Genomic DNA, 40,518 nt, shown 5'->3' with positions numbered 1-40,518 from the left:
TAAATAATAAATAGACGCTTCCCATGACTCCTTCTATACATATCAGATTACTGCTCCTGCTTATAACGTCAACCCTAACCTTCAGCACCTACGCATCGATCTCTATTACTGAGCCTCAACAGCCATCAGACTTATCATTTCAAACTGACGCTAAGAGTGAATACGATACCAAGCTAATTACACGTCTGAAAAAGTCTCAAGTTTTCGAACGCTTGCGAATATTTAGTGAACAAGACCTTATTTTAAAACAAAGCATCATTTATCACTTTCACCAAGCTGACCAGGCTACAACGAGCCAACCTTTAGCACTTGACACTGCAAGCTCGAACAACAAACAAACCAGCCAGGTTGATATAAAGATCGACATCCCCTTCTCCTTTCTATACCAACTAGATCAAGGCCTAATTGCCAAATACCCTCAACAAGAGGGTATACAAGAAGCGATATACAGCGCAGCCGTTGAAAAATATTTGTGGTTTGAACTAGGCAGAGCCTTGGTTAGTCAGTTTGATTTAGGCGTATCCGGGCAAGAAGTATTTGCACTGGATAACTTCTCGACCCTTATGCTTATCAACCTGAACCACCATGACAGCGACTTTATTCTGGAAGCAACGGAAGCATTTCTACTAATCAGGCAATCTATTCCTTATGGCGGCGAAGAAGACTACGAAGCTGAGGTTTCACTCGATGAGCAGCGCTACCGCAAAGCCGTTTGCTTAATACTCGGCAAAGACTATCTGGCTCGCGTGAACAGAACAGAGCAAGCCTATCATGAGCTATTAGAAGAGCTGGCATGGGATCAGAAAAAAATTGAACAGTGCCAAAAACTGTATCTGGAGAAGTTACAGACCTGGCTTGATGCCTTACAACCGCACCTCAGACAAGAGAATAGGCTCACCAGCTGGCTTGCTGCACACTAGTCTTAAAGGAAACAATTACAGTACTTTGAGCAGCGCCTCGCATTGCTGCTTTAAGGTTTGTAACTGCTCAGGAGGTAGGTCAAGCTTGCAAAGCATTTGCTCAGGTACCGCTTGCGCCTCAGCTTTTAGAGAGCGACCACTTTCAGTCAAAGTAAGAATTTTTACTCGCTCATCACGAAGACCAGGACTTCGACTCAATAAGCCTTTCGCTTCAAGACGCTTTAATAAAGGTGTTAAGGTTCCTGAGTCCAGATGAACCCGCTCCCCTAAATCACTGACGTTGATTTCGTCTTTTTCCCACAATACCATCATGACAATGTACTGAAGGTAGGTCAGGTCCAGTAATTTAAGGAATGGCCGATAGGCTCGAACCATCGCATTGGAAGCACTATATAAAGAAAAACAAACCTGTTTATCCAGGCGAAGAAGGTCTTCCGACATAAATAAAGCTTAGTACCAAACGATAAAGGTAGCCGCGGCACTTACACCACAGGTTTCAACGAATTCACTATGACGACAAACATGTTTACCAATCGCATAGCTCAAGCCAGCACCAACAATATACAGTTCCAAGTCCCTATCTTTTTGAAAGCTCTGACAGCCACCCATAAGCAGCGATACGGCAATCAGGACACATGCACTCAACTTTTTCATCAAACTCTCCCAGACCTCCTTTCGGCAATTAGAGGCTATCCTACAAATGACGCAAGTATAGAGCAAGCTTTCATCCCATGATACGTGAAGCAGTCAGCATCAAGCCCTAGATAATCATCGCTTTAGAGCGCAAACAAGCTGTATTAACTTAGAACTGACGCTGCATATTCCAGGTTCTCCGTTTCCGAAAAGTGGATGTTTGCTCACGATCTTTTTGTAAAATAATCACTTCCCCCCCCTCTCCCAGAATCGTTACAGGGGCATCATCACCCTCTATATGGTAAGCATTACCTTCAGTATCGCTATCACTAAGCACTCCATTTATTTCCAAGGAAGGGTCTTCATCATCTTTATCTTTTAAATACTTCGTGCCTGCTTTTTCTCCACCAGCTGCTTGCTCTAGTTGTTCAAGCGCATTTTTTCCCACGCCATCCTGTTGATCTTCTTTAGCCGAAGCCGCTGCACTATCTTTCATAGGAGAGTATGTATTCTTCGAAGCCTTATCGCTACTCTTCTCCAACTCATCCCTTGAGCGCATACTTGAAGGCTCAGTTGAATACTCTTGCTCCAAAGCTTCCACCGACTTCTGCGAAGTTTGCCTCTCTTTTTGCTTAGCCTGTGTTTTATCGGAAGGCTGCCCGAGCTTTTTTTGGGATGCCTTTTCAGCTTGTTTTTGCAAAGGTGATTCTGGCTCTATCTGCTTAGTAGCGGCCTGACTTTCTTTTTTGGCTTTCTTTTCCGCTGTCTCATTCTCTTTGCTCTGCTTCTCTTCAGGACTAAGCTTCTCAAGCTTTGACACATCTTCTTCAAGAGGAGATACTTCCGCCAATTGCCGGGTAGTACAGGCACTAGTAAGAAGCAGAAAAAGCAAACTAGCGAGAACAATACTATTTTTCATACCTGAGTCACTGATTTAGATAGCGAATTAACTCACTATTAGAAGATAGTGTGAACGAAGTAGCTTAAGCGTAAAACTTCGATAACATACACAAACAATCGAAAAAATAACAATAACGGAAACCCAAAGGCATGACAAACGGCCAAGCTCAAACCGTTACCAGTTCAATTGAGCCGGTTCAAGCACCCTCTTTAACGATAAACCCGGAACGCGAGAGCATTGGCAAAAAGCTAATATTCTTTGCCTGGGCGGTTGAGATATGCGCCGTGATTATCGGCTTTGCCATCTCCATTATGCAAGGCATCAGTTCGTTCACCGAGATAGAAAATAATCGCCCTCAGGGTTTGGGCTTTGGCGATTACACCAATGTGTTTATCGCCATGATGCCTTTTTTGATGGTCGCGATTGTCGAAATCACCAAAATTCCTTTTGTTGCGGCGACCTATAAAACCAGCAATACAAAGTGGAAGTTTATCTTCGGTACCTCCCTAATTTTTCTAGCCTTTATCACTTTTGAATCAGCCCTCAATGGTTTCGAAAGAAACTTTCATGCCCTGATTTTCTCAATCGATAAACATAAGAAAGAACTAGTGGCCGTCGAAGAGGAAATTGAACCACTCGAAATACGGCGCACTCGTCTGGCAAGCTTAAGCTCTTCGCAAATTGAAGCCGAATACAGCCAGCGTCATGCCATCATATCAGAAGAGCGTTCTCGCCAAGCAGAAGTAATTCAGGACCGCATTCAGGGCTTACGCGCTGCAACTCAAAATGAATATATCAAAGGCCTATCTGCGCAAATTGAAGATAGACGCGAGCAGCTCAAAGCTTTACGCGCTGACCGTCAGAAGGAACTGGATGCACTGATTGAGGCTTCACGACAAATGACGCTCAATGCCAGCAGTGAGCTAGACACTCAACGCCGAAGCCTTCAACAACAGCTTGCCAATGAACAAGCCTATCTAAAAGAGCTTCGAGTGAAGCGAGAGAAGAAAATCGCTGATGCAGGCTTCTTCTCTGAAAACTCAGTTAAGAAAGAACAGAATGCTCTCGTCGAAACGCAAGAGAAGAAGGTTGAAGACCTACGCCTTGCACTGAATAAACTCAGTGACTCAGACAAACAAAAGACACTCCGAGCCACTTATAACCAGGATATCGAGGCCGTCAAAGATCGCTATCAGGCACGAGAAGATACGCTAAACCAAAAAATTCAGGCGCTATCACTGAAGCTCAGCAAGAGTCTAGGAGCCCGCGAAAAAGATATCGAATCGGTCATTCAAACTCATATGAAGGAATTGGCACGTGTCGAAAAGAAATTCCAAGAACAGCAAGGCGAGAATGAGCAAATACGAGAAAAGGAATTCAAACAGCTTTCTGAAAATGATGCCATTATTAAAGAACTCGATCAGACTATCTTTGACAAGAGCAAACAGCGCGTTGAACTGCGTAATCTGGTCAACCTGAAAGTTGGCGACAACCAAGTCTACCGCATGGCTCAATGGTGGTATAACAAAGAGTCTGCAGCTGACCTGGGCAGAAAGGATGTGATGACCATTGCAACACTATGGTTTGGTAGCCTTGCTTTGCTTATTGCCGTGACTGGCATCTTATTGGCCTTTGCATCCTACGTTATTCGAGACCCATCAATTGCAGACTATAAAGCAGATCGAGACAGCATCCCTTCAATTACCAAGAAAGCTTTCAATAGCGCCCGCCGCCTTATCATCTACTGGAGACAAGTGCAGCGCCGCCCCGTGATAAAAGAAGTCGCCACCGAAGTCATCAAAGAAGTGCCTGTCGAGAAAGTGGTTAAGGTTGAAGTTCCTGTCGAGATCATCAAAAAGGAAATCGTACACGTACCTTTGTATACGGAGGATAAGTCGCTACTCAAACTTGCCGAGAATCACAGCTTTGATGAGCAAGACCTAAAGGAAAACAATACTAAAGGCCGTGATGAAACCAAGCCTAATAACGGGCATAGTGATGGCTAAGCAAGCAAGTGAACAAACAACAGGCGATAAAGAGTCTGAGCAATACGAGTCCGTCTCGCACAACTTCGATGCGATGAATCGTGCTATAGATACCCAAGTGGATAAACAACTGGAGCTCTCCTCTCTTTATCAGTTCCAGCAGAGCTCTCGTCGCACACTGATGGCCATGCACATCACCGTCAGCCTCTGCGTGCTTGCCCTAACAGCTGCGGCTATCTGGTGGTTGCTCTCAAGCTCAGGCAGCTTTTTCAGCAGCGATATCACCTATACCGAATCGATACTCAAGTCCGCCTCAGACCGAAAGACTAGTGATGCCCTAAAGATTATCTCTGAGGCTCAAGATTCAAATAACAATCCAGACAAAGCCTTTATTGATACCTCCTTTACCGTGTTTCACCGCACACTTATATCGACAGGTGAATATGTGGTAACAGGTAAGACTTACGAGCCAGATGACCTACAAACTCCCTCTGAACAATATTGCTACCTGGAACAGAGCCAAAGTAGCAATCAGCTGAGTGGGCAGGCACTCTCTTATATCGAAGATAAAGAACTTATACTCGAGACGGAAGATCAAGCCATGATTAGCCTGGCACACCGCTACTGCCAGTTTAGTCGCTAAGTGCTTGCTTGCGAAACAGTCTCTGTATATCGGCAATCACCAAATAATTTACCGGCACCAGCACTAGGGTAATTAAGGTAGCGAAAACAATACCAAAGCCTAAAGAGACCGCCATCGGAATCAGAAACTGAGCCTGGGTTGACTGTTCAAACAGCAATGGCATCAAACCAAAGAAGGTGGTCAAAGAGGTAAGAATAACTGGGCGGAATCGTGCAGCAGCTGCACCGCTAACTGTTAGCAATAAGTCCCTGCCTTCCTTGCGGCGCTTGTTAACAAAATCCACCAGAACCAAGCTATCGTTCACGACAATTCCCGTAAGCGCCAACATTCCCAGCAAGCTAATTAGCGTCAGGTCCATCCCCATAATCCAGTGCCCGGCAATGGCTCCGATTGCGCCAAAAGGAATCACCGCCATGACGACCACCGGCTGCAAGTAAGACTTAAATGGGATCGCCAATAAGCTATAAATTATAAACAGCACAAATAAGACGCCCCATTTCAAGCTCCCGAAAGACTGGCGCTGCTCTTTCGCTTCACCTTCCATACTGTAGCTCACACCCGGAAACTGCCCAAGCTGCCGGTCAATATAATCTCGTAGCTCCTGTTGCAACACCAACATATTGGTTGCTTGTTTGTCGACATCAGCCCGAACGCTAATAGTACGCTTCAGATTCAAACGACTAATAACAGCCGGCGTTGACTCTGCTCGTAAGCTCGCGACTTGAGAGAGCGGCACAGCACTTCCCTGGGCATTACGAATCAAGAATTCTTCCAGTGAACGAATAGACTGCCGATCACTCTTCGGATAACGCACCACAACCCTGATATCATCACGACCACGCTGAATTCTTTGCACCTCGTAGCCATAAAAGGCTTCACGCACCTGAGACATAATATCCTGACGTGTCAGGCCTAATACTGAAGCCTGAGGCAAAAGCACTATCTCAATCGCCTCTTTACCGTCTGAATAGCTATCGGAAATATCAAATACCCCCGGGTAGCTTGCCAACTTTTCTTTTATTAGCTCAGCAATACCTGAGAGAGCATTAAAGTCCTGCGCACTCAGCTTGATATCAATCGGGTCACTGACTCGACCAATTTCAGCACGATAAGTTAACTTCTCTGCGCCCGGCACATGGCCAATTAATGCACGCCACTCATTAACCAGCTCGCGACTGGTGATATCCAAAGTACGCTCTTCTGGCGGCGTAATTTCAAATATCACGCGCCCAATATGGCTCGAACCACCAGAAGAGCCAGTTGTTGCCATGATATTTCGAATCACCGCCTCGCCTTCCAGGTGATACTTATCCTGAAGCTCACGGGCAGCTCCCAGCATTGACAAGACATATCGATCAGTCACTTCGACGGGTGTTCCTATAGGCATTTCCAGGTTAGCACGTGCCAACTCACTTTGAACCTTCGGGAAGAATATGAACTTCATCCACCCAGTCGAAACCAAGGCATACAAAATAAATAAGAGACCAAAACTAAGCGCCAGACAAAGGTAGCGATACTTCAAGGCCAACTGAAGTGCTGGCTGATAGTAGTGCAAGACAACACTTTCAAAACCGTCGGCAAAGCGCTGCTGAAAACGAGATAAGCCAGCCACCAAGGCTGAGCTTTGATTTTGAGGTTGTAGCTTAATTCGCTTCAAGTGAGCTGGTAAAACAAGCTTGGACTCAATTAGAGAAAATACCAATATAGGAATCACAACAACCGGAATCGCCGCAAACAATTGCCCGCGCACGCCTTCAATAAACGCAATGGGAAGAAAAGCTGCGATCGTCGTTAAAATACCAAAGGTTACCGGAACTGCGACTTCTTTAGTGCCATTGATCGCGGCTTCCAAACCTGACTCAGAACGCCGCAGGTGAGAGTATATATTCTCGCCGGTAACAATGGCGTCATCGACGACTATCCCCAGAATAACAATAAAGCCGAAGAGGCTAATCACGTTAATGGTAATATCGAACAATGGCATCACTAACAATGCGCCCATAAAGGAAACCGGTATACCAATGCAGACCCAAAAAGCAATGGCAGGACGCAGAAACAAAGTCAGCAAGAGCAGGACTAATATACCGCCCTGTATGGCATTATCTGAAAGCGTTTTCAGACGCTTTTTAACGATTTTTGAGCGGTCATGCCAAGCATCAAGCTGAACGCTTTCGGGTAATGAAGACTCAGCTTCCTGCAAATAGGCCCTGACTTTATCCGCCACATCGATAGCACTTTGCTGACCGACACGATAAACATCGACCAAGGCCGCCGGCCGACCATTAAAGCGGGTCAGTATGGCGCTTTCCTCAAAGCCATCATTAACACTGGCCAAGTCTGCAACCGTGACGCTACTACCATCAGCTCGACTCAGCACAGGAATCTGCTCAAACTCTAGTTTGTTATAAGCCTGCCCACTAGAGCGAATCAGAATTTCACCGCCATTACTTTTTAAGCTTCCGGCAGAGATATCTCTTGAGTGTTGCTGAATCGCCAAAGCCACTTGCGACAGACTCAGTCCATACTTCTGTAATACCCGCTCGTTAACTTCAATGCTAATTTCATAATCACGCACACCGTCTAATTCAACCTGGGTAATCCCTTCAATATCAAGCAATTGATCACGTACATGCTGTGCCTGTTGGCGAATTTCCCGTTCCGATAAATCGCCAGACACCGCGACACTAATAACTTCCCGTTTCCGCTTGCTTAAACTCACCACAGGCCGCTCTGCATCCGCAGGCAAATTATTCACCGCATCAATGCGATTCTTTATTTCTGTTAGCAAAGTCTGTGGGTCGTAGTTGTCATCCAGAGTAATAATCAGAAGGGACTGCCCCTCACTGGCATTACTCACTACATCCTCTATACCCTCTAGGTCTTGCACGGCTTCTTCGAGTTTTATGCTGACACTGGTCTCGACATCTTCTGGCATCGCTCCCGGGATCGCGATGGTGACGCGCACCGAGCGCGGTTCTATACTGGGAAACACCTCCAAAGGAATTGAGAAATGCAATGAGCCTAGACCTAAAGCCAGAATGGTCAGCAACAATAAATTTGCCGCAACATCATTTCGAGCAAACCATGCAATCAAGGTGATTCTCCTTGATGCTTGTCTGCAGCGCCCTCTACTCGCTTATCGATCGCCACGCGCGTACCACTCGTCACTTGCCCCAAAGGTGTTCTAACTAGCAGGTCGCCAATATTTAAACCAGATTCAATCAGGCTAAGTTCCTCATTGCGCCAACGAACGTTTACTTCCCGCCTGGCAAGCACATCCTGTTTTTCTATTTTCTCTACAACATAGACATACGTGCCCTGATAGATCGCCGAATTCGGCACTAATATCGCCTCATCTATAGTTTTCCCTTGTATGTTTGCATGCAAATATTGTCCAACCTTTAGCGCTTGTACCGGCCTTTCCGATTTCTCAGAAGTGAGCGGCTTCACTATTTTTGCCAGCGCATAGATTTGTTGGTTTTCAGCATCAACCAGCGCCTCAGTACCGACAATCATTGCTTGCCAATATTCAGCTGGTACAACTAAGGAGTTCTCGATGCGGACATAAGCTGATGAAGAGGTATCCTGATAGCTCTCTGATGAAGGTAAGTCCAGAAATGCGAGATCCCTACTAGCTATGGGTAAGCTAAGCTCCAAAGACTCACTAGAATAAAGCTCTGCCACGGGCGTGGAAGTACTGATGACACTGCCTTTATTGACGAAGGTTTCTATCAAACGACCATCATAGGGTGCTCGAACTTTAGTTCTTTCCAAGTTTTTCTGCGCCAAGGATAGCTTGGCTTTAGCCGTCTCCAACTTAGCCTTGGCCGCTTTTAGCTGAGGATAACGCAGCGCATAATCACGCGCCGGTGTACTATTGATTTTTTCTTGGGTACGCCAATCCCGAAGTGCTTGCTCGGAACGCGCTTCCTCCTCCGCCAGAGCTAACTCCGCATTAGCCAAATCACTACGCGCAGTTTGCAAGCTCACCTCATATTCAAGCGGATCGATCACCAACAGGACTTGACCCTCTTGGACAAAAGCACCCCGCTGAAAAGCAGGGCTGACCTTTAAAACCTGTCCCGAGACCAGGGACAACAGATTCGTCCGGGTATTAGCCTTCAGAACACCATAGGACTCTACCGTGACCTGAAAGTCCCGAGGCGCTATTTTATCCACTTCGACCAATAAAGGATTTGCCTTTGAAGGACGCCCCTTGCTCGCGGGTGGTTGCGACTGACTTATCTGATAGGCCAACAAAAGGCATAGCAACAACACTACAATTGGCGCTAGTACTTTAACTAATCGCTGAGCTGACAAAACTAAGTTCTCCTAAAATAGAGGGCGTCGAATAGTAAGATCATATCTGATCCATTGCGCTTTGGCACTTATCCCTTTTACGCTACACTAAGCGCTTTCTTTCCTTAGGATACTTCACATGCGCGGTATGCGTTCAGACTTTGACCCCAATCGAGAAATTGACTGGTCAATCATCAAGCAAATCATTCCCTACCTTTTGGAATACAAGCAGCGCATCGCTCTCGCTCTGTTATGTCTGGTTGCAGCAAAAGTCGCTAGCGTTACCATGCCCTTTATTCTCAAGCACGTCGTCGATGACCTAGACCAACAACTAGCTGATAATGAACTATCCCTGCTCGTTGTACCTTTGGGCTTATTACTCGCCTACGGTCTGGTACGGCTGATGAATGTGTTACTAGGCGAAATCCGCGACACCCTATTCGGACGCGTGACCGAAAGAGCGATGCGTCGCGTAGGACTAAAAGTTTTCGAGCACCTTCATGCATTAAGTCTAAGCTTTCACTTGAACCGCCAAACGGGTGGTTTATCTCGCGACATTGAGCGCGGCACAAATGGCATTAGTTTTTTGATGCGCTTTCTGGTGTTTAATATTGCCCCCACCTTTCTCGAACTGTTTCTGGTCATGGGTATTTTATGGCAACAATATCGCTTCGAGTTTGCCTTGATCGTACTGATATCAGTCATCGCCTATGTCTGGTTCTCCAAGACCACCACTGACTGGCGCACCCAGTTTATTCGCGAAGCGAATCAGGCTGACAGCAAAAGTAACACCCGGGCAATTGATAGCCTACTCAACTATGAAACCGTTAAGTACTTTACTAACGAGCAATATGAAGCGGACCTTTACGATAAAGAACTAGAAAAGTGGGAGCAAGCAAAGCGCAAAAACCGTCTCACTTTATTTGCACTGAATGGCGGACAAGCACTGATCATTTCTTCATCGCTAACCGCCATGCTGGTACTGGCAGCTCATGAAGTCAGCACCGGACGTATGACTTTAGGTGATTTCGTATTGGTTAACGCCTTTATGATGCAAATATTCCTACCCTTAAACTTCTTGGGCTTCGTCTATCGAGAGATCAAAAGCTCGATGACCAATATAGAACGTATGTTTGGCCTGCTTAAAGAAGCACCTTTGGTTGTCGACACGCAAAACGCTCAGCCCCTGACAGTATCAAACGGGAAGATCGAGTTTAAAGATATTTCCTTTGCCTATGAGCCAAGTAGAACGATTCTGAGCAATCTCAGTTTTACCGTGCAGCCAGGAGAAAAAGTAGCGCTTGTTGGTAGCAGCGGCGCCGGAAAATCAACTATCGCGAAGCTACTATTTCGTTTTTACGACACCAGCAAAGGTGCGATTCTGATTGATGATCAGAACATTAAGCACTGCGCCCAACACAGTTTGCGCGCAGCGATTGGCGTAGTGCCTCAAGACACCGTTCTATTTAATACCAGCCTGATTGAAAACGTACGCTATGGTCGCCCTGGTGCAAGCGATGCAGAAGTAAAGCACGCAATCGAACTTGCTCATTTGAAAGACTTTGTTGAGGGCTTACCCAAGCAATATGAAACTCAAGTCGGGGAAAGAGGTCTTAAACTTTCCGGTGGCGAGAAACAACGTGTTGCCATTGCCCGAACCATCCTCAAGAACCCGGCAATACTGCTATTTGACGAGGCAACCAGCTCGCTTGATAGCGCATCTGAGTCCGCAGTGATGGAGGCAATCAGAGAAGTATCGGCAGGTAAGAGCAGTCTAGTTATCGCCCACCGCCTTTCCACCGTTGTCGATGCTGATCGTATTATTGTCATTGATAAGGGTGGCGTGGTCGAGCAAGGAAGCCACCACTCTCTTATCAAAGCGCAAGGTCTATATGCCCAATTGTGGGCTTTGCAGCAGAACGAACAAGGTATCTAATTGGTAAGTATTTATAATGTGCATTGCTTATTATACTAAGAAGATAAATATTCTTTAACAGGTTCCCATTGAATGAAGAGCATTACATCCAAAGGCATCGCGATTCGCTTCGTTTTCGCTTTATTACTTGTATTATTGAGCTACAACCCAAGCACCTTTTCTTATTACCACTGGTTGCTCTCTTCTATATCAGAACCAACACCCTGGTTAGCCTTATCAGCAGTCGCCTTAATCATTGGCTGGGTTATTTACGTTAGAGCTACGCTAAAATCTTTAGGGCCCGTCGGGCTCACCCTCGCAGCGCTGCTCGTCGCGATTATTATCTGGGCATTAATCGATATTGGCTTAATTAGCATAAGTGAACCCAGTGCTTTCGTCTGGTTATTAGAAATTTTTATATCTGCAATTCTATGTTTGGGCATGAGCTGGTCTCATATTCGGCGCAGGCTATCCGGACAAGTTGACGTAGACGAAGTCTAAGCACCTTTTAGCACTATTTATATATACGGAAATAATGGAGCAAACTCATGTTGAATAAGAAAATCGTAAGCCTTACTGTTCTAGCATCCTTAACCAGTGCTTGTATGACCTATGACCCTTATACCGGTGAAGAAGAAGTATCAAGCGCAACGACAGGCGCAGTGACCGGGGCAGTCGCGGGAGCACTGATCGGGGTTGCAACCTCGAGTAAGTCTGACCGAGGCAAAGGCGCACTTATTGGTGCCGTTGCCGGTGGCGCTATTGGTGGTGGTGCGGGTTATTACATGGACCAGCAAGAAGCAAAACTAAGGCACCAGCTAAAAAATAGCGGCGTAAGCGTTAAGCGTGTGGGCGACGAAATAATCTTAGTGATGCCTGGCAACATTACCTTTGAAACGGGTAAGTCGGATTTACAGGCCAGTTTTGAGAAAATCATTCATTCTGTATCACTGGTCTTAAAGGAATTTGATAAGACTGCAATTGAAATCACCGGGCATACAGACTCCACTGGCGCGCTATCGTTTAATCAGACTCTCAGCGAACAGCGTGCTAACAGCGTTAAGTATGCACTCCAGACTCGTGGCATTGCCTCTGGGCGCATTCACTCTTCGGGTAAAGGGCCACGCTTCCCAGTTGCTTCTAATGACACTGCCGAAGGCCGTCAGGCTAATCGCCGTGTAGAATTAAAGCTACTTCCTTTAGAAAGCGCAGGAAAGTAAAGCCGTCACTTATCGCAATAAAAAAGGGCGCTCATAGCACCCTTTTTTATTCGTAATTTGCGATAGAACTACAAAATTGCACCTAAGCCTTTCTGTAGTAAACCACCAATATCGATACCTGAACCTTGCTCATCAGATGACTTAGAGTCTCCAGAGAAATATTCAATGGCCATCTGTGCGAACTTCAGCACCATATCCGGGCTCAAGCCTAAGGCTTCAAACTGTTTTGTGACTTCTCCTAGCGCGCCTAGTGAACCTGATGCGCCACTTACTTTAGACAGTATGCCACCTAAGCCCGCGCCTGAGCTATCACCCAAACTCGGCGCAGCCGCCAACATACCCTCAATACCAGGAATGCCTTCACTCAAAGAACCAAACTCATCGCCTGAAAGAGTTGTCTGCGCCAACTTTAACAAAGCACCCATTCCACCTTCAGCCTGGTCACTAGAAACTCCCAACCCTTGAGTCAAAGTAGGCAATAACCCCATCGCCATATCAACCATAGAACCCGTCTCAGATGCTTCTGCTGGCACCTCTTCACTCGCAGCTTTTGCTACTTCATTTGTCATGGTAGTTTGAGCAACTGGAGCCGCCTCTTTCTTACCAAAGATCGAGTCAAAAAAGCCCGCGGATGCTGTGCTGGCAGAGCTTAGCATTACTGCAAATAAAAGTGTTTTCTTCATATCGTTCCCTATTGTTATTACTCAGTAAAAATTATGATGAGCTGATGCTATCACAATTTTTCCCTTCACCCTCCTTCAATCAGGCTACCTTGCAAATTATTAACCTGCTAAAAGTTTAGTCGGCTATAAAGTGCCAGTAAGTCTATTGCTGGCTCCGTTTTGCTTGGCTATAAACTGATTATAAGCACTCATCACTGCATTCAAAGATGCCGTAACAATATCCTCATGAATCGCCACCCCCGAGAAGCGCTGGCCATTGATGTTGACCTGAACATAGGTCACTGCTTCAGCATCGGTCCTATGATCAAGCGCATGTTCAGAATACTCCAATACCTTCATATCACACGAAAATTGCGCATTCATGGCATCAACATAAGCATCCATCAAACCATGTCCCTGACCTGATACATTCACCGAACCTTGAGCAGTAAAGATCTGGGCCTCGATACTGTCATGCGTTGAGCGCTTCATCTCAAAAGGCCCTAGATGCACTGGAGACTGCTGTTCAATATATGTTTCCCTGAAAAGCGCCCAGATTCTATCGGAATCAACTTCACCTCCGCTAAGCTCCGCTTCTTTTTGTACTGCTGAGCTAAATTCCACCTGTAACCAGCGAGGCAAATTCAAGCCATAATCACGCTCTAGGCTATATGCGATACCGCCTTTGCCCGATTGCGAGTTAACACGAATAACCTCCTGATAACTACGCCCCAAATCAGTCGGGTCTATCGGCAAATAAGCAACTTGCCATGGATCTTCTTTTTTACGCACAGACAAGCATTTTTTAATCGCATCCTGATGACTGCCAGAAAAAGCGGTAAACACCAAGTCGCCAGCGTAAGGGTGTCGAGGGTGAACATCTATTTGTGTACACGCCTTAACTGTATGGATAATTTCATCCATATCAGAGAAGTTCAATTCAGGGTCGATACCTTGGCTATACAGATTCATCGCCATGGTAATGACATCCATATTTCCCGTTCGCTCGCCATTCCCCATCAAGGTACCCTCAACTCGTTGGGCTCCGGCCATAACAGCTAGTTCTGCTGCAGCCACACCACAACCTCGATCGTTATGGGTATGCACGCTCAAGATAATAGCGTCTCGACGTTTAACGTGACTTCCAAACCACTCAATTTGGTCAGCAAAAACATTCGGCGTAGACACTTCCACCGTGGCAGGCAAATTAATGATACAGGGCTTTTCTACACTTGGTTGCCACACATCAGTTACCGCATCGACGACTTCTACCGCGAAATCGACTTCTGTCCCGGTAAAGCTCTCTGGTGAATACTGGAAAACCCATTCTGTTTCTGGCGCTTTTTCTGCTTCGCCTAGAACCTTTTGGGCACCCGCTACGGCGATATCAATAATACCTTGCTTTCCAAGCTTGAAAACCTGCTCCCGCTGTACCGTAGAAGTGGAGTTATAAACGTGAACAATCGCTCTACGCGCACCTTTCAAAGACTCAAATGTCCTCTCGATTAACTCGGGCCGTGCCTGGGTCAAAACCTGCAAAGTTACATCATCCGGGACCTGTTGCTCTTCAATCACCCAACGAACAAAGTCAAAATCAGGCTGCGATGCCGCTGGAAAGCCGACTTCAATTTCCTTAAACCCTACCTTGACCAGCAACTTGAACAAGCGTTTTTTCTGCTCAACTGACATGGGTTCTATCAAGGCTTGGTTTCCATCCCGAAGATCGACACTTGACCAAATCGGCGCACGCTCAATATGCTGATTAGGCCACTGGCGCGAGGGCAACTCTATACGAGGAAAAGCCTGATATTTACGGTGGTCAAATGACATCGCGATGCTCCTATACCTTACATTTCTAGAGAGATGAGTACTGCTCAACAATAGGGATATTATATGCGTCAATATGTAGTTATAGATTGCTTTTATTTCTTATTTGAACCAGAATTAAGCAATAAATAACCTTTTAAGCAACCTTTATTAGCATATATATCTAACCCTATGATCAAGATTGATAGAACTGACCGGCGCATACTTGACGCTCTACAGAAAGATGGAAGGATCAGCAATCTTGAATTAGCTGAAAAAGTCGGCCTATCACCCTCTCCCTGCTCACGAAGAGTCAAACAACTAGAGGAAAGCGGCCTCATATCTAAAACCGTCACTTTATTAGATAGAGAAAAGTTGGGGCTAAAGCTCACAGCTCTAGTACAAATCAGTATGGATAGACATACTAACGACCGCTTTGATACCTTTGAGGAAACATTGAGCGATTGCCCGGAGGTACTCTCATGCATGCTAATCACCGGGCAAGCTGCGGACTATATGATTGAAGTATTGGTGAGTGACATGGATGCCTATCAAGCTTTCCTCTTAGGCAAACTAACACGCATACCCGGCGTTACCGGTGTTCATTCCAGCTTTGTACTAAGAAAGATTATCGATCGAACTTCTGTTCCCTTGAACCATCTGGCCTAAGCCCGCTGTCTTTTTCCAGTTCACAGAGATAAAATGCCACACAATTCAACTGTAAGGACTATATGAGGAAGCTATGAGCGATAAAGTCGTTGTTATCTATTCCGGCGGAATGGATTCATTCACCCTGTTAAATCAAGCGATTGCTCAAGGTAAGAAAGTTTACGCCCTGTCTTTTAACTATGGTCAAAAGCATTCTAAAGAGCTTCACTACGCACAGAAGGTATGTGACGACTTAGGCCTGCCTCATAAAATTGTCGACATCACCGCAATCCATCAATTATTACTCGGCTCCTCACTCACGGATGACATTGAAATCCCTGAAGGGCATTATGAAGAAGAAAGCATGAAATCGACGGTGGTCCCCAACCGTAATATGGTAATGCTTTCTCTTGCGATCGCTTATGCAGTTTCAATAAAAGCCAGTGCCGTCTACTACGGCGCCCACGGTGGTGATCATGCTATTTATCCGGATTGTCGCCCTGAGTTTATCGAAAAGATGGATGCGGTTTCTAAAATCGCTAACTACGAAGCGGTTGATATTATTGCACCTTTTCAGGATATCAATAAGACAGAAATACTGAGCAAAGGGCTGGCAATGGGACTTAACTACGGTAAAACCTGGACATGCTATAACGGCAGAGAAAAGGCCTGTGGCAAATGCGGTGCTTGCCAAGAGCGACTCGAAGCGTTTTCAGAAAATAGCGCTGCCGATCCCCTTCCCTACGAATAATAACTAACAAGGAAAGCTTATGGCTCGTTATGCCATCGGTGACGTTCAGGGCTGCTATCAAGCACTCACCCGTCTACTCGACCAGATATCTTTTGACCAGAACCGTGACGAACTATGGTTCGCAGGAGACCTTGTAAATCGAGGCCCCGACTCGCTTGACTGTCTGCGCCTGATCAAAAGCCTGGGTAACCAAGGCGGACATCCTGCCAAGGTTATTCTTGGTAATCATGACCTTCACTTATTGGCTACCTACTATTTAAAGCGCCAGCCTAAAAGAAAAGACACCTTTGCTGAAATTTTTGCAGCAGATGACTGCCATGAATTGATGACCTGGTTACGCCATCAACCTCTAATGATATGGGATAAAGAGCAGAAGCTTGCAATGAGTCACGCCGGCATTCCTCATATATGGTCAACAGAGCAAGCCTATCGTTACAATCAAGAAGTTTCCAATGAGTTATGTCGCGGAGATTACGAAGCATTCTTTGACCTGATGTATGGCAATGAGCCCGCACTCTGGTCTGAGCACCACACGGGCATGATGCGCCTGCGTGCTATTACAAACTACTTTACCCGCATGCGCTTTGTTAAACAAAACGGTGCGCTCGACTTTGCCGTCAAAGAAACCCTCGACGATGCCCCCGATAACTATGTCCCCTGGTTCAGCCTGCCTCGGCCCGACAACACCATGCTAATATTCGGACACTGGGCGGCACTCTCGGGTAATACAGGGCTCACTGGCGCAAACAAAGACCAATTTCAAGCTATCGATACCGGCTGCGTCTGGGGTGGTTCACTTACTGCTTTAAACATCGATACTAAAGAAAGGTTCGCTTATGAAGCCTAATTCCCAGCTTATGATAGGCGCATTGCTATGCATGCTAGCAGTGATCTTGGGTGCTTTTGGCGCTCATGGCTTAAAAGCGATGATTAGCGAGCGCATGCTAGAAGTGTATCAAACGGGTGTTCATTATCAGATGTTTCACTCATGCGGGATTCTAGTGGTCGGGATATTGAGCCTGTTCAAGGAAGCTTCCCCTCTGCCACATTCGCAAAAGCTTTTAAACGCAAGTTATAGCTTCTTCCTGCTTGGCATCATAGTGTTTTGTGGTAGTCTCTATGGGCTTGCATTCAGTGAGGCATTTACTGGCGAAGCAGTCCGTCTCTTAGGGGCTATAACGCCTTTTGGAGGCCTGAGTTTTATTGCTGGTTGGCTGTGTCTTTTTCTAGCCTTTAGAAAAGCCAACTAGACCGCGTTATATAGATATACCCTGGTGGAAAACGACAATGATGATAAACCTGAATGGCGAACCCTATGAGCTAAGCACTTCACTCAAGCTGAGTGAACTGGCACAGCACCTGGATCTCGAGGGAAAACGCTACGCCATCGAAGTAAACGAAGAAATAATTTCCCGTAGTGAACACGATACCTACGAAGTAAAAGAAGGTGATAAGGTAGAAGTGGTCGTCGCAATTGGCGGTGGCTAGACATCTGAAGACCTTCTTTCAAGATTAGAAAAATCACTCAATATATTAGCACGCACTACAACCCAAGCAGCAATTAGAGTACAGCTATGACAGATACAACGAATATTAATACGCCTTTAACCGTTGCCGGTAAAACCTACCAATCTCGCTTGTTAGTTGGCACGGGAAAATACAAAGACCTGGAAGAAACACGCTTGGCCATAGAGGCTAGCGGTGCTGAAATTGTCACCGTTGCCGTTCGCCGCACCAATATCGGCCAGAACAAGGACGAGCCCAACCTACTTGATGTTATTTCACCTGATAAATACACCATCCTGCCCAATACTGCGGGCTGCTATACCGCTAAAGATGCAGTGCGAACATGTAAGCTCGCACGCGAACTATTGGGTGGACATGACTTGGTAAAGCTTGAAGTACTAGGCGATCAAAAGACTTTATTTCCTGACGTAACAGAAACATTGATCGCAGCAGAGGAACTGATAAAAGACGGCTTCAAGGTCATGGTTTATACCACTGACGATCCACTTGTTGCTAAACGCCTTGAAGAAATGGGCTGTGTTGCGGTCATGCCTTTGGGTGCTCCGATTGGCTCTGGCCTTGGCATTCGTAACCCCTACAACATCAAGCTAATTCTCGAAAATGCGAAGGTGCCAATATTAGTTGATGCTGGTGTTGGTACAGCCTCAGACGCAAGTATCGCGATGGAGCTAGGTTGTGATGGCGTACTCATGAATACAGCAATTGCTGCAGCTCAAGACCCTATCCTAATGGCCCAGGCTATGCGCCTGGCAGTAGAAAGTGGTCGAGCGGCTTATCTTGCTGGCCGTATGCCACGTAAGTTATACGCTTCAGCCTCTTCGCCAATAGAGGGCTTGATCGTCTAGTCATATTGACTCAAGATAGACCTTAATACTTATTTAGTGATTATTTATAGGAAACGCTGAGAATGCCGGACCAGCCGACAAGCAATACCCCTAATAGCAAGACAGAAAAAAGCAACAAGCCTAATCGTCGCCAGCAAATTCTGGAAGTGCTGGCTCAGATGCTTGAGAAGAATCCTGGCGAAAGGATCACAACCGCTAAACTTGCCAAGGAAGTCGGCGTCACTGAAGCAGCGCTATACCGACACTTTCCCAGCAAAGGGAAGATGTTTGAAGGCCTGTTAGAATTTATAGAAGAGTCGGTATTTACACGCATCAAATTGATTACTCAAGAAGTCCCTGGAAGCATTGAGCGACTTCAGCGGATCGTAATCTTTATATTGGCTTTTGCTGAAAAGAACCCCGGTATGTGTTCTTTATTAGTAGGCGGTGCATTGGCGGGTGAAAAGCCAAAAATTCGACAGCGTTCTGCCCAGTTCTTTGATCGTCTTGAAACTCAGTTACGCCAAATAATCCGAGAAGCTGAAATTCGCGAGCAAAAGAGACCTCGCCTAACCGGCAGCAGTGCAGCGAGTTTGCTCACTTTAAATATCGAAGGTCGTATCCACCAATATGTGCGTAGCGAATTTAAGCGTAGCCCTACGCAAGGTTGGTCAGCACATTGGCCCATGCTTGCTAGTAGTTTATTCCAGAGTGACTAAGCTATCCGCCTCAATAAGCTCTCCCTTGTAGCTTATTGAGGCTCTTCAACCCTCACAGGATTTCATTTATCTTCCAACCGAGTTCTACCACTCGTTAAAGCTACAAGGTTTAGCCAAGCTAGAATTAGTTGCCGTTAGCCAGTTGTTAATCCTAACAAGCGCCAATTATCAGCGATTTTCCCAGTACAAAGAATAAGCGAAATACATTGCCTTTCTTTACAGGTGCTATACCCTAAGTAGTACTCCGTTTTGTCATTTATCCTCGATACCTGGCTCAGCGCCACTCTGTGCTAATTATCTATAAAGATATTTAGCGCAAATACGAAGGCAGCCAAATGACAGACTTACGCTTGTGCTACCAAACCATTGAGTTTGGTAAGACCGATATTCATCTCTGTACACTCCGTGACAGACAGCAATTTCATGATCCGGAAGGCATCGCTGAGAAACTGGGCATCAGCTCTGCAGCATGGCCCATCTTCGGTGTCATCTGGCCTTCCAGTATGGTGCTCGCACACTTCATCTTTAACTACACTATTGGTGATAAAAGGGTCCTGGAAGTTGGTTGCGGCATGGCTTTATCGAGTTTATTACTAAATAAGCAGCACGCCGATATTACTGCCACTGACTACCACCCTGAAACTGAAAAATTCTTACAACGAAATACCGAACTTAATAGCGACGCCGACATCACCTTTGAACGTATAGACTGGGCTAAAGATAATGATAGCTTAGGCCTTTTCGACCTGATCATTGGTAGCGATATATTATATGAAGACGAACACATTAGCTTATTAGCTAATTTCTTTGAAAGACACTCCAAGCCAACAAGTGAGGTCATTTTGGTAGATCCTGGGCGCGGCAAAAAAAACAAACTCAGCAAACGAATGATTGACTTTGGTTTTAGCTCAAGCCACTTTAAGCCTGAGCATACCGACTATTTAGAGGGCCAGTTCAAAGGCCATATTCTAAAGTTTTCACGCTAGCCGTAGGCTGCGCTACTCAGGTCAAAGCAGAGCTAATGCCACATAATCTTCAACGCAAGGTAGGGCGCAACAAAAAACACCAAAGTCATGACTTTGTACTGGCTTAGAAAGCTAAGATAAACAGGGGCCAGTTGCTTTTCCTCAAGATCAAACATCTTGCTGTGTATCGATGTAATGGCCTCTTTGAAAAATACCACCGCGATACTAGCCAGAGACAGATAAGCAAGATTAATCAAAACCGCCCAACCTAATAGTTCAGTAAGTTGCGTAATTGTCATCCCTCAGCCCTCCTATTACTTTGTAAATACAGAGAAAGCAGAAGCTTCCTAGGCCTTAATCAGGCACCACGCAGTATTGCTCTTCGAGGTGCCTGGTAGCAAAAACGGCAAGTCTTACTTAACAATATTCATCAGGTGAACATCGAATACCAGTACCGCGTTAGGCGGTATTGCTGGCGGCGAGCCCATTTCACCATAGGCTAGCTTAGAGGGTACTACAAAGCGCCACTTTGAGCCGACAGGCATCATTGATAAACCTTCCGTCCAACCGGGGATAACCTGATCTAATGCAAACTCAGCGGGTTCATTTCGGGTAATAGAGCTGTCAAAAACCTGGCCATCAATGAATGAGCCGTGATAGTGAACGCGTACAGTCTGATCAATACTAGGCTTATCGCCCTCTGCACTTTCCAGAATTTCGTACTGTAGACCTGAGTCGGTAACTTGTACGCCTTCTCGCTTGGCATTTTCATCTAAGAAAGTTTTGCACAAATCCTGATACTTCTCGGTACGATCTTTCTCGAACTGCATGCGCTTTTCTTTAATCGTGTCATAGGCTTCGTTGAGTTCGCTTTCGGACAAAGCCGAAGGTTCACCATTAAAGCATGCTCGCAAAGCCTGAATCGTTGCTTCAATATCCATTCCCTCGAAGCGGTTCTTTTGCATCTGACGGCCAAACTGCCATCCAAATCCATAGCTCACTTTCTGCTCGAACGATTGAGGTTTATCTTCAGTCTTCTTTGTCATATCTCTATATCTACTAGTCGTTAAGTTTGTTACTTGCCAATCGAAATGGTCAGTAGGGTAATATCTTAGATGTCAGCTGCCACTTCCAATTCCTCTAATCCCTTCTGTACATAATCCAGCAAACGCTGCATAGACGGCAAGGTGCGGCGGCAAGCCGTAAAGCCGAATTCTAACTGATCTACATAACTGACCAAAGTAATATTCAAGGCAATACGATCCAGAGGTATTGAAACGGGATACATCCCCTCTAGCTGCGCACCATTCCAATACTGTGTTTTCTTTGGCCCTGGTACATTAGAAATAACAACGTTGAATGCCTGAAGTTTTTCCGACAAACCCGTTAACATATTCAAACCAGCGGGTGCCAAGGTCAAAGCGGTATAATTGATCGCTTCTTCAAGCGACATCTGTGAGTATCGCTCTTTGGAATCTTTGACCGAATTTTTTACCATTTCCAAGCGTTTAGCTGGGTCAGCAACATGGGTTCCCAGGCTAGCAAGGATCATCGCAATTTGATTTCCCGCCGCACTATCATCTCGGCGCATAGACATTGGAACCATCGCAACTAAGGGTTTAGTGGGTAAGGAATGTTGACTAATTAAATAATTACGTAAGGCACTACCGCAAACAGCCAACACAACATCATTCAGTGTGGCGTCCATTTTCTTAGCCAAGGTTTTAAAGCGTTCTATTGGATATGACTGCGCTGCAAAACGACGCGAGCCTGTTATTGGCTTATTTAGAATACTGTTCGGCGCCTGAAACACAGAGACATAATCTGGATTAGATCGTGCCTGCCCTATAGCATGACTCACTTCTTTAATAAGCGTCGGCACCGTAGAAATTTGCTTCCCGGCCTCACCGACGATATTTGCCAGACTCTGCGCAATATTGGCATTATTAATATTTTCTGGACGGATCTTCTTCACTTGAGGCAAGGCCCACAAAGGCGGTAAACCACGAGCTTCAGGGTCTTCTGATAACAGCTTAGCTGTCATCCGCATTGCCGCCACACCGTCTAACATACAGTGGTGCGCTTTAAAGTACATCGCAAAACGACGACCTCGAATACCTTCAATCAAATGGCTTTCCCACATTGGTCGCTCTCGATCCATTAGGGCGCCATGCTTAACCGAAACCAAGGCGAGTAGTTCTCGAATTCTTCCTGGCTTTGGTAAGGCGCTATGACGAAAGTGATGCTCTAGATCAAACTGAAGATCTTCTTCCCAATGGTATTGGCCGAAGCGAGATTTTAAACGCTGATTAAAAGGCGCGATGGGTTGCTGAAAGGAACGCATATACTCAGCAAGCTCTGTCACATATTTTGGGCCGGCATCTTCAGGAAAGTGATAAAGGTGCAAACCACCCACATGCATTGGCTGCTGACGTTTCTCGAGCCATAAGAAAATCTGATCTGCTAAACTCAATGATTTCATAAAGATTCCATCCAAACTGTGAGTAAAAACGCGAAAAACTGCTCAGCCATATTTAAACTGTTTCCCCTGGCCAACTACAACTGGCACTCATCCTATGGGCCCAACAAGATTAAGTTTGGCGGCATCGCTATCAATAGTTATAAGCTACACATTCACCAAAGTGTAAAGAGCGCGCAAGGATACCCGAGATCGCCTATTCGGCATAGTGCTAAGACATATTCAATCTGGCAATATCACAAAAATTTATGCTAGTTTACAATTTTAGTCGAGATCAGAGTTTCGTCGAACCAACATCTCGTTTATAGGCTGTGCGTAAGTCGGCTTATCCCAATCAGGAACATCCAGCCATGGCGCTTAGTTACTTAGTCCCTAAAGACTGCATTGAAACTACTTATGAAATAAAGAAGAGTCGTTTTATCGCCCGGCATTTTAGTGTTACAGATAGAGAGCAGGCCATGCTAGCTTTGGCACAAGCTAAACGAGATTACCCCGATGCTCGCCATCATTGCTGGGCCTACCAAATCGGTCCACCTCATAGTCCGAGTTTCGCGGCCATGTCTGACGATGGCGAACCCGGTGGCACCGCAGGCAAGCCGATACTGAATGTCATTCAACATAAAGATATTGGCGATGCCATGATCATTGTGATTCGTTATTTTGGTGGTATAAAGCTCGGCGCAGGCGGATTAGTCAGAGCATACTCCCAGGCGGCCCAGCAAGCCTATGACGAAGGTGAAACAGAGTTGAAAGTGGAACTCGACGAATTCCAAATACAATGTGATTTTTCAGACGAACAGGCTATCCGACACTGGCTTTTTCAACATCAAGGCGAAGTCATCGGCACTGAGTATCAACAAGCCGTGACGATGAAGATAGCCATTGATGATCGACATCTAAGCGACTTGAGTGCTTACCTGCATGCACTCAAAAGCGCCTCTTTGATTCAGCCTTAAGCCCTCTAAGTTTTCTTCACTTACTTAGGCAGAAAACAGGAATTTACCACCACTTGCGATAGCAATAACGATCAAGCCCAGTGTCAGGTTAATTGCGACGATTTTACGGATTAGATTTAAGTGCGTCGCGGCATCAGGCCAACGATTCTCGCTCACTGCAGCTTTCATACGCTTAAATGGAACAAAGTATAAATGCCCAAACAATAAAAACATGATATAGCCTAGACCAAGCATCATATGAACATGCTTACCTATCGAAGCAAAGCCACCATATAAGGCAATCATGCCATGACCGCTCACCAATAAAACAGCAACTGCTATCCATACCCAAAAAAAGAAACGCTTAAAGGTATCTTGCCACAAACTTAGACGTAGCGGAGGTTCCAATAAGCTTGCTGCAACAGGACGAAGACATAGATAGGCGAAAAACATTCCGCCAACCCAAATTGTTGCAGCCAATATGTGGAGCGTAAGCGCGATGGCCATTGTGAAAACTCCTTTTAAATCGTCACCAGAAATCTACATACAAAGATAAGGGGGCTATTCTGTCACTTATTCACTCACAAATCGATTAGGCCAGAACGAAATATCTTCCGTATTTACTTCGCGGTGTGCAACAAACTAAAGGCCCCACGAATCTGTCCTTCCTGATAACCTACCGCCCTATCGTGCGGGTACTGTTCCGAGAGTGCCTTTTGAATATCTGTTGTTAGACTCTCTCCATGACACGACAAGCACATACCTTGAGTTGGAATAGCCTTCATCATACGAAAGGTACTCCCTTCTTTTTTCACCGCTGCTAACTGTGTAGCAGGCTTTCCGGCTTTGAGTTGCTGTTCAAAGTCAGCAAGTACTTTCGCCTCCCAGGCATCTGGCTTGTTATCAGGGTTACGTGTTTTAAGGCTGGTGCGGGAAACTGTCCATTTTCCTTGGCTATGTTTGCTGGCGATTTTTTCTGCATCCACAGAACAAGCCTCAATACCCTTGGTAAAGCCACCTTCTTTTACCGCTGCTTGCAGGCTTGATTTCAACTCTCCTGCAAATTGTTGAATCACTTGCTTACCTTCGCTTGCTAGGTCTGAAGCGGTTTCAGCACTGCTAGCACCAGCCCAGCCTAGTACAGGCAGCAACAAAGCAACAGATAATCTTTGACAAGATACTTTCATCATACTCTTCCTCTCATTCTGGCAAAACTTAGGTAAACCATCACATAGCAGCGATTATATTAGCATTGACTAATATAATTCAAGCATCTATATTAGTAAAACCTAATATTTAGTTTAGAAGAGGTTTTAGATCATGAATATCGATAGAACTGTATTTGCCGTTGCCGGGCTGTTTATTCTTGTTAGTGTTATTCTCAGTCAGGTCCATTCGGTCTATTGGCTGGCATTTACGGCTTTTGTTGGCGTCAATATGTTTCAGGCAGCATTCACAGGATTCTGCCCAATGGCCATGCTACTAAAAGCCTTAGGAAAAGAGCCCGGTTGCGCATTTCGTTAAGCGCCAACTTTTAATGTGGGGCTCGCCTTTTTGCGTCGGGCCTTATATTTACGTTTTTTAAATTTGTTTTGCGCTTTAAGGCCAGCTAAGGCTGAAAGGTGTGTATCTTTTGCCCTACATAGTAAGTGACTGATTTGTTGTTCAAGTGGCAGCATAAAATCAGCATATGCATACTCCCCCTGACTCATTTGCTTTAGCATCAACTCCCAGTGTGCAGTCATATCGGGCAATGAAACCTCTTCTGGCAGACTCGCTATCACTTTTCTACCAGCCTCTGTCGCTTTAATGGCTTTACCTTCTCGGTAAATAAACTGCCTCTTGAATAACAGCTCAATGATCGAAGCACGTGTCGCTTCTGTTCCAAGACCATCGGTATCTTTTAGTATTTTTTTGATCTCGGGGTCACTCACAAAACGGGCTATACCGGTCATCGCCGCGAGTAAACTTGCATCGCTAAAGTGTTTAGGAGGCTGAGTAAGCTTGCTAAGCAAGTCTCCAAATAAACAAGTAAAACGCTCACCTTTCTTGAGCTGAGGTAAAGCTACGGTTTGTTTTTCATCCTTAGTGGATTTAAGTACCTGCTTCCAACCCGGCTCACTGGTTTCCCTCGACTTTGCTCGGAATAAGCCACCGGCAATTCGAAAGCTGATTTCACGGTCGGTATAAGCCCAAGCCGGAAAAAACTGAATAAGATAGTGCTTTGCTATCAATTCATATACTTGCTGCTCAGCTTTACTCAATAATCCCTTTTTTGACTTATTCGCAGTTGGAATGATCGCGTGATGAGCACCAACCTTGGCATCATTCCAAACACGTCCTTTTAAACTTGAGTCGGCACTGTTACATATATTCTGTAAGTTGGTATTGCTAGCGATTGCATCGAAAATTTGTGCAGATTGGCTTAAGTGCCCCGAGGGTAGATAACGATTGTCAGAGCGAGGATAGGTAATCAGTTTATGTCGTTCATACAGATTCTGACAAGTATCCAAGACGGTCTTAGCACTCATACCAAATGCTTTAGCAGCATCGATCTGTAACGCAGATAAATTATATGGCAAAGGCGCAACTTGCTTCTTGGACTTAGCACTTGTTGCTTCAACATTAGCTGGCTGCCCCTTAATTCGCGCCACCACATTTTCAGCCAAAGCTTTGTTTATGACTCGCCCTTCGCTGTCCTGATAGGGCTCGCAAGCTTCGCTCGGCTGCCAACGGGCAGATAAAACTTGTTGTTCAGATATTTGGATATGGGCATCGACTTCGTAATAGTCTCGCACCACAAAGGCTTCAACTTCTGCATCTCGCCGAACAATCAAGCCTAGCAAGGGTGTTTGCACCCGCCCGATTGAAACCAGGCCCTGAAAACCGACCTTTTGAGCCTGAAGCGTAAAAGCGCGAGTTAGGTTCATTCCATAAAGCCAGTCTGCACGTGAACGAGCTAAAGCTGAAACAGATAAAGGCACAAAGTCTTTATTCGACTTTAGAGAAGCCAGGGCTTGCTTAACAGCGGGTAGATTTAAATCACTAATCAGGCAGCGTTCAATACTATCTTTCACTGACGCTTTAACGCCGACATGGTGAATCAGCTCATCCACCAGTAGCTGACCTTCCCTATCAGGGTCACCACAATGAATTATGTGATCAGCCTGTTTGACTAACTTTTTTAGAATAGAGTATTGCTTGCGGGTTTGCTTTTTAGGCGCCAGCTGCCAACCTCTAGGAAAACGGTCGGGCAATATAGGCAAGGTTTCATGCGACCATTTCTTAAGTGATGCATCATAGGCATCTGGCTCGAGCTGCTCCAGAAGGTGACCGATACACCAGCTGACTACATCACAGCGGCGTTTATCGGAATGCCCGACGTAAATACAGCCATCAGCTTTATGGTGAGGTTTAGGTAGGGCTTGCGCTATAGCCTTCCCCAGACTGGGCTTTTCTGCAATATACAGTTTCATTCATACAAAATACTGTATAAACAAACAGCTATCAAGCAGTTTCACGCCGTCTTAGCCAACTTTTTGCTCAACTCTGTTTCGACCGTTAAGCTTAGCTTGGTATAGCGCCTGATCAGCCATCTCAACCAAAGCGTGAGTCGAGCTTTCCTCGTTCGGCATGCAGGCACTTACGCCAACACTCGCTGTCACTTGAATACGCTCATCACCCGTATCAATCCACAAAGCTTCAATATGCGCCCGAATTCGCTCACCTATCAAAACAGCACCTTCCAATTTGGTCTCAGGTAAGACAACAGCTAACTCCTCTCCACCATAACGGCAAACCAGATCAGGAGGGCGTTTCACCAAACGATACACTTCAGAAGCGACCGTTTTCAGACACTGGTCTCCAGCTTGATGACCATAGGTATCATTGACGGATTTGAAATTATCCAAATCAATCATAATCAAAGCTAATTCTCGCCCATTTCGCCTGCCACGACGAAACTCTCGCTCCATCATTTCATCAAAATAACGACGATTTCTAACCCCGGTGACTTGATCAAGTGTTGATAGATCTTCAAGTTCGGAGTTTAATTTATTGACCTTTTCTAAAGCCAGTCGTAAGTCTCTGGTTCGCTGCTCAACTTCTACCTCTAATGCTTCATTTTGCATCTGCTTGGTCTCGATCAGCTTTTCCTTCACTTGCAAGGTTTCTGCTTCAGCTTTAAAACGGCGCGAAGTAGCGTCATGCAAGCGTTCCGCAAGAGCAAAAGACAAGAGAATAATTTCAATAGCTGAGCCAATTTGCGCTGCAGACTCCGTTAGCCCATTTCTAGGCAGTAAGCCAAATTTGTTCATGGCCAATATAACGGTGCCAATTAGAAACATACTCCAGGCAACCGAAAAGTACGTCGCATATTTTTGTCTCGATTTGATCGTGACATAGTAACTAATAAATAAAATAGACGAACAAGTAACGATCGCCAAAGCCGCACCATAAGGAATCATGACTGCATAAGGTAAGAGCGTGCTCAAGAAAGCCAACACGATTCCAAGCCAAGCCTGCAAATAGACAATACGATTCAAGTACGGGTGATTATTCTGCAATTTAAGGAAGTTCGATACAAATACCATCCCCGATGTCACGATTAAGGGCGTTATTACCGCCATACTCTGCTCATTCCATACCGGAAAGTTTGGCCAGATAAATTGGTAAGCAAAGCCCGTCAGGGACATCTGGGCTACAGCAAAGGTAATCACGTACAAAACGTAGAACAGGTAAGCACTATCTCTAAGTCGCAAAAAAAGAAAGAAGTTATACAAAGCCATCACCAGAACGATGCCATAGTACAAACCGTGCTCGGCAAAGCGATATTGGTCAGCCTCAAAATAGCTTTTCTCTGGCCAAAGCGTAGCAGGCAACTGAATGGAACTTGAAGAGCGAACTTTCAAGTAAACATGCTGTGCTTCATCAGCGCCATCGATTGGAAATAGAAATGCTCGATGTTGAATAGGACGCTCAGAGAAAACAAAGTGATCACCTGTACGGACAAATTCAACGACTTCACCTCCTTTAACCCGATAAAACTCGATTTCATCTAGCAAAGCATAATTGATTTCCAACAACCAGGCGTGGTCATTCCCTGGCACCACAAAGCGGAACCAGTAGGTATCATGCGAAAAACCAAATGATGGCACTTCCTGCTCGTTCGAGCGCCAGTCCCAGAGGTTGTAGCCATGCACATCATCTATCGTCAAGCCATGTGTCGGATCGACAAAGAACTCAAGATGGTCTCCAGACAATGGTATGCCATTGGTGTAATGCTCCTCCGCCATAGCCGACACGGAATACAGGCAGACACACAGCGCTAGAAAGATCCAAAGTCCATTTTTTATTTGTAATTGTTTCAAGGGGTAATTGTCTTTTTCTGTGATGAGTACTTAGCTAAGTATAGACAAGGCTTAAAAACTTTCATGAAAACGTCTGGCATGTTTTCTAAGAGCTTGTTCTAATAATTAGCAAATTCAATCCAGTTTTTCAGTAAACGACGACTATGATTTTTTCCTCTAAAGGAAGCAAAACACCACTGCGCGAAAACGTTCGCCTGATAGCTAGCGCTCGCCTGGCCTTGTGGGGACTGGCTCAACTTTTTTTACTCGTTGACCATCTATATCTGAACTTAAAATTTAACTTCATCCTGGCGGAGTTTATTTTAAGCCTATTTGCTTTTTCAGCCATGTTCACCTTCGCTCAGCTTAAAAGCGCCCGTATCATTACCGAAAACTATGTCCGACTTCAATTAGTGTCAGATGTACTATTCATGAGCCTTCTGTTTCATGTAACCGGCGGCTCCGCCAACCCTTTTGTGTCACTTTTACTCTTCCCGTTAACCATTAGTGCAGCAACCTTAAATAGTAATTTCACCTGGTTTATGGCCTTACTCACCGTAAGTTGCTATGGCTCTTTATACTTAGTCGACCTTTCGGTATCAGAGACTTCTGTTGCGAATGAGCATGCCCATCATATGCACCACCAAATTGATGCAAGCCAAACTGCCTTTTCCCTTCATCTCATTGGCATGTGGTTCAATTTTGCAGTGAGCGCGGCCTTAATCTGCTTCTTCCTCATTAGAATGAGACAAGAGTTAAAGTCTCGACAACATAAGATCAACGAACAAAGAGAACAGTTACTGCGCGACGAGCAATTATTGGGTATTGCAACACAAGCCGCGTCTGCTGCTCATCATATCAGTACACCACTATCGACGATGGCCGTGCTCGTTGACGACCTTCAAGCAGATAGCCTGACCCAGGATTTCGACGAAGACCTTACACTCCTGGCGTCTCAAATAGCGATATGTAAAAACGTGTTAGATGACCTTCGGCACCAGGCTCTCCTCAGTCAGCAAGATGAATCTGTCCACTACTTTCTCACCCAGCTAGTGAATGAATTTAGACTCTTACGGCCTAGCGTCAGGCTTGAGAAAAACTGGAACAGCGCACAATTCGACGAGTCACCATCGCCAAATATTTCCTCAGATCCATCTTTAAGGATGGCCATTCTGAATATCCTGAATAATGCTGCCGATGCTTCGCCCGAAAGAGTCTGCTTCGAGGCAGATGTTGAACCGGACAAGCTCAGACTCACCATCAGTGATTATGGCAACAGTGATGAAAACAAAGTTTCCCGTATTCTTAGTGCCGCTGAGCAACCATTAGAGTCTGACAAAGAGCATGGTATGGGCATTGGTTTATTTTTATCTCATGCCACGATTAATAGACATCATGGAAAAATAAGCGTTGAAAGAGCAGATAAGTCGGGCACTCGCATTCATATTTCCCTGTCACTTGTAAGCTCACACCCAGCCGAAGAGCAGAAAATAAAATGACTAAGAGTATCCTTATCCTAGATGACGACCAAACCTTTTCTACGACACTTGCCCGGTCATTTAAACGACGAGGCTACAATAGCTTCGCCGCAAACAGTATTGAAGAAGCCAAAGGCATATTAACGGATACGAGCATAAATTTTGCTGTGGTTGACCTAAAGATCGATCAGGAAAGTGGTTTGCAGTTTCTGTCGATTCTAAAAGAACACTCACCTCAAACCAAGGCACTGATTCTGACAGGTTATTCCAGCATTAGCACAACGGTTGAAGCGATGAAGCTGGGTTCAGTGAATTACCTATGCAAACCTGTGACCACCGATGTCATTATCAAAGCCCTACAGGAAGAGGACGCAAACCCAGATATTCCCCTAGATACTAGCCCGCCATCAGTGGGACGCCTGGAGTGGGAACATATCCAACGCGTGCTTAATGAGCATGATGGCAATATCTCTGCAACAGCTAATGCTCTGGGAATGCATCGACGGACTTTGCAACGCAAGCTACAGAAACGCCCTTCATCAAAATAAGTCATTAACATAAAGCCAAAACATATCTGAACTTGAACTAAACCCAAACTATACCCCAAAGTAGGTGCGACAATTTGTCACTCCTTTGCACCCTTACTTCAGCGTAAAATTTCACGCAATTAATGATTTTGCGCATCAAGGAGTGCATAGATGAAAGCAGTTAAGACCCTCGCATTTAGTTTGAGTTTAGTTGCAAGTGCTTGTTTAATGAGTGCGTGTAGTGATAGCAACAATTCACAAAAAAATGATTATGAGCTTTCAGAAAGCTTTAAAGTTACCTATTTATCCGAGATGGCTCAAGTTGGTAAATCCAACCTAAAAATCGAAATTACCGATTTGGATGGCACCCCTATGGAAGGGCTTTCTCCTACCTTAAGCCCACTAATGGAAATGTCTACACATAACCATAGCACGCCTTATGGCTCTTTCACCGAAAGTGACGAAGCAGGAATCTATAACGCGACAATCTACTACCTCATGGCATCAGGCCCTGAGATGGGTACTTGGTACCTTGATATAGGTTTACCTTATGATGAAAGCGTTACCTTTCAGCCAGATGTAATGATGGCAATGGGAGAGACAGCCCGCGCTAATCTAAAGAGCCAAACTGATACTATTGCAAATATGATGGGCGGAGAAGAAAAACGCACCTACATTCTATTCAATGATGGCCTATCAGATGGAGATAGCGGTCATGACTTCAGTGTTTTTATCACTACCAAGGAAAGCATGATGAGCTTTCCGGCAATTAGCGCTGGGCAAATACTCAATGCAGACTCCGACTATGAGCTTACGATCTCTAGCATCACCGTAGCAATGTCAACAGACCCAAGTGATGGTGACAGCTGGGTCACAGCATCCAATGAGGGAGAAGGTATTTGGACCGCTGAAGGCCTGACGGGCCTTACTGACGGAGAAGCCGGCTCTATCTATGTACGCCTATCGGTTAACGGTGAACAAAAAACCGACGATGGCAACATTCCTGATGGTGAATATGATGAAGCAGAGTTCGTCGTGACGCCATCTAACACGATGATGGGGATGTAAATATCTTTAGAAAGATATCTATTTGCATGAAGAATAAAGCCTTTCTGTTTTTTCTCAGTACACAGCTCCTTGTGCCACTGAATCTTTGGGCTGCATCCTGTTGTGGCGGCGGGTCAGCCTCTTCTTTAATTCTGCCAAAAGGTGCGCGCATGATGTTTGATACATCATTCTCGCACGAGAACTATAAGGGCTACTGGAACTCTGAAGGAAAGCATCAGGATGACCCTGTTGGCTCTGACTTAAACCAGTACCGAAGTAGTCTTGGTATCGCTTATCGGCTTGCCAACCGCTGGCAGGCAAGCCTCCAAATTCCCTATGTATGGAATGACAATACCTACACTGGAACAGAGTCTAAAGTCGACAACATTGGTGATACGACCATAGGGCTATGGTACGAGACCTTTGACGATATTAAATGTGTCTGGAAAGTCACCAACTGGCGAAGCCTGATTCCAGCAGTATACCTGGGCAGCACCTTAACCCTGCCGACGGGTAAATCTGCATACTCTGGTGAAATTGATAACAGCTTCGATATCACGGGCCGGGGCGTCTACCGCCTGGATGCTAATCTGCTTGTCGACAAGACTATTTATCCCTGGAATATGACCTTGAACATGTCCTATGGAAAATATATTGAACGTCCTGTTAACGAAGACTCTAGCGGCTTTATCGACCCCTATGATCTGCAATTAGGTAAGCGCCTGTCAACAAGCCTGGCTTTTGGTTATACGCATTTTTTAGACTCAATGGACACGCTTACTGTGACCACATCCTATAATGATTTACGCGAAAAGGTCGGTGAAATTGATGGGAATAAAGACAGCTCCCTTCCTGGTTTTCAAAAGCAGTCGCTGGGATTAAGTATTGCCTATTCAACAGTCGCTATGGATTGGATCTACAAGCTCTCGTGGAATCATGCGCTCAGTGGTGAAGACTTTGCTGCAACAGATATTTTAAGTTTGGGAGTGAGCTATGTTCTACGTTAGATTTCGTTTAATTAGCATGCTTTTCCTTGGGCTATTATTATCTGCTTGTAACGAAGATTTAAACCCTTCCAGTGAAGATAAACGCGAAAGTGTGCAAGCGGGTAGTATCGGTAACCAGGTCAACCAGGTTGCTAGTGACTTCAGCATTCTTGACACTGAAGACAATGTGCTGACTTTAAGTGATGAATTAACCGCTTATGATGCGGTTGTACTCTATTTCACCATGTGGTGTCCGCTTTGTGATAGCCATATGTCGAGTATTCGCGAGTCAATCAAGCCAAACTATCCGAACATTCATTTTATTAGTATTGATTATGTCTCAGGATCGACTGAACAAGCCCGGGCGAATCAGATCTCTAGCGGTTATCGCTCTGAAACAGTGGTAGCAGATACTGCTCATAACTTAACTGAGCAGTTCAAGGGAGATATGGGCGTTACGGTTGTGATCAATTCAGACGGCCTCATTCTTATGAATGAAGGCTTCAAACACGCTAAACTGACAGAGGCCTTGGAATTAGCAAGCCAACCTTGATTCATATCAATGCTATTCTGCGGTTCTAACCTAAAATGTAGGTAATACGTACCCATTTTAGGTGAGGAAGAATCATGACAGACCGCAAAGAAAAGCTAGTTGCTTTAAAAGAAGAATTAAGTCTTCGTATCGAGAAAATTGATAAAGACCTTCACAACCGGAAAACCAGCAGTAAGTTCTCGGACCAAGTCGTAGACAGACAAAATGATGATGTACTACTAAACCTGAAAAGTGAAGCCGAAGAAGAGCTAGAGCAAATAGATCATGCCCTGCTAAAAATGGAACGAGACTTATATGGCGCTTGTGAGAAGTGTCACGAAGATATCAGCAATGAGCGTTTGGACGCCCTGCCTTTTGCTGCACTATGTACGAACTGCGCCGTTTAGCGCAGCTCCCAAGAAAGTGTACTAGACTAGCTTAAAAAATCTTTAACGTTGATCCTGAATAGGTCGGGGTCAACGGCTTTGACAATTGCATCCTGAACCGTCGGTTTCGCTAAATCAATTAATTCGGTCTTGATAAAGCATTTAAACTTGGTGTGATACATCACCCTCACCTTTGGCGAGCGCTGATCAAACTCGTTCACTTCTACAACCGCGCCCAGTCGGCCACTCTCTAGTAAGACCAAAGAACCAACTGGATAAATTCCGATACAACGAATGAAGTGATTTACCAAAGAGCGGTCCAAATGATGATCGCTCCACTCCAGTAAACGCTTAATCGCCATTGTCGGCGTCATACCCTTGTGATAACAGCGGTCGGCTGTAATCGCATCATAAACGTCAACAATCGCAGCCATTCGCCCGAAGGTTGAGATTTCATGACCACATAGACCCGAAGGGTAACCGGTACCATCCATTCGCTCGTGATGTTCAGAAACGACTTGAATAGTCAAAGGGGAAATACCTTCGATACCCAGCAAATGCTCGCGACCTAGGGTAACGTGATGTTTCATTTGCGAAAATTCATCATCGGTTAATTTACCAGGCTTATGCAATATTTCGTCTGGCACCATGATTTTCCCGATATCATGCAACAATGCACCTGAAATGGTTTGATGAAGAACCGAACGATCCAGTTGCATCGATTTACCAAAAATAGACATCAGAACACTCAGGTTTACGGAGTGCTCCATCAAGTAACTATCTTTCTCGCGAATACAGCCAAGGCAAGCCAAGGCATTGTGATTTCTGAACAAAGAGTCCAGCATATCTTCCGCAAGATTATCAATAGCGTCTATAGGAAGCGCCTGACCAGTCTTAACGTCCGTGAGAATACCGCCCATGAGTTCAACTGCTTCTTCATGAACCTTTTGAGCCGCCAGCATTTCCTCGCCCAAACCTAAACGCGGCTTGTTTAACGAGCTCAGTTCACCTGCCGCTGCTAGTTTCTTTTCATTTTCTTTGTCAATCTCGGCAAGGGTCGGCGCATCCTTTAAATCCTCACCTAGAAAAGTATCGATATAGACTTCTTTAATGCCTAGTTTTTTATCTTTTCAACAGTTAGATCTTTCTTGATTTTCCCCTTCTTCTTAAAGTTGGAATGAGGAATCCAATCACTATTAAGATCAGATATATACATTCCAACTTGAAGGGAGTCGATAGGAATTCGTTTGATCATATTTATTCTTACACGCTAAAGCAGGTGCGAATTAAAAACACCTGCCAATTTGTGAATAGCTTCTTTTTGTCGATATATAGAGTATAGGTGCTCGATACAAATTAACCACTTCCAATAATAAAACTATTCCACTCGATGTGGTGCCAATTTGACCCCTTGAACACGTGCTCCGGCCATCTTCACACTACCTTTATAACGATCTTCTCCTGTAGAACTGAACTCAAAACCATATTCACGAATAATCTGTAAGCGCCCAGCATTCCCTCTCTTGAGCTTCAATGAGCGCAAAACGACTGTCTGGTCAAGAATACTTAAGTCCAATTCACGACAATGCTTCGCCGCGGCTCTTAGAGCAATATCTTTTAACTCTCTTGCTTTAAGCCAATACCAAACAATCAGGCAGACAAGCAACGTCAGAACCAATGATCTTAAAGACAATATAACCTCCGCATTCGAAACTCTACTCGCGCCTTGGGTTTAGGCTTCATACAAGCATACCTGATTCCGTCCCTGCTTCTTGGCTTGATACAGTGCCAAGTCAGCATTTTGATAAATTTGCCAAGCAGTTTCTGTCTTAGCTGTCGCGAATGCAATACCGAATGAGGCTGTCAAACTTATCCGTTGCCCCTGCCAAAAGCAGTCTGTACTTTCAATCGTGGCACGAATTCTTTCTGCCAATATATGCGCTTCATCTTTACTTTCGCCACAGACAATAATACTCATCTCTTCTCCGCCAACGCGCGCGGCAGTATCATTCTTCCTGCAATTTGCAAGAATCAATGTAGCAACCTTCTTCAATACTTCATCACCTGCCTGGTGCCCAAATCGATCATTTACTTGTTTAAAAAAGTCTAAATCAATTTGAATAATGGCCATTGAGGCACCGGTACGCAGATGCTGCTGAAACTCTTGTTCTAAACGGTTTTTATAATAACGCTTATTGTAAAGCGCCGTTAGGCTATCGGTCAGTGCCAGATCTGTAATCATATGCTCTCGACGACCAATAAAATAACCTAGCAATGAAAACACAATTCCCGTTGCCAAGCTCATATAGACATAGAGTAATAGATCAAAATGTTCACCAGAGAATGGATCACGCCCCGCAAGTTTCTGGACTAGAACCCAACCCGCCGGTGCACCTAACGATAAAGCCAGGCCGTACAAAGCCCTCAGAACCGGTAAGGATACAAAACGGGTGAGCCGGTTTGAGATTTTAGCGTTAGAACTACGTATCATCGTCATTGGATTTGCTCTCCTGGCGGAGCAGGCTCTGCTCCCTTACTTTGAAGGTAGCATGAACTCATGAATTGAAGTCTGACTCTGATCAAGAACCTATTCATCAAATAGTCTTTTCAAGATGCTTGTAAGTTGCTGTAATTAATTTGCCTTATTCCCGCTAGGCTCCTAGGATTAAAGTATAGAATGAATTTTTGAAAGGTCACCAAAGTACTAACATACTTGTCAAAGAACTCATGAATGACTGCCCACCAACCGTGGACGCGAATTGCTGTATTAAGGAGGCGGTTCCGCTCATGTCAAAGCAAGGTAGCTCCTGCCTGATTATTGTCGAGAACGACAAACCTATCGGAATCGTCACAGAGCGTGACATCACCAAACTGTTTTGCACGCTATTGAAAGACGCTCACTACCCAGAACATTCTATTTGTGAAATCATGACTTCTACGCCTGTTTGTGTTCAGGAAGATAGTCTATTTAAAGACGCCTTGATGCTGTCACGTAGTCGAAAACTCCGTCATCTCCCTGTTATTAACAATGCCGGACACTTAGTTGGTGTTGTGACCCAATCTAACCTAGTCGATGTATATGTTCGCTTGATCGACAGGCATGCAGAACTGGAAACTAATGTCGAAGAGCTAAAACTATTGTCACTTGAAGATGCCTTGCTAGGTATCGGCAACCGACGCGCTATGGAGGTTGATCTCACACATACTGAACAGCACGCTCTACGAACCCAGAATAGTTATAGTCTAGCTTTAGTGGATATCGACTTTTTCAAGAAGTATAACGATTACTATGGGCATCAATCAGGAGATGATGCGCTCAGACAAGTTGCTCAAACTGTTAAATCAACGCTGCGCACCTCAGACAGAGTATTTCGCTATGGCGGCGAAGAGCTATTAATTCTGATGCCCGGAAGTATTGGCCAACAAGCCAGAATATGTGCCGAGCGAGTCAGGGCAGCTATCGAGGCATTACAAATCCCTCACATTGAATCAGACAAAGGCGTGCTAACCGTCAGTATTGGTGTCGTGGAATCCAGAGTGGAAGCCTGGCAAGATCTGGTAAAACAGGCTGACAAAGCCCTTTACCAGGCAAAAAGTCAAGGAAGAAATCAGGTTACTGTAGCTGATCAGCTATAAAAGATCGGCCTTAGGTCTTATAGAACCTTATCAAGCGGTATTTTGAGTCTCATGGCCACCTGACTGACCTCCGATACAAATACGATTCCGGCCACTTTCTTTTGCCTGGTACAAAGCACTATCAGCAAACCCCACCAATGATTCACCTTTCTGCCACTCTGGTGGTGCCATGCTTGCCAAGCCAAAACTTGCAGTCATCGGTATTGTTTTGCCTTGATAAGTCATATTTGCGTCTTCAATTGCCCTTCGAAGTTTCTCGGTTTGCAATAGGGCCTCCTCTTGAGTCTGACCGTAGAGAATCGCAATGAATTCTTCACCACCATAACGAGCCACTATATCTGTTTGTCGCTGATACTGTTTCTTCATTAAGCGAGCAATCAGTTTTAAACACTCATCACCCGCCTGGTGGCCATAGGTATCATTTACCTTTTTAAAATGATCGATATCCATCATAACCAAGGTAAGCGGCGTCATGTTTCGGCGACTATTAGCCAAGGATATATCCATTGCTTGATCAAAGAATGGCCGGTTATAAAGTTGAGTCAAACCATCAATCTGGCTCATTAGTTCCAAGCGTTCTTCACGCTCCTTAATGCTTAGACGCATATGCTCCATGGCCCGAGCAACTGTCAGTAATTCATCATGCGTTCCAATCTCAATCGCTTGATCATAATTTCCCATAGCTACACGATCTGCAGCGCCAGTTAATTCACCTATAGCAGAGCTAACAGACTTATATAAACCGACTGACAAGTAGAGCAAAACCAAGGAGAAGAAAGCGACGCTGATATAGAACAAGGATAAGCGCTCAATGCTCTGCTGGTAATTTTTCGCCAATACACGGTCAGTCACCGATAAAACAAGCTGATTATGCGCGTATACTAATTGATACAAGTCGCTTAACTTCGCGTAGAACTCTTGCGGGTCACCTTTAGGAGAGAAGGACTCTATCAAATACTGTGAAAGCAGGTCTTTAGTCTGAACTAAAGCTGATTTAACACCTAATAAGTCTACGGAAGGGTTATCTCTAAATATACCGGCATAGGCTTGTTCCTTCACATCCACATCATCAATTAACTTAGACAGGTTTTGGTAAGCAGCCTCCATCGCGTCAGCACCATGTGACGCCACAAACGCCTGCCCTAAATACAAACTTCCAAACATTCTGACCAAACCTAAGGCATAGGTATATTCCTCACCCTCATTAAGTAGGTTTACGAAGGACAAAATATCGCTTTGACTACTGGAGGCATACAGATAAGAAACTTGCCTTCTCCAGCTATACGCCTGACCGACCATAATATGTGCCTCTTCATAAATCTTATCGACCCTTCCTGCCTCATTTCCGCGAATAAAACCGTCCTTTTCAAACTTTTCCTTAAGACTTAGTAAGTACTTGCTACTAGCGTTAGAACTTAATTTTTCGCTTAGATCCAGAATACGACCATAAGCCCGCTTCTTAACAGCATCAAGCTTTGAAACCAAGAAGGAGTCACTCTTCCAAGAGACAACAACAGTTATATCTCGTATCGTTTCCAAGTCTTCGATAAGTTCTGTTGATTGGCGAAGATAGTTAAAGCCAGAGCGAGTGTGCTGTGCTTGTTCTAGTTGCTGATGCGCATTAAATGCTAACTGCACAGCAAACAGAGCCAAGGGGATCGCGAAAACCGATGAGATCAACATAAACTTACCACGGTAAGTTAATCGATTCATCAGCAAAAATATCGGTTGAATCAGCTTATTCATAGCGAAAAGAAACTGCTTGTTAAGGGCCTTCAATAAGTGTACCAGCATAATTCTGTTTTTCTCTTTCACAACAATATCGTGTAGAAAATCTTTTCCAAAAAGATTATTCTTCAATGAAAAGGGTAAGGTGCTGATACAAGCAGCTTCAATAAGGAAACGTATGCTAGGTCGTAGGTCAAAAACTTTGAGTTTGTTCGGCAAATTGAAGCTGGCTAAGCTTTGTATTTTCGTCTTTCTTTTCGGCAGTTCCGAGCTCAGCCTTGCTCGTGACAAGCACTATATGATTGTCGGTACCGGTGGTGTCACCGGAGTGTATTATCCAACAGGCGGCGCAGTATGCAGGATGATCAATCGTCAACGTTCCGAGCACGGTATACGCTGTGGCGTTGAAAGCACCCAGGGATCATTGTACAACTTACGAAAAGTCAGAGAACTGGACTTGGATATGGCAGTTGTTCAGTCCGACTGGCAATATCACGCAGTACAAGGCAGTGAAGTATTTTCCTCAGAAGGCAGAGACCCAGCGTTACGCTCAGTATTTTCTATTTACTCCGAGCCATTTACTGTCGTCGCACGAAAAGATTCGGGCATCCAAACTTTAAATGACCTGAAAGGTAAACGAATTAATATAGGTAATAAAGGCTCTGGTCATCGTGCCACTATGGAAATTCTCATGCAGGCACTCGGCTGGGGAAGCAGCCTTTTTTCACAAGTATCTGAACTCAGCTCCTCAGATCAATCAAAAGCACTATGCGACAAGCAGTTTGATGCCATGATTTTTATGGCTGGGCATCCTAGCGCCTCGATTAAAGCTGCGACCTCAGATTGCGATAGCATTCTTATTGATGTTGAAGGTTCCGAAGTTAATCAGCTAGTCACTGACAACGCATATTATCACGAAGTCACCATTCCGGCTGGTATGTACCGAGGCAACCCAAATGAAATAAAATCATTTGGCGTAGGTGCGACACTAGTAAGCTCTAAAGATACACCCGACGAG

42 protein-coding genes and 1 pseudogene (1 of these 43 cut by a window edge) are annotated in these 40,518 nt (G+C 45.0%); 24 read left to right on the top strand and 19 right to left on the bottom strand.

The window, feature by feature from the left end; all coding sequences use genetic code 11:
• The first annotated feature begins 23 nt into the window (after positions 1-23).
• Positions 24-920, top strand: a complete 897-nt coding sequence (locus tag A3763_RS16810) for a DUF4344 domain-containing metallopeptidase (RefSeq protein ID WP_068513500.1) — start codon at positions 24-26, stop codon at positions 918-920.
• A 15-nt stretch (positions 921-935) separates the two neighbouring features.
• Here A3763_RS16810 and A3763_RS16805 read toward each other — a convergent pair whose 3' ends face one another.
• From A3763_RS16805 to A3763_RS16795, 3 genes are all read right to left on the bottom strand, one after another.
• Positions 936-1,361 carry a MarR family winged helix-turn-helix transcriptional regulator gene (locus A3763_RS16805; protein ID WP_068513497.1) on the bottom strand — a complete coding sequence of 142 codons (426 nt, stop codon included), beginning with the start codon at positions 1,359-1,361 and terminating at the stop codon, positions 936-938.
• A 9-nt stretch (positions 1,362-1,370) separates the two neighbouring features.
• On the bottom strand, positions 1,371-1,574 hold the full coding sequence (locus A3763_RS16800) for a hypothetical protein (protein ID WP_068513493.1): 204 nt from the start codon (positions 1,572-1,574) through the stop codon (positions 1,371-1,373).
• 148 nt (positions 1,575-1,722) lie between these two features.
• Positions 1,723-2,472 carry a hypothetical protein gene (locus A3763_RS16795; RefSeq protein WP_068554474.1) on the bottom strand — a complete coding sequence of 250 codons (750 nt, stop codon included), beginning with the start codon at positions 2,470-2,472 and terminating at the stop codon, positions 1,723-1,725.
• A 131-nt stretch (positions 2,473-2,603) separates the two neighbouring features.
• On the opposite strand from A3763_RS16795, the gene A3763_RS16790 reads away from it, so the two are divergent.
• Together A3763_RS16790 and A3763_RS16785 are read left to right on the top strand one after the other, a co-directional pair.
• Positions 2,604-4,460, top strand: a complete 1,857-nt coding sequence (locus A3763_RS16790) for a hypothetical protein (protein ID WP_068553389.1) — start codon at positions 2,604-2,606, stop codon at positions 4,458-4,460.
• Entirely contained in the window at positions 4,453-5,082 is a 630-nt protein-coding gene (locus A3763_RS16785) for a hypothetical protein (protein WP_068553390.1), read from the top strand. The genes A3763_RS16790 and A3763_RS16785 overlap by 8 nt, the downstream gene beginning before the upstream one ends.
• Here the strand turns inward: A3763_RS16785 and A3763_RS16780 are convergent.
• Together A3763_RS16780 and A3763_RS16775 are read right to left on the bottom strand one after the other, a co-directional pair.
• Complete coding sequence (locus tag A3763_RS16780) at positions 5,072-8,176, bottom strand: efflux RND transporter permease subunit (protein WP_068740444.1); 3,105 nt, start codon at positions 8,174-8,176, stop codon at positions 5,072-5,074. The two genes, A3763_RS16785 and A3763_RS16780, sit on opposite strands and share 11 nt — an antisense overlap.
• A complete protein-coding gene (locus A3763_RS16775) occupies positions 8,173-9,402 on the bottom strand; it encodes an efflux RND transporter periplasmic adaptor subunit (RefSeq protein ID WP_068513481.1) in 1,230 nt (409 codons plus the stop codon). The genes A3763_RS16780 and A3763_RS16775 overlap by 4 nt, the downstream gene beginning before the upstream one ends.
• 118 nt (positions 9,403-9,520) lie before the next feature.
• On the opposite strand from A3763_RS16775, the gene A3763_RS16770 reads away from it, so the two are divergent.
• The 3 genes from A3763_RS16770 to A3763_RS16760 all read left to right on the top strand — a co-directional run bounded on the left by A3763_RS16770 (position 9,521) and on the right by A3763_RS16760 (position 12,516).
• Positions 9,521-11,317: an ABC transporter ATP-binding protein/permease gene (locus tag A3763_RS16770; protein ID WP_068634436.1), complete on the top strand. Its 1,797-nt coding sequence runs from the start codon at positions 9,521-9,523 to the stop codon at positions 11,315-11,317.
• Between the two features lie 72 nt (positions 11,318-11,389).
• The gene (locus A3763_RS16765; protein WP_068553254.1) at positions 11,390-11,797 is read left to right on the top strand and encodes a DUF6524 family protein; all 408 of its coding nucleotides are present in this window, start codon (positions 11,390-11,392) and stop codon (positions 11,795-11,797) included.
• 47 nt (positions 11,798-11,844) lie between these two features.
• Entirely contained in the window at positions 11,845-12,516 is a 672-nt protein-coding gene (locus A3763_RS16760) for an OmpA family protein (RefSeq protein ID WP_156490355.1), read from the top strand.
• A 68-nt stretch (positions 12,517-12,584) separates the two neighbouring features.
• Here A3763_RS16760 and A3763_RS16755 read toward each other — a convergent pair whose 3' ends face one another.
• Positions 12,585-13,199: a DUF2780 domain-containing protein gene (locus A3763_RS16755; RefSeq protein WP_068513472.1), complete on the bottom strand. Its 615-nt coding sequence runs from the start codon at positions 13,197-13,199 to the stop codon at positions 12,585-12,587.
• A gap of 123 nt (positions 13,200-13,322) precedes the next feature.
• Positions 13,323-15,008, bottom strand: a complete 1,686-nt coding sequence (gene leuA, locus A3763_RS16750) for a 2-isopropylmalate synthase (protein WP_068513469.1) — start codon at positions 15,006-15,008, stop codon at positions 13,323-13,325.
• Positions 15,009-15,176: 168 nt separating this feature from the next.
• Here leuA and A3763_RS16745 point away from each other — a divergent pair, with 168 nt between their 5' ends.
• From A3763_RS16745 to A3763_RS16710, 8 genes are all read left to right on the top strand, one after another.
• Complete coding sequence (locus A3763_RS16745) at positions 15,177-15,653, top strand: Lrp/AsnC family transcriptional regulator (RefSeq protein WP_068512117.1); 477 nt, start codon at positions 15,177-15,179, stop codon at positions 15,651-15,653.
• A gap of 73 nt (positions 15,654-15,726) precedes the next feature.
• Positions 15,727-16,383, top strand: coding sequence for a 7-cyano-7-deazaguanine synthase QueC (queC, locus tag A3763_RS16740; RefSeq protein WP_068512115.1), 657 nt, complete (start codon positions 15,727-15,729; stop codon positions 16,381-16,383).
• A gap of 19 nt (positions 16,384-16,402) precedes the next feature.
• Entirely contained in the window at positions 16,403-17,230 is an 828-nt protein-coding gene (locus tag A3763_RS16735; protein WP_068512112.1) for a symmetrical bis(5'-nucleosyl)-tetraphosphatase, read from the top strand.
• Entirely contained in the window at positions 17,220-17,633 is a 414-nt protein-coding gene (locus tag A3763_RS16730; protein WP_068512109.1) for a DUF423 domain-containing protein, read from the top strand. Before A3763_RS16735 ends, A3763_RS16730 begins: the two co-directional genes overlap by 11 nt.
• Positions 17,634-17,670: 37 nt before the next feature.
• The gene (thiS, locus tag A3763_RS16725; RefSeq protein ID WP_068512106.1) at positions 17,671-17,871 is read left to right on the top strand and encodes a sulfur carrier protein ThiS; all 201 of its coding nucleotides are present in this window, start codon (positions 17,671-17,673) and stop codon (positions 17,869-17,871) included.
• Between the two features lie 86 nt (positions 17,872-17,957).
• Entirely contained in the window at positions 17,958-18,755 is a 798-nt protein-coding gene (locus A3763_RS16720; RefSeq protein ID WP_068512104.1) for a thiazole synthase, read from the top strand.
• A 62-nt stretch (positions 18,756-18,817) separates the two neighbouring features.
• Positions 18,818-19,453 (top strand): nucleoid occlusion factor SlmA, encoded by a 636-nt coding sequence (gene slmA, locus A3763_RS16715; protein ID WP_068512101.1) that lies wholly within the window; start codon positions 18,818-18,820, stop codon positions 19,451-19,453.
• Positions 19,454-19,788: 335 nt separating this feature from the next.
• Complete coding sequence (locus A3763_RS16710; protein WP_068508015.1) at positions 19,789-20,439, top strand: methyltransferase; 651 nt, start codon at positions 19,789-19,791, stop codon at positions 20,437-20,439.
• 32 nt (positions 20,440-20,471) lie between these two features.
• Here A3763_RS16710 and A3763_RS16705 read toward each other — a convergent pair whose 3' ends face one another.
• The 3 genes from A3763_RS16705 to A3763_RS16695 form a co-directional block, all read right to left on the bottom strand.
• On the bottom strand, positions 20,472-20,717 hold the full coding sequence (locus A3763_RS16705) for a DUF6868 family protein (RefSeq protein WP_068512097.1): 246 nt from the start codon (positions 20,715-20,717) through the stop codon (positions 20,472-20,474).
• A gap of 114 nt (positions 20,718-20,831) precedes the next feature.
• Positions 20,832-21,464 carry an FKBP-type peptidyl-prolyl cis-trans isomerase gene (locus A3763_RS16700; protein ID WP_068512094.1) on the bottom strand — a complete coding sequence of 211 codons (633 nt, stop codon included), beginning with the start codon at positions 21,462-21,464 and terminating at the stop codon, positions 20,832-20,834.
• Between the two features lie 65 nt (positions 21,465-21,529).
• A complete protein-coding gene (locus A3763_RS16695) occupies positions 21,530-22,900 on the bottom strand; it encodes a wax ester/triacylglycerol synthase family O-acyltransferase (RefSeq protein ID WP_068512090.1) in 1,371 nt (456 codons plus the stop codon).
• A gap of 347 nt (positions 22,901-23,247) precedes the next feature.
• Between A3763_RS16695 and A3763_RS16690 the strand changes: the two genes are divergently transcribed.
• Positions 23,248-23,853, top strand: coding sequence for a YigZ family protein (locus A3763_RS16690; RefSeq protein WP_068512085.1), 606 nt, complete (start codon positions 23,248-23,250; stop codon positions 23,851-23,853).
• Positions 23,854-23,877: 24 nt separating this feature from the next.
• Here A3763_RS16690 and A3763_RS16685 read toward each other — a convergent pair whose 3' ends face one another.
• Together A3763_RS16685 and A3763_RS16680 are read right to left on the bottom strand one after the other, a co-directional pair.
• On the bottom strand, positions 23,878-24,339 hold the full coding sequence (locus tag A3763_RS16685; RefSeq protein ID WP_068512081.1) for a CopD family protein: 462 nt from the start codon (positions 24,337-24,339) through the stop codon (positions 23,878-23,880).
• 113 nt (positions 24,340-24,452) lie between these two features.
• Positions 24,453-25,022, bottom strand: a complete 570-nt coding sequence (locus tag A3763_RS16680) for a DUF3365 domain-containing protein (RefSeq protein ID WP_068512077.1) — start codon at positions 25,020-25,022, stop codon at positions 24,453-24,455.
• 130 nt (positions 25,023-25,152) lie between these two features.
• Between A3763_RS16680 and A3763_RS16675 the strand changes: the two genes are divergently transcribed.
• Positions 25,153-25,356 (top strand): DUF2892 domain-containing protein, encoded by a 204-nt coding sequence (locus A3763_RS16675; protein ID WP_068512074.1) that lies wholly within the window; start codon positions 25,153-25,155, stop codon positions 25,354-25,356.
• On the opposite strand, the gene A3763_RS16670 is transcribed toward A3763_RS16675, so the two are convergent.
• Both A3763_RS16670 and A3763_RS16665 read right to left on the bottom strand, forming a co-directional pair.
• Complete coding sequence (locus tag A3763_RS16670; protein WP_068553832.1) at positions 25,353-27,308, bottom strand: DNA topoisomerase III; 1,956 nt, start codon at positions 27,306-27,308, stop codon at positions 25,353-25,355. The two genes, A3763_RS16675 and A3763_RS16670, sit on opposite strands and share 4 nt — an antisense overlap.
• Positions 27,309-27,359: 51 nt before the next feature.
• Complete coding sequence (locus A3763_RS16665) at positions 27,360-29,126, bottom strand: diguanylate cyclase (protein ID WP_068512067.1); 1,767 nt, start codon at positions 29,124-29,126, stop codon at positions 27,360-27,362.
• A 218-nt stretch (positions 29,127-29,344) separates the two neighbouring features.
• On the opposite strand from A3763_RS16665, the gene A3763_RS16660 reads away from it, so the two are divergent.
• The 6 genes from A3763_RS16660 (at position 29,345) to A3763_RS16635 (ending at position 34,157) form a co-directional block, all read left to right on the top strand.
• Positions 29,345-30,679, top strand: a complete 1,335-nt coding sequence (locus A3763_RS16660) for an ATP-binding protein (protein WP_068552563.1) — start codon at positions 29,345-29,347, stop codon at positions 30,677-30,679.
• Positions 30,676-31,206: a response regulator transcription factor gene (locus tag A3763_RS16655; RefSeq protein ID WP_068552565.1), complete on the top strand. Its 531-nt coding sequence runs from the start codon at positions 30,676-30,678 to the stop codon at positions 31,204-31,206. The genes A3763_RS16660 and A3763_RS16655 overlap by 4 nt, the downstream gene beginning before the upstream one ends.
• Before the next feature lie 150 nt (positions 31,207-31,356).
• Positions 31,357-32,253, top strand: a complete 897-nt coding sequence (locus tag A3763_RS16650; RefSeq protein WP_068512058.1) for a hypothetical protein — start codon at positions 31,357-31,359, stop codon at positions 32,251-32,253.
• A 149-nt stretch (positions 32,254-32,402) separates the two neighbouring features.
• The gene (locus A3763_RS16645) at positions 32,403-33,239 is read left to right on the top strand and encodes a hypothetical protein (protein WP_068566509.1); all 837 of its coding nucleotides are present in this window, start codon (positions 32,403-32,405) and stop codon (positions 33,237-33,239) included.
• Positions 33,226-33,771, top strand: a complete 546-nt coding sequence (locus A3763_RS16640) for a redoxin domain-containing protein (protein ID WP_068552570.1) — start codon at positions 33,226-33,228, stop codon at positions 33,769-33,771. Before A3763_RS16645 ends, A3763_RS16640 begins: the two co-directional genes overlap by 14 nt.
• Before the next feature lie 74 nt (positions 33,772-33,845).
• Positions 33,846-34,157: a TraR/DksA C4-type zinc finger protein gene (locus tag A3763_RS16635; protein ID WP_068552572.1), complete on the top strand. Its 312-nt coding sequence runs from the start codon at positions 33,846-33,848 to the stop codon at positions 34,155-34,157.
• Positions 34,158-34,183: 26 nt separating this feature from the next.
• Here A3763_RS16635 and A3763_RS16630 read toward each other — a convergent pair whose 3' ends face one another.
• The 4 genes and pseudogenes from A3763_RS16630 to A3763_RS16620 all read right to left on the bottom strand — a co-directional run bounded on the left by A3763_RS16630 (position 34,184) and on the right by A3763_RS16620 (position 36,633).
• Positions 34,184-34,981, bottom strand: coding sequence for an HD-GYP domain-containing protein (locus A3763_RS16630; RefSeq protein ID WP_082865508.1), 798 nt, complete (start codon positions 34,979-34,981; stop codon positions 34,184-34,186).
• 81 nt (positions 34,982-35,062) lie between these two features.
• Positions 35,063-35,352 (bottom strand): annotated as a pseudogene (locus A3763_RS29675) (DUF3391 domain-containing protein); the annotation flags it as partial.
• A 162-nt stretch (positions 35,353-35,514) separates the two neighbouring features.
• Positions 35,515-35,829: a DUF3301 domain-containing protein gene (locus tag A3763_RS16625; protein ID WP_068512050.1), complete on the bottom strand. Its 315-nt coding sequence runs from the start codon at positions 35,827-35,829 to the stop codon at positions 35,515-35,517.
• 39 nt (positions 35,830-35,868) lie between these two features.
• Positions 35,869-36,633 (bottom strand): GGDEF domain-containing protein, encoded by a 765-nt coding sequence (locus A3763_RS16620; RefSeq protein ID WP_082865006.1) that lies wholly within the window; start codon positions 36,631-36,633, stop codon positions 35,869-35,871.
• A 230-nt stretch (positions 36,634-36,863) separates the two neighbouring features.
• Here A3763_RS16620 and A3763_RS16615 point away from each other — a divergent pair, with 230 nt between their 5' ends.
• Complete coding sequence (locus A3763_RS16615) at positions 36,864-37,772, top strand: GGDEF domain-containing protein (RefSeq protein ID WP_082865007.1); 909 nt, start codon at positions 36,864-36,866, stop codon at positions 37,770-37,772.
• Between the two features lie 30 nt (positions 37,773-37,802).
• Here the strand turns inward: A3763_RS16615 and A3763_RS16610 are convergent, their stop codons facing one another.
• A complete protein-coding gene (locus A3763_RS16610) occupies positions 37,803-39,518 on the bottom strand; it encodes a diguanylate cyclase (protein ID WP_197470020.1) in 1,716 nt (571 codons plus the stop codon).
• Positions 39,519-39,678: 160 nt separating this feature from the next.
• Between A3763_RS16610 and A3763_RS16605 the strand changes: the two genes are divergently transcribed.
• A protein-coding gene (locus tag A3763_RS16605) for a TAXI family TRAP transporter solute-binding subunit (protein ID WP_068512041.1) crosses the window boundary here: on the top strand, positions 39,679-40,518 show its 5' portion. 168 nt of this gene lie beyond the right edge of the window; only the first 840 of its 1,008 coding nucleotides appear in the window; it begins with the start codon at positions 39,679-39,681; its stop codon lies off the right edge, out of view.

This window comes from Oleiphilus sp. HI0128, from assembly GCF_001635365.1.
Note: the sequence above shows the minus strand (reverse complement) of the source record. Positions and strands in the feature narration are given on the sequence as shown.

Excerpts from the sequence above, each read along its gene's own strand:
- A3763_RS16790 (WP_068553389.1), top strand. The coding sequence starts at position 2,604 with ATGACAAACGGCCAAGCTCAAACCGTTACCAGTTCAATTGAGCCGGTT.
- A3763_RS16655 (WP_068552565.1), top strand. The coding sequence starts at position 30,676 with ATGACTAAGAGTATCCTTATCCTAGATGACGACCAAACCTTTTCTACG.
- A3763_RS16650 (WP_068512058.1), top strand. The coding sequence starts at position 31,357 with ATGAAAGCAGTTAAGACCCTCGCATTTAGTTTGAGTTTAGTTGCAAGT.
- A3763_RS16735 (WP_068512112.1), top strand. The coding sequence starts at position 16,403 with ATGGCTCGTTATGCCATCGGTGACGTTCAGGGCTGCTATCAAGCACTC.
- A3763_RS16745 (WP_068512117.1), top strand. The coding sequence starts at position 15,177 with ATGATCAAGATTGATAGAACTGACCGGCGCATACTTGACGCTCTACAG.
- A3763_RS16755 (WP_068513472.1), bottom strand. The coding sequence starts at position 13,199 with ATGAAGAAAACACTTTTATTTGCAGTAATGCTAAGCTCTGCCAGCACA.
- A3763_RS16700 (WP_068512094.1), bottom strand. The coding sequence starts at position 21,464 with ATGACAAAGAAGACTGAAGATAAACCTCAATCGTTCGAGCAGAAAGTG.
- A3763_RS16645 (WP_068566509.1), top strand. The coding sequence starts at position 32,403 with ATGATGTTTGATACATCATTCTCGCACGAGAACTATAAGGGCTACTGG.
- queC (WP_068512115.1), top strand. The coding sequence starts at position 15,727 with ATGAGCGATAAAGTCGTTGTTATCTATTCCGGCGGAATGGATTCATTC.
- A3763_RS16800 (WP_068513493.1), bottom strand. The coding sequence starts at position 1,574 with ATGAAAAAGTTGAGTGCATGTGTCCTGATTGCCGTATCGCTGCTTATG.
- A3763_RS16640 (WP_068552570.1), top strand. The coding sequence starts at position 33,226 with ATGTTCTACGTTAGATTTCGTTTAATTAGCATGCTTTTCCTTGGGCTA.
- thiS (WP_068512106.1), top strand. The coding sequence starts at position 17,671 with ATGATGATAAACCTGAATGGCGAACCCTATGAGCTAAGCACTTCACTC.
- leuA (WP_068513469.1), bottom strand. The coding sequence starts at position 15,008 with ATGTCATTTGACCACCGTAAATATCAGGCTTTTCCTCGTATAGAGTTG.
- A3763_RS16660 (WP_068552563.1), top strand. The coding sequence starts at position 29,345 with ATGATTTTTTCCTCTAAAGGAAGCAAAACACCACTGCGCGAAAACGTT.
- A3763_RS16635 (WP_068552572.1), top strand. The coding sequence starts at position 33,846 with ATGACAGACCGCAAAGAAAAGCTAGTTGCTTTAAAAGAAGAATTAAGT.
- A3763_RS16710 (WP_068508015.1), top strand. The coding sequence starts at position 19,789 with ATGACAGACTTACGCTTGTGCTACCAAACCATTGAGTTTGGTAAGACC.
- A3763_RS16810 (WP_068513500.1), top strand. The coding sequence starts at position 24 with ATGACTCCTTCTATACATATCAGATTACTGCTCCTGCTTATAACGTCA.
- slmA (WP_068512101.1), top strand. The coding sequence starts at position 18,818 with ATGCCGGACCAGCCGACAAGCAATACCCCTAATAGCAAGACAGAAAAA.
- A3763_RS16665 (WP_068512067.1), bottom strand. The coding sequence starts at position 29,126 with ATGGCGGAGGAGCATTACACCAATGGCATACCATTGTCTGGAGACCAT.
- A3763_RS16785 (WP_068553390.1), top strand. The coding sequence starts at position 4,453 with ATGGCTAAGCAAGCAAGTGAACAAACAACAGGCGATAAAGAGTCTGAG.
- A3763_RS16675 (WP_068512074.1), top strand. The coding sequence starts at position 25,153 with ATGAATATCGATAGAACTGTATTTGCCGTTGCCGGGCTGTTTATTCTT.
- A3763_RS16770 (WP_068634436.1), top strand. The coding sequence starts at position 9,521 with ATGCGCGGTATGCGTTCAGACTTTGACCCCAATCGAGAAATTGACTGG.
- A3763_RS16765 (WP_068553254.1), top strand. The coding sequence starts at position 11,390 with ATGAAGAGCATTACATCCAAAGGCATCGCGATTCGCTTCGTTTTCGCT.
- A3763_RS16620 (WP_082865006.1), bottom strand. The coding sequence starts at position 36,633 with ATGACGATGATACGTAGTTCTAACGCTAAAATCTCAAACCGGCTCACC.
- A3763_RS16615 (WP_082865007.1), top strand. The coding sequence starts at position 36,864 with ATGAATGACTGCCCACCAACCGTGGACGCGAATTGCTGTATTAAGGAG.
- A3763_RS16685 (WP_068512081.1), bottom strand. The coding sequence starts at position 24,339 with ATGGCCATCGCGCTTACGCTCCACATATTGGCTGCAACAATTTGGGTT.
- A3763_RS16760 (WP_156490355.1), top strand. The coding sequence starts at position 11,845 with ATGTTGAATAAGAAAATCGTAAGCCTTACTGTTCTAGCATCCTTAACC.
- A3763_RS16730 (WP_068512109.1), top strand. The coding sequence starts at position 17,220 with ATGAAGCCTAATTCCCAGCTTATGATAGGCGCATTGCTATGCATGCTA.
- A3763_RS16695 (WP_068512090.1), bottom strand. The coding sequence starts at position 22,900 with ATGAAATCATTGAGTTTAGCAGATCAGATTTTCTTATGGCTCGAGAAA.
- A3763_RS16705 (WP_068512097.1), bottom strand. The coding sequence starts at position 20,717 with ATGACAATTACGCAACTTACTGAACTATTAGGTTGGGCGGTTTTGATT.
- A3763_RS16630 (WP_082865508.1), bottom strand. The coding sequence starts at position 34,981 with ATGCTGGACTCTTTGTTCAGAAATCACAATGCCTTGGCTTGCCTTGGC.
- A3763_RS16720 (WP_068512104.1), top strand. The coding sequence starts at position 17,958 with ATGACAGATACAACGAATATTAATACGCCTTTAACCGTTGCCGGTAAA.
- A3763_RS16805 (WP_068513497.1), bottom strand. The coding sequence starts at position 1,361 with ATGTCGGAAGACCTTCTTCGCCTGGATAAACAGGTTTGTTTTTCTTTA.
- A3763_RS16690 (WP_068512085.1), top strand. The coding sequence starts at position 23,248 with ATGGCGCTTAGTTACTTAGTCCCTAAAGACTGCATTGAAACTACTTAT.
- A3763_RS16610 (WP_197470020.1), bottom strand. The coding sequence starts at position 39,518 with ATGAATAAGCTGATTCAACCGATATTTTTGCTGATGAATCGATTAACT.
- A3763_RS16680 (WP_068512077.1), bottom strand. The coding sequence starts at position 25,022 with ATGATGAAAGTATCTTGTCAAAGATTATCTGTTGCTTTGTTGCTGCCT.
- A3763_RS16670 (WP_068553832.1), bottom strand. The coding sequence starts at position 27,308 with ATGAAACTGTATATTGCAGAAAAGCCCAGTCTGGGGAAGGCTATAGCG.
- A3763_RS16795 (WP_068554474.1), bottom strand. The coding sequence starts at position 2,472 with ATGAAAAATAGTATTGTTCTCGCTAGTTTGCTTTTTCTGCTTCTTACT.